Annotated in this window: 41 protein-coding genes; 16 read left to right on the top strand and 25 right to left on the bottom strand. The window is 67.6% G+C overall.

The window, feature by feature from the left end:
• Positions 1-62: 62 nt before the first annotated feature.
• Together R1L06_RS16235 and R1L06_RS16230 are read right to left on the bottom strand one after the other, a co-directional pair.
• Complete coding sequence (locus R1L06_RS16235; RefSeq protein ID WP_317218210.1) at positions 63-416, bottom strand: hypothetical protein; 354 nt, start codon at positions 414-416, stop codon at positions 63-65.
• Between the two features lie 10 nt (positions 417-426).
• Positions 427-1,761, bottom strand: coding sequence for an MFS transporter (locus R1L06_RS16230; protein ID WP_088023485.1), 1,335 nt, complete (start codon positions 1,759-1,761; stop codon positions 427-429).
• Positions 1,762-2,073: 312 nt separating this feature from the next.
• Here R1L06_RS16230 and yedA point away from each other — a divergent pair, with 312 nt between their 5' ends.
• Together yedA and rarD are read left to right on the top strand one after the other, a co-directional pair.
• Positions 2,074-2,979 carry a drug/metabolite exporter YedA gene (gene yedA, locus R1L06_RS16225; RefSeq protein WP_317218209.1) on the top strand — a complete coding sequence of 302 codons (906 nt, stop codon included), beginning with the start codon at positions 2,074-2,076 and terminating at the stop codon, positions 2,977-2,979.
• Complete coding sequence (gene rarD / locus R1L06_RS16220) at positions 2,976-3,872, top strand: EamA family transporter RarD (RefSeq protein ID WP_014645638.1); 897 nt, start codon at positions 2,976-2,978, stop codon at positions 3,870-3,872. The genes yedA and rarD overlap by 4 nt, the downstream gene beginning before the upstream one ends.
• Before the next feature lie 118 nt (positions 3,873-3,990).
• Here rarD and R1L06_RS16215 read toward each other — a convergent pair whose 3' ends face one another.
• From R1L06_RS16215 to R1L06_RS16195, 5 genes are all read right to left on the bottom strand, one after another.
• Positions 3,991-6,816 carry a TonB-dependent receptor plug domain-containing protein gene (locus R1L06_RS16215; protein WP_317218208.1) on the bottom strand — a complete coding sequence of 942 codons (2,826 nt, stop codon included), beginning with the start codon at positions 6,814-6,816 and terminating at the stop codon, positions 3,991-3,993.
• A gap of 428 nt (positions 6,817-7,244) precedes the next feature.
• Positions 7,245-8,567: an ABC transporter permease gene (locus R1L06_RS16210; protein ID WP_032128171.1), complete on the bottom strand. Its 1,323-nt coding sequence runs from the start codon at positions 8,565-8,567 to the stop codon at positions 7,245-7,247.
• Between the two features lie 13 nt (positions 8,568-8,580).
• Positions 8,581-9,738 (bottom strand): ABC transporter permease, encoded by a 1,158-nt coding sequence (locus R1L06_RS16205; protein WP_317218207.1) that lies wholly within the window; start codon positions 9,736-9,738, stop codon positions 8,581-8,583.
• Between the two features lie 14 nt (positions 9,739-9,752).
• Positions 9,753-10,442 carry an ABC transporter ATP-binding protein gene (locus R1L06_RS16200; protein ID WP_049399872.1) on the bottom strand — a complete coding sequence of 230 codons (690 nt, stop codon included), beginning with the start codon at positions 10,440-10,442 and terminating at the stop codon, positions 9,753-9,755.
• Between the two features lie 102 nt (positions 10,443-10,544).
• Positions 10,545-11,798: an efflux RND transporter periplasmic adaptor subunit gene (locus tag R1L06_RS16195; RefSeq protein ID WP_317218206.1), complete on the bottom strand. Its 1,254-nt coding sequence runs from the start codon at positions 11,796-11,798 to the stop codon at positions 10,545-10,547.
• A gap of 202 nt (positions 11,799-12,000) precedes the next feature.
• Between R1L06_RS16195 and R1L06_RS16190 the strand changes: the two genes are divergently transcribed.
• Genes R1L06_RS16190 through R1L06_RS16175 form a run of 4 tightly spaced genes read left to right on the top strand, consistent with a single transcriptional unit; the run spans position 12,001 to position 15,490 of the window.
• Positions 12,001-12,897 carry an ABC transporter ATP-binding protein gene (locus R1L06_RS16190; protein WP_317218205.1) on the top strand — a complete coding sequence of 299 codons (897 nt, stop codon included), beginning with the start codon at positions 12,001-12,003 and terminating at the stop codon, positions 12,895-12,897.
• The gene (locus tag R1L06_RS16185) at positions 12,894-13,670 is read left to right on the top strand and encodes an ABC transporter permease (protein ID WP_317218204.1); all 777 of its coding nucleotides are present in this window, start codon (positions 12,894-12,896) and stop codon (positions 13,668-13,670) included. The genes R1L06_RS16190 and R1L06_RS16185 overlap by 4 nt, the downstream gene beginning before the upstream one ends.
• A gap of 6 nt (positions 13,671-13,676) precedes the next feature.
• Positions 13,677-14,891 carry a sensor histidine kinase gene (locus R1L06_RS16180; protein ID WP_317218203.1) on the top strand — a complete coding sequence of 405 codons (1,215 nt, stop codon included), beginning with the start codon at positions 13,677-13,679 and terminating at the stop codon, positions 14,889-14,891.
• Positions 14,888-15,490, top strand: a complete 603-nt coding sequence (locus R1L06_RS16175; RefSeq protein ID WP_075675585.1) for a response regulator transcription factor — start codon at positions 14,888-14,890, stop codon at positions 15,488-15,490. Before R1L06_RS16180 ends, R1L06_RS16175 begins: the two co-directional genes overlap by 4 nt.
• A 555-nt stretch (positions 15,491-16,045) precedes the next feature.
• Here R1L06_RS16175 and R1L06_RS16170 read toward each other — a convergent pair.
• From R1L06_RS16170 to R1L06_RS16130, 9 genes are all read right to left on the bottom strand, one after another.
• Positions 16,046-16,582, bottom strand: coding sequence for a cytochrome b (locus R1L06_RS16170; protein WP_012509795.1), 537 nt, complete (start codon positions 16,580-16,582; stop codon positions 16,046-16,048).
• On the bottom strand, positions 16,579-17,682 hold the full coding sequence (locus R1L06_RS16165) for a catalase family peroxidase (RefSeq protein ID WP_317218202.1): 1,104 nt from the start codon (positions 17,680-17,682) through the stop codon (positions 16,579-16,581). Before R1L06_RS16165 ends, R1L06_RS16170 begins: the two co-directional genes overlap by 4 nt.
• 135 nt (positions 17,683-17,817) lie before the next feature.
• Positions 17,818-19,185, bottom strand: coding sequence for a leucyl aminopeptidase family protein (locus R1L06_RS16160; protein ID WP_134951737.1), 1,368 nt, complete (start codon positions 19,183-19,185; stop codon positions 17,818-17,820).
• 3 nt (positions 19,186-19,188) lie between these two features.
• The gene (locus R1L06_RS16155; RefSeq protein ID WP_317218201.1) at positions 19,189-19,908 is read right to left on the bottom strand and encodes an HAD family hydrolase; all 720 of its coding nucleotides are present in this window, start codon (positions 19,906-19,908) and stop codon (positions 19,189-19,191) included.
• A 31-nt stretch (positions 19,909-19,939) separates the two neighbouring features.
• On the bottom strand, positions 19,940-21,049 hold the full coding sequence (locus tag R1L06_RS16150) for an AI-2E family transporter (protein WP_032128161.1): 1,110 nt from the start codon (positions 21,047-21,049) through the stop codon (positions 19,940-19,942).
• Positions 21,050-21,116: 67 nt separating this feature from the next.
• A complete protein-coding gene (locus tag R1L06_RS16145; protein WP_032128160.1) occupies positions 21,117-21,584 on the bottom strand; it encodes a hypothetical protein in 468 nt (155 codons plus the stop codon).
• Positions 21,581-22,051, bottom strand: coding sequence for a phage holin family protein (locus R1L06_RS16140; RefSeq protein ID WP_049398102.1), 471 nt, complete (start codon positions 22,049-22,051; stop codon positions 21,581-21,583). Before R1L06_RS16140 ends, R1L06_RS16145 begins: the two co-directional genes overlap by 4 nt.
• Before the next feature lie 8 nt (positions 22,052-22,059).
• Positions 22,060-22,425, bottom strand: a complete 366-nt coding sequence (locus R1L06_RS16135) for a hypothetical protein (protein ID WP_032128158.1) — start codon at positions 22,423-22,425, stop codon at positions 22,060-22,062.
• Positions 22,426-22,526: 101 nt separating this feature from the next.
• Positions 22,527-23,960, bottom strand: coding sequence for a Do family serine endopeptidase (locus tag R1L06_RS16130; protein WP_189720417.1), 1,434 nt, complete (start codon positions 23,958-23,960; stop codon positions 22,527-22,529).
• 491 nt (positions 23,961-24,451) lie between these two features.
• Between R1L06_RS16130 and R1L06_RS16125 the strand changes: the two genes are divergently transcribed.
• Both R1L06_RS16125 and R1L06_RS16120 read left to right on the top strand, forming a co-directional pair.
• Positions 24,452-25,345, top strand: coding sequence for a histone (locus tag R1L06_RS16125; RefSeq protein ID WP_317218200.1), 894 nt, complete (start codon positions 24,452-24,454; stop codon positions 25,343-25,345).
• Between the two features lie 107 nt (positions 25,346-25,452).
• On the top strand, positions 25,453-26,133 hold the full coding sequence (locus tag R1L06_RS16120; RefSeq protein WP_317218199.1) for a hypothetical protein: 681 nt from the start codon (positions 25,453-25,455) through the stop codon (positions 26,131-26,133).
• Between the two features lie 15 nt (positions 26,134-26,148).
• Here R1L06_RS16120 and R1L06_RS16115 read toward each other — a convergent pair whose 3' ends face one another.
• Both R1L06_RS16115 and R1L06_RS16110 read right to left on the bottom strand, forming a co-directional pair.
• Complete coding sequence (locus R1L06_RS16115) at positions 26,149-26,508, bottom strand: DUF1428 domain-containing protein (protein ID WP_317218198.1); 360 nt, start codon at positions 26,506-26,508, stop codon at positions 26,149-26,151.
• Between the two features lie 91 nt (positions 26,509-26,599).
• A complete protein-coding gene (locus tag R1L06_RS16110; RefSeq protein ID WP_317218197.1) occupies positions 26,600-29,002 on the bottom strand; it encodes a S9 family peptidase in 2,403 nt (800 codons plus the stop codon).
• 210 nt (positions 29,003-29,212) lie between these two features.
• Between R1L06_RS16110 and R1L06_RS16105 the strand changes: the two genes are divergently transcribed.
• The gene (locus R1L06_RS16105) at positions 29,213-29,785 is read left to right on the top strand and encodes an OmpO family porin (RefSeq protein WP_032130335.1); all 573 of its coding nucleotides are present in this window, start codon (positions 29,213-29,215) and stop codon (positions 29,783-29,785) included.
• Between the two features lie 190 nt (positions 29,786-29,975).
• Positions 29,976-30,647: a response regulator transcription factor gene (locus R1L06_RS16100; RefSeq protein ID WP_100470066.1), complete on the top strand. Its 672-nt coding sequence runs from the start codon at positions 29,976-29,978 to the stop codon at positions 30,645-30,647.
• 7 nt (positions 30,648-30,654) lie between these two features.
• Here R1L06_RS16100 and R1L06_RS16095 read toward each other — a convergent pair whose 3' ends face one another.
• Positions 30,655-31,044, bottom strand: coding sequence for a DUF6165 family protein (locus R1L06_RS16095; RefSeq protein WP_032130333.1), 390 nt, complete (start codon positions 31,042-31,044; stop codon positions 30,655-30,657).
• 178 nt (positions 31,045-31,222) lie between these two features.
• Between R1L06_RS16095 and R1L06_RS16090 the strand changes: the two genes are divergently transcribed.
• Positions 31,223-31,921: a TorF family putative porin gene (locus tag R1L06_RS16090; RefSeq protein ID WP_164080609.1), complete on the top strand. Its 699-nt coding sequence runs from the start codon at positions 31,223-31,225 to the stop codon at positions 31,919-31,921.
• Here the strand turns inward: R1L06_RS16090 and R1L06_RS16085 are convergent.
• Positions 31,918-33,066: an MFS transporter gene (locus R1L06_RS16085; protein ID WP_373695430.1), complete on the bottom strand. Its 1,149-nt coding sequence runs from the start codon at positions 33,064-33,066 to the stop codon at positions 31,918-31,920. The genes R1L06_RS16090 and R1L06_RS16085 overlap by 4 nt on opposite strands.
• 143 nt (positions 33,067-33,209) lie before the next feature.
• Here R1L06_RS16085 and R1L06_RS16080 point away from each other — a divergent pair, with 143 nt between their 5' ends.
• Positions 33,210-34,097 carry a LysR family transcriptional regulator gene (locus R1L06_RS16080; protein ID WP_149909351.1) on the top strand — a complete coding sequence of 296 codons (888 nt, stop codon included), beginning with the start codon at positions 33,210-33,212 and terminating at the stop codon, positions 34,095-34,097.
• Here R1L06_RS16080 and R1L06_RS16075 read toward each other — a convergent pair.
• Positions 34,066-34,533, bottom strand: coding sequence for a YehS family protein (locus R1L06_RS16075; protein ID WP_005411992.1), 468 nt, complete (start codon positions 34,531-34,533; stop codon positions 34,066-34,068). The two genes, R1L06_RS16080 and R1L06_RS16075, sit on opposite strands and share 32 nt — an antisense overlap.
• Positions 34,534-34,650: 117 nt before the next feature.
• Between R1L06_RS16075 and R1L06_RS16070 the strand changes: the two genes are divergently transcribed.
• Positions 34,651-35,403: an SDR family NAD(P)-dependent oxidoreductase gene (locus tag R1L06_RS16070; RefSeq protein ID WP_019337645.1), complete on the top strand. Its 753-nt coding sequence runs from the start codon at positions 34,651-34,653 to the stop codon at positions 35,401-35,403.
• 118 nt (positions 35,404-35,521) lie between these two features.
• On the opposite strand, the gene R1L06_RS16065 is transcribed toward R1L06_RS16070, so the two are convergent.
• The 4 genes from R1L06_RS16065 to R1L06_RS16050 all read right to left on the bottom strand — a co-directional run bounded on the left by R1L06_RS16065 (position 35,522) and on the right by R1L06_RS16050 (position 39,626).
• Entirely contained in the window at positions 35,522-36,400 is an 879-nt protein-coding gene (locus R1L06_RS16065; RefSeq protein WP_317218195.1) for an SPOR domain-containing protein, read from the bottom strand.
• Positions 36,401-36,421: 21 nt separating this feature from the next.
• Entirely contained in the window at positions 36,422-38,110 is a 1,689-nt protein-coding gene (gene argS / locus R1L06_RS16060; protein ID WP_012478915.1) for an arginine--tRNA ligase, read from the bottom strand.
• A 114-nt stretch (positions 38,111-38,224) separates the two neighbouring features.
• A complete protein-coding gene (gene radC / locus R1L06_RS16055; RefSeq protein ID WP_032130338.1) occupies positions 38,225-38,929 on the bottom strand; it encodes a RadC family protein in 705 nt (234 codons plus the stop codon).
• Between the two features lie 70 nt (positions 38,930-38,999).
• A complete protein-coding gene (locus R1L06_RS16050) occupies positions 39,000-39,626 on the bottom strand; it encodes a response regulator (protein ID WP_049399051.1) in 627 nt (208 codons plus the stop codon).
• 228 nt (positions 39,627-39,854) lie between these two features.
• On the opposite strand from R1L06_RS16050, the gene coaBC reads away from it, so the two are divergent.
• From coaBC to R1L06_RS16035, 3 genes are read left to right on the top strand one after another with little or no spacing between them, the layout of a single operon-like run.
• Positions 39,855-41,117: a bifunctional phosphopantothenoylcysteine decarboxylase/phosphopantothenate--cysteine ligase CoaBC gene (coaBC, locus tag R1L06_RS16045; RefSeq protein WP_125894864.1), complete on the top strand. Its 1,263-nt coding sequence runs from the start codon at positions 39,855-39,857 to the stop codon at positions 41,115-41,117.
• Positions 41,114-41,587: a dUTP diphosphatase gene (gene dut, locus R1L06_RS16040; protein ID WP_317218194.1), complete on the top strand. Its 474-nt coding sequence runs from the start codon at positions 41,114-41,116 to the stop codon at positions 41,585-41,587. The genes coaBC and dut overlap by 4 nt, the downstream gene beginning before the upstream one ends.
• A gap of 12 nt (positions 41,588-41,599) precedes the next feature.
• Positions 41,600-43,945 (top strand): phosphomannomutase/phosphoglucomutase, encoded by a 2,346-nt coding sequence (locus R1L06_RS16035; RefSeq protein ID WP_317218193.1) that lies wholly within the window; start codon positions 41,600-41,602, stop codon positions 43,943-43,945.
• Positions 43,946-44,098 lie beyond the last annotated feature (153 nt).

Here is a 44,098-nt window from a genome sequence, read left to right as displayed (position 1 = left end):
CCCCCGGGCACTACCGAAAGAGGTGGCGTTGCCGGCCAGCGGCCGGCACGCCCGGGTATTCGTCAGCGCCGGCGCAGCAGCTTCCACGCGCCCCAGCCGCCGGCGGCGAGCGCTGCCAGATAGCACGCCACCATCGTGCGCAGTCCAACCGGCGACCCGGAATTGATGCCGCGGTGCAGGCGCAGCTGCAGCGAGCTGTGGCCGCTGCCCAGGTCCACCGCCAGCTGCAGCGCCAGCGCGGCGCAGAACACCAGCAGGGCGATCCCGAAACCGATGCGCGGCCACGCGGCCTGCGCGTTGGGGCGGCGCAGCAGCCAGGCCAGTGCCGTGGCTGCGGCCAGCGTCGCCGCGAGCCACATCAGCGGCGAGGCCGGAGACACAGCGGCCACCGGCATTGCACCGGTGGCCGCGATCATGACGACGCGCTTACTTGCGGGTGCCGTCGAGCCAGTTCGGGCCCTTGTTGGTGAGGAAGAACACATAGACCACCAACGATACCGCGATCGTCGCGGTCACGTAGATGGCGAACCAGTCGACGTGGCCGGTCTTCAGCGCGCCCTGGTACAGCAGTGGGGCGGTGCCGCCGAACAGCGAGTTGGCCAGCGCGTAGCCCAGGCCCACGCCCAGTGCGCGCACATGGGTGGGGAACAGCTCGGCCTTCACCACCGCGTTGATGGAGGTGTAGCCGGTGAGGATGACGAACGCCATGGCCAGGGTCAGGAAGGCCAGGGTGGCGTCATGCTGGTGCGGCAGCTGGGTGATCAGGTACCAGCTGTACAGCACGCCGCCGACGCCGAAGAACACCAGCAGGGTCTTGCGGCCGATGATGTCCGACAGCCAGCCACCGACCGGCTGCAGCACCATCAGGAACGCCAGCACGCCCAGGTTGATCAGGGTGCCGGTCATCGGGTCGTTGCCGGCGAAGGCGCTCTGGATCATCTTCGGGCCGTTCACCGAATAGGTGTAGAAGGCCACGGTGCCGCCGGCGGTGATCAGGAAGCACAGCAGCAGCGGCCGCCACTGGTGCACGAACAGTTCGTACATCGAGCCGGACTTCTGCGCCTTGCCCTCGCGTGCGGCCTCGATGGACGACTCCGACAGCGACTCGTCCATGCCTCGGCGCAGCCAGAACACCACCACTGCGGCGATGCCGCCGATGCCGAAGGCAATGCGCCAGCCCCACTCGGAGATTTCCGGCTTGCCCCAGAAGGTCAGCATCAGCAGCAGGGTCAGCTGGGCCAGCACATGGCCGCCGACCAGGGTGACGTAGTGGAAGGAGGACAGGAAGCCGCGGCGGCCGGGAATGGCGGCCTCGGACATGTAGGTCGCGCTGGCACCATATTCGCCACCGGTGGCGAAGCCCTGCAGCAGGCGCGCGAACAGCAGGATCACCGCGGCCCAGATGCCGATGCTGGCGGCGGTGGGGGTGATGGCGATCAGGAACGAACACAGCGCCATCAGCGTGACCGACACGGTCAACGCAAGGCGGCGGCCATGGCGGTCGGCGAAGCGGCCGAAGAACCAGGCACCGATCGGGCGCATCAGGAAGGTCGCTGCGAAGATCGCCCACACGTACATCGTGGAGTTCTTGTCGTCGGGCGAGAAGAACTGCGATTCGAAGTACACGGCGAACACCGAGTACACGTAGACGTCGTACCACTCCACCAGGTTGCCGGCGGAGCCTTTGAGGGTGTTGGAGATGGAACGCCGCAGCGCGGCGCCGTCGGTGCTGGGGACAGCGGAATGGGACGTGGTGCTCATCCGGGTGGGAATCCTCGATGCGGCGCTTCCGTGCGGGAAAGATCGGTGCCAGCCGCGCGCGGGGCGCTTGCGGCCAGCCTCCTAGGTAATGCATCCCACGTCAACGCCGGGTGCCGAACGAGCGGGCGGGGAATGGGACCGGACAGGGTGACAGCGGGCGCCAGACGGGCCTATAGCTAAATCGTCGTACGCCGTTTCGCGTCCGGCACCCGGGAAGATCGCCCATCCGAGTTGCAGTGTGTTGAAAACCGGGGTTATTTCAGCCGGCCGAACGTCCTAGAATCCGCGTTCCCCCGGCCCCTCTGGTGCGTCATGTCGGCTCCCCCTGTTCCGTCTGCGGCTGCCCCCCGGGGTGGCCTTGTCGCGTTGGCGCTGCTGCTGGTCTACGTGGTCTGGGGGTCGACCTACCTGGGTATCGCCAAGGCCCTGCACGGCGGCGCGCTGCCGCTGACGATGGTCTCCGGCAGCCGCTTCATCATTGCCGGTGGCCTGATGTTCCTGGCCCTGCGCCTGTTCTGGAAGATGCCGAACCCGACTCTGCGGCAGTGGCGCAACCTGGTCATCATGGGCGTGACCATGCTGGTGCTGGGCAACGGCATGGTGGTGCTGGCCGAGCGTGAGGTGTCCTCGGGCCTGGCCGCCACCGCAGTGGCCTCGGTGCCGCTGTGGATGGCGCTGTTCTCGGCGCTGCGTGGCCAGCACGCCAGCCGTGGCGAGTGGCTGGGCATCGCCATCGGTTTCCTGGGCGTGGTCTGGCTCAACGCCGGCAGCAGCCTGACGGCCTCGCCGACCGGGCTGGTGCTGCTGCTGATCGCGCCGATCGGCTGGGCCTTCGGTTCGGTGTGGGCGCGTGGGCTGGACCTGCCGGGCCCGTTCATGACCGCTGCCGGGCAGATGCTCTGCGGCGGCGTGCTGCTGGTGCTGATCGGCCTGGCGGTGGGCGAGCGCCCGACCACGCTGCCCGATACCGGTGGCCTGCTGGCGATGGCCTACCTGTGCGTGTTCGGCTCCATCGTCGCGTTCACCGCCTACGTGTGGCTGCTGCAGAACGTGCGCCCCGCGCTGGCGGGCAGCTACGCGTACGTCAATCCGGTGATCGCGGTGCTGCTGGGCGCACTGCTCAACGGTGAACGGTTCGGCTGGCGCGACCTGTTGGCGATGGTGGTGATTCTTCTGGGTGTGGTGGTGCTGACGATGGCAAGGACGAGAAAGAAATGAGCATGGATGAGAAAGAACAACGCCGGGGCCTGCTGGTCACCGCCTCCACCTTCGTGATCTGGGGCCTGGTGCCGGTGTACTGGCACCTGCTCAACGAGGTGCCCTCGTTCCAGATCATCGCCCACCGCATCATCTGGAGCACCGTGCTGGTGCTGGGCTGGCTGCTGATCAGCTCGCGCCTGGGCTGGTGGCAGAAGATCGCCGCGCAGCCGCGCGCGCTGCCGATCCTGCTGGTGTCGAGCCTGACCATCGCCTTCAACTGGGGCCTGTACATCTGGGCGGTCAACGCCGGCCATGTCATCGAGACCAGCCTGGGCTACTTCATCAACCCGCTGGTGAACGTGCTGCTGGGCGTGCTGGTGCTGAAGGAACGCCTGCGCCGCCTGCAGTGGGTGGCGGTGGCAATGGCGGCGGTGGGCGTGGCCTGGCTGACCATCGATGCCGGTACACCACCGTGGATCGCGCTGGGCCTGGCCTGTTCGTTCGGCCTGTATGGCCTGCTGCGCAAGCTGGTTTCGGTCGACCCGGTGGCCGGCCTGGGCGTGGAAAGCATGTACCTGTTCCTGCCGGCGCTGGCCTTCGCGATCTGGGCCGAGAACGGCCATGGCGGCGCGTTCTTCCATGGCTGGGGCTGGCGCAACGACCTGCTGCTGATCTTCGGCGGCGCAGTCACCGCCGTGCCGCTGATCGGCTTCGCCTACGGCGTGAAGCGCATTCCGCTGTCGCTGGTCGGCATCCTGCAGTACATCGCGCCGAGCCTGCAGCTGTTGCTGGGCGTGTTCTTCTTCCACGAAGCGTTCGACACGGCCAAGGCGATCGGCTTCGCTGCGATCTGGGCCGGCCTGATCCTGTTTGTCGGCGACAACATCCGCACGATGCGCGCCAAGCGGTAGCGCCGCGTCCGCTCGGCTGACAGGTGTGCACAAAAAAGAGCGGCGCCCCGAGGGGCGCCGCTCTGCTTCCATCCACAGCCAGGAGAGAGATGGCTGTGGCGGGAACGCGGTTGCAGGCTTAGAAGCGCTGCTGGTACTTCATGTACATGAAGCGGCCGATGTCGAAGCCACCGTAGTAGGTGAAGCTGCTGTTCGGCTGGCTGTACATGATCGGACCCTGGTGGTCGAAGACGTTGTTCACGCCCAGCGACACGGTGCCGTCCCACGGCAGGCTGTAGCGCACCTGCAGGTCGTGGAAGGTGTTGGAGCCCACCTTGTTGGTCGGCGATGCACTGGTGTACGACGAACTGAAGCCCGGCAGGTTGCACTCGTCCATGTACGAGCACTTCTCCTTCATGCTGGAGTAGTAGCGCGCGGTCCAGCCGATGCCGAGGTCGCCGTACTGCCAATCCAGGTTGAAGGTCGAGCGGACGCGGAAGTCGCCGCCCCAGCTGGTGCGCTGCTCCACCGGCGTGGTCGCGGCGTTGTCGTTGCGCTGCTTCAGGTAGTCGGTGTAGGTGGTGTTCCAGTTGACGGCGAACTGGCCGAACGTGGTTTCCGGCAGGCGGTAACGCACGTTGATGTCATAGCCGGCGGTTTCGCGGAAACCGGCATTGACCAGCGAGCGGTCCAGGCTGTTGACCTGGCCGTTGCTGCCACGGGTGAAGCGACCACAGGCGGCGTCCGAACCCTGCACATAGCACTGCTCGAGAATGCTGTTGGTGGTCTCGGAGACGATGGCGTTGTTGATGCGGATCTTCCACCAGTCGAGGCTGACATCCAGGCCGGCCACGAAGTCCGGGCTGTACACCAGACCCACGGTCCAGGTCTTGGCGGTTTCCGGCTTCAGCGCCGCGTTGGAACCCGAGTTGAAGTCGACGGTCGACTGCTGGCCCGGCTTGGTGGCAACGGTGCCATCGCTGTTGAGCTGGCGGAAGTTGGCCGGCACCTTCAGCGCCTGGCAACGGGCAGCAACGGTCGGGCTGGTGGCCGCGGTACCGAACGAGGTATCGCACGGATCGGTGAACGAATCGCGGGTACTGACGGTGCCACCGTACAGGTCATCCACGGTCGGTGCACGGAAGCCGGTGCCGTAGGTGGCGCGTACCAGCAGGCTGTCGATCGGCTTCCACTTCAGGCCGAACTTGCTGTTGGTGGTCGAGCCGAAGTTGTTGTAATCCGAGTAGCGACCGGCCACGTCCAGCGACAGTTCGCGCGCGAACGGCAGATCGGCCAGCAGTGGCACCTGCAGCTCCAGGTAGACCTCGTTGAGCGAGTAGTCGCCACGGGTCGGCTGGCCGGTGGTGCCGGTAATCTCACCCTTCTGCACCCGCATGTCCGGGGTGTAGCTGGCTTCTTCGCTGCGGTGCTCGAAGCCCATCGCGCCCATGATGTCGCCGGCCGGCAGGGTGAACAGCGAACCGGAGATGTTGGCGCTGGCCACCTTGGTGGTGCTCTTCATCTTGTCGACGAAGCGGGCGAACAGGTAGTCCTGTACGTCCTGGTTGCTCAGCGAGCCAGGGCCGGTATAACCCATCGGCGCAGCCGGGTTCCACGGCACGCAGCCGGCGATCACCGCACCCGGTGAGCCGCAGCGGGCCACGTTGCCATCCATGAAGGACGGGCCGACGGCCTGGTTGACGTGCGGCTGGTACATGCTGCCGGTACCGATGCGCTCGCCTTCATTGCGGTTGTACATGTAGCTGACGTTCCAGTCCCAGTACCGCGAACCGGTTTCGAAGCTGCCTTCCAGGCCGATGCTGGCGCGCTTGGTCTCCAGATTGTTCTCGGTGCCGCGCGGCAGCTCCTCGGAGCGGTGCGCGAACAGCACATCCTGGCCCCACAGGTTGAACGTGCTGTCCTTGGACAGGGCGGCACGGCTGCCGTTGCGCGCCTGGGCGGCGCTGACCGAGTACGGGTAGCCGGCTAGCTGCTTGGTCGATTCGCGCTTGCTGTACAGCGCGTCGGCGACGATGCGCAGGTCGTCGGTGATCGAGAAGCCGCCGTTGGCGAACACCGAGGTGCGCTCCAGGCCGGTCAGCAGGCTCATGTTGGTCTTGCTGTTGGCACCATCGGCCGGATCCGGCGCGTGGAAGTTGCCCTTCTGGCTCGGATCGCCGCCCGGGCCCACGGTCAGGTTCTTGCCACCGACGGTGACGTAGCCCCACGGGGTGTTGCCGTTCAGGTTGTCGGTCGGGTGGCGCGGGCCGTTGGGATAGCGGCTGAACTCGCGATCCTTGCCCAGCACTTCGTCTTCCTTGGTGCGCTCAGCACCCACGGTGAACCAGCCGCGGTCGAAGGTCTTGCCGAAGGTGGCGCTGTAGGAGCGCTTCTGGCCGTCACCCTGGCCGTACTGGCCGACATAGACGCTGGCTTGGCCACCGTCGAAGTTCTTGCGGGTGATGATGTTGACCACGCCGGCGATGGCGTCCGAGCCGTACAGCGCGGACGCGCCATCGGTCAGCACTTCCACGCGCTCGACGATGGCCGACGGAATCGAGGCCAGGTCGGAGTAGCCGCCGGCGCTGACGCCCATGCGGCGGCCGTCGATCAGCACCAGGCTGCGTTCCGGGCCGAGGTTGCGCAGGCTGACGTACATGCCGCCGAAGTCGCGCGAGGAGGTCAGCGAAGACGCGCGGCTCATGCTCGGCGAACCAGCAGCGGGAATGTCCTGCAGGATGTCGGCGACGTTGACGTAGCCCTTCTTCTCGATCTCGGCGCGGTTGAGCGCGATCACCGGCTGTGCGGTCTCGACACTGGCCTGGCGGATGCGCGAGCCGGTGATTTCGATGCGGTCGAGGGTGGTGGTGGCGTCGCCGGTGCTCTGTGCGAAGGCGGGGGTGGTGCAGCTGGCGGCCAGCGCGATGACGATCGCGTTGCGCAGCGGAGTGGTTTTCAGGGACATCCGTGAAATCTCGTGTTTCAGGAAAAACATGCGCCCGTTCTATGGGCGCGTGGGGTGCTGCAAACCAACGTGGGGGGCGCGATTCTAGATTGTTTCCATTCGTAACTGTTTGTCTCTGCGCCACGGATGTGCGCGAAAATGAATCGCAACCAACAATCCACAGATGCGCTGTGCGCAGCGTCACGCGCGCTGCGTTTGCTATGGGCAGAGGCATCGATAGCGGCGGATTTCCCGCAATCTGTAGCAGTGCGTGTGCGCAGGCATCCATCCACGCATGGCGTGGATCTACTGGACGTACTTGTTCATCACCCGGCCTGGATGCATCGCCCTCGGTAGATCCACGCCATGCGCGGATGACGCGCAAGAAAAAAGGGACGGAGCCTTCGCTCCGTCCCCTGCGCAATGCGCGTTGTATCGCTGCGTGATGCTCAGGTTTCGCGCAACGCCGTGGTGATGGGCAACCGCGCCGCGCGCAGCGCCGGGAACAGGCCGCCGACCAGGCCGATGCCCAGCGCCCATTTCAGGCCGGTCCACAGCAGTTCCGGCGACACATGGAACTTGAACACCACTGCGCTGAAGTTGCTGCCGATGGTGGACACGCTGTAGCCATTGAACAGCAGCCATGCCACCGCGCAACCTAGCAGGCCGCCGAGCAGTGCCAGCAGCATCGTCTCCAGCATCACCGCCGTCACCACCGGCAGGCCGCGGAAGCCGATCGCGCGCATGGTGGCGATCTCGCGCGCACGCGTGGCGACCGCCGCGTACATGGTGTTGAGCGCGCCGAACACCGCACCGACCGCCATGATGGTGCCGATCACCTTGCCGAGGATGTCGATCAGCTTGGTCAGCCCGCCGCCCTGCTTGCTGTAGTAGACGCGGGTGGTTTCCACGTCCAGTTTCAGGCGCGGGTCGGCGGCGACGGCGGCCTTGAACTGCTCGAAGCCGGCCTTGCCATCGGTGCGCACGCTGATCGACTGCCACGCACTGCGCTGGTAGGTGGTGGCCAGCGTATCGGCGTCGGTCCACAGTTCCGAATCATGCGCGTCGCCGGTGGCGAACACACCCACCACGGTCCAGGTCTGGTTGCCCAGCGTCAGCGTCTTGCCCACATCCAGATCGCGGAACTGGCCCTTGGCGCCCTGGCCGACCACGATCTCGCGCAGGCCGGTGGCGAACGTGCGGCCTTCGACGATCTTGACCTTGTCATGCACCGCCCACGCCTGCGGGCCGACGCCGCGGAACTGCGCGTTGACGTCGGTGCCGTCGGACTTCGATACCAGGTTGACCACCTGCGACAGCTCCGGCGACAGCAGCGGCCGGCCTTCGGCATCGCGAGTGATGCCGGGCAGAGTGGACAGCGTCGGCACCTGTTCGCGGGTGATGACCGAGTTGGTTTCGGCCTGCGAGCCGCCGCGCAGCACGATGGCAGTGGTGTCATCGCCGGTGTTGTTGAGCGTGGCCTGGAAGCCTTCGCCCATCGCCAGCATCGCCACCAGCACGCCGACCACGCCGGCGATGCCGACCACGATCACCGAGGACGCGCCCCAGCGCTGCGGCAGACTGGCTACGCCGATGCGGGTGGCGGCCAGCGCCAGTCGCCCACCGCGGGTCAGCAGCAGCCACAATGCCACCAGCACGGCCACGGCCAGCACGCCGATCCACGGCAGGCTGATCCACAGCACCAGGCCGATCACCAGCAGCAGTACCGTCACGCCGTTGCCCAGCCACTTCTTGAGTTTGCTCTTGAACATGTCGGTGTCCTCCTCAGCGGCCGGCCAGTGCATCGACGATCTTCAGGCGCTTGGCACGCAGCGCCGGCAGCAGGCCGACGATGATGCCGATCACCACGATCAGGCCCAGCCCCATCAGCCAGGTCGGGGTCGGCACGTGCGGCGGCAGCATGCCCATGCTCTTTGGCCCGATCGCCGGCAGGATCAGTGCAGCCAGGCCCATGCCGATCAGGCCACCGAGGCCGATCAGGAGCACCGACTCCACCATTACCAGTATCAGCACGGTGCTGTCCTTGAAGCCCAGCGTCTTCAGCGTAGCCAGTTCGGGTACGCGCTCACGCACCGCCTGCGCCATGGTGTTGCCGGTCAACAGCAGCAGGGTGAAGAACACCGCACCCATGATCGAGGTGACGATCATGCCGATATCCGCGAACTGCTTGACGAAGGCCTGCTGGAACGCCGATTCGGTCTGGGTCTTGGTCTCGTGGTCGGAGTTGGCCGAGATCGCGTCGATCGCCTGCGCCACCCGCGAGGACTGGTCCGGATTGTCCAGCGTCACCGTGTACCAGCTCACCTGGTTCTTGATGTAGTCGTTGGATTCATCGAAGTACTTCCAGTTCATCATCAACTGGCGTTCTTCGTTGGCGGCCAGCGCACGGTCCTTGGAGCGGTAGATGCCCTTCAGCTCCAGCGGCCAGTCGTTGCTGCCGCCGCGCGGGAAGATGGTTGCCTGCAGCGGGATGGTGTCGCCAATCTTCCAGCCGAACTGCTTGGCCAGCGTTTCACCGACGATGGCGCCGGTGCGGGTCTGCTTCCAGTCTTCCAGCTGTGCCGGGTCGATCTGCAGCTCGCGGTAGACATCGAAGTAGTTGGGCGACACCGAGAAGTTCGGGAAGAAGTTCTTCGGGTCCTGGTAGATGCCGCCGAACCACATGCCGTAGGCCACGTCGCGCACGCCGGCCACCTGCCGCACCTGCGCTTCCAGGCGGATCGGCAGTGACTGGGTGATCGACAGCCGCGACGCCACCACCAGCCGGTTGGCGCCTTCCACGCTGCCGCCGGAGGTGAATGCCACGCGTACCGAGTCGAGCATGCCGAACAGCAGGAACGCAGCCACCACCGACAGCAGGGTCAACAACGTGCGGGTGCGGCTGCGGAACAGCTGCGCCCACACCAGGGAGAAATATTTCATCGCCGTGGCCTCCGTCAGTGGGCCAGCGGCGCGTCGGCCAGCTCGCCCTTGTCCAGGTGCACCGTGTGCGTGGCGTACTCGGCGGCCTTCGGGTCATGGGTGACCATGATGATGGTCTTGCCGTGCTCGCGGTTGAGCTGCTGCAGCAGGCCGAGGATTTCCTCGGCAGACTGGCGGTCGAGGTCGCCGGTCGGTTCGTCGCAGATCAGGAAAGTAGGGTCGGAGACGATCGCCCGCGCGATCGCCACGCGCTGCTGCTGGCCGCCGGACAGTTCATTCGGGCGGTGGCTGCGGCGGTCGGCCAGGCCGACCAGGGTCAGCGCGATCTCGGCGTTGCGCTTGCGCTGCGCCGCATTGAGATGGGTCAGCAGCAGTGGCAGTTCCACGTTCTTCTGCGCGGTCAGCATCGGCATCAGGTTGTAGAACTGGAACACGAAGCCGACGTGGTGGCTGCGCCAGGTCGACAGCTGGCCGCCACTCATCTGGTCGATGCGCTCGCCTTCGATGCTGATCTCGCCGCCGCTGGGGTTGTCCAGGCCACCGATCAGGTTGAGCAGGGTGGTCTTGCCCGAGCCGGACGGGCCCATCAGCGCGACGAAGTCGCCGCTGGCGATGTCCAGGTCGATGCCGTGCAGCACCTGCACCTTTTCGGGGCCGCGCTGGTAGGTCTTGGTGATGTTGCGCAATGAAACCAGGGTCGACATGGGTGGTTCTCCACGGAAGGCGGGAAACGGGGAAGCACCACGGCGGTGGCCGCAGGCATGCGTTGAGCGGTGTTGCCGGCGGCGCCCGCAGGCGCCAGGCCGTTACTGCGCTTGTTTCTGTTGCACCTTGGCGCCGTCGCGCAGGGTGTCCGGCGGGTTGACCACCACCGATTCACCCGCGCTCACGCCCTTGAGGATCTGGCGGTCCTTGCCCATCGCCTGGCCAGCCTCGACCGTGCGCTGCTGCACGCGGTTCTCATCACCCAGCACAAAGGCCACCGAGGCGCCCCCGCGCTGCACCACGGCGCCGCCCGGCACGCGCACGCCCTGCGGCTTGGCGGCCGCCTGCGGCTGCGCCTGTTCCAGGAAGCTGACCCGCACGCCCATCTCCGGCACGATGCGCGGGTCTTTCACCTTCAGCGCCACGCGCACCTTCACCGTGGCCTTGCCGCGGTCGGCGGTGGGGATGATGGCGATGACCTCGCCGGGAATCTTCCATTCCGGGTAGGCATTGAGCGTGGCCTCCACCGGCATCTTCGGCTGCACGCGGCCGATGAAGGCTTCGCCGACCTCGACTTCGATCTCCAGCGATTCCATGTCGACGATGGTGCCGATGCCGGTACGGGTGAAGCCACCACCGGCCGACAGCGGCGAGACGATTTCGCCGGGCTGCGCAGCCTTGGCGGTGACCACGCCGGAGAACGGCGCGCGCACGATGTTGTTGTCCACGCCCAGGTCGGCGATGGCCAGCTGGTCGTTGGCCACCTTGACGTTGCGCTGTGCGGTGTCCAGCTGTGCCCGCAGGCTGTCGCGCTGGGCCACCGCCTGGTCGTACTGCGAGCGCGACACCAGCTGCTGGCCGACCAGTGCCTGCAGGCGGCTGGCTTCGGCGGCGGCCTGCTTCTGCTGTGCCTCCAGACCGGCCACCTGGCTGCGTGCGGCCTGCAGCTGCGAGGCATACAGGCTGCGCTGCGCGTCGGCATCGATCGGGTCCAGCGTGGCCATGATCTGGCCCTGCTCCACGCGCATGCCTTCCTCGATCATCACCTCGCGCACCTTGCCAGTGATCTTGGCCGAGACCGTGGCCATGCGCCGGGCGACCACGTAGCCGCTGGCATCGAGCACCGAACTGCTGGCGCTGCCCTGCTGGATGGCCACGGCAGGTGCGGTTTCCACCTCCACCGCCGGCGCACGGCCGAACAGGAAGGTGACGGCGGCGGCGACCAGCAGCACGACCACGATGATCGCGATCCACAGCCAGCGGCGGCCACCGCCATTGCTACCGCCACCGGAGGCGGGCGGCGGCGATTTGCGGTCGATACGGAGTTCCTTCAACAGCTCGGCAGAAGCGTTCATTCGTTCCATCACAGACGTTCGGGCGGGTGTGGCCGGAAGAGCGGACGGCGGCGGTTCCGGCGGTGGAGCGTGCGGCACAGCATGAAGGCAGGCACAGCGATGACGGCAGTGACAGCTGTCACCCGATGACACTGACGGCGGCAACTGCGAAATGTGACCACGGCGGCACAGGATGGCAACGTCCCCGCTACCGGTACCGCCCATGGATCCGATCGCCCCGTCGCTGGCCCGCCTGCAGCAGGTGCAGGTGCGTTACCGCGACCATACCGCCCTGCATGGCATCGACCTGCAGGTCCGCGCTGGCCAGGTGCTGGCGCTGCTGGGCCGCAACGGTGCCGGCAAGAGTACCGCGATCAGCGTGTTGTTGGGCCTGCGCCGCGCCGATGGCGGGCAGGTCGAACTGCTCGGCGGCGACCCGCAGCAGCGCGCCAGCCGTATCGGCCTGGGCGTGATGCTGCAGAGCACCAGCCTGCCGCCGATGCTGCAGGTGGACGAACTGGTGGCGCAGGCCAGCGCCTGCTATCCCGACCCGATGCCGTTGCAGGAGGTGCTGCAGCGTGCTGGCCTGCAGGCGCTCGCGCGCCGCCGCTACGGCCAGCTGTCAGGTGGCCAGCAGCGCGCCGTGCAGTTCGCCATCGCGCTGTGTGGCCGCCCGCGCGTGCTGTTCCTGGACGAGCCCACCACCGGCCTGGACATCCAGGCGCGGCAGGCGATGTGGCAGGCGATCCGGCAGCTGGTGGCCGAAGGCTGCGGCGTGCTGCTGACCACCCACTACCTGGAGGAGGCCGAAGCGCTGGCGCAGCAGGTGGTGGTGCTGGAGCAGGGCCGGGTACTGGCCGACGTGCCGCTGAGCGAGCTGCGCCTGGCCGACCGGCCGCGCCGCATCCGCTGCCGCAGCGGGTTGCCCATTGCGGACGTGCAGCAGTGGCCGGGTGTGCAGGAGGTGCAGCGCGACGGCGAGCACCTGCAGCTGCTGGCGAGCCCGGCCGAGCCTGTGGTGGCGCGCCTGCTGGCCGCCGATGCGCAGCTGCGCGAACTGGAAGTACAGGGCGCGGCGCTGGCCGACGCCTTCCTCGACATGACCCGGGAGGTCGCATGAACACCCTGGTCCGTACCACCGGATTGCCGCTGCCTGCATGGCGCCAGGCACTGCGCCCCTACCGCGCCGAGCTGCAGGCCGAACTGCGCCGGGCCTGGCGCACGCCGGCGTTCGCGGTGCCCTCGTTGCTATTCCCGGTGCTGTTCTATCTGCTGTTCGGCGTGCTGCTGGGGCGTGGTCACGCGCCGCTGTACCTGCTGGCCACCTACTGCGTGTTCGGTGCGATGGCCCCGGCCCTGTTCGGCTTCGGCGTGCAGTTGGCGCTGGACCGCGAAGGCGGCCTGCTGACCCTCAAGCGCGCGCTGCCGATGCCGGCGGCGGCACCGCTGCTGGCGCGGCTGGCGATGGCGGTGATGTTCGCGCTGCTGGTGGCGTTGCTGCTGATCGGCGTCGCGCGCGTGCTCGGTGGCGTGCAGCTGCAGGCGTTTCAGATGGTGCAGCTGCTGGCGGTGGCGGGCCTGGCGGCGCTGCCGCTGGGGGCGATTGGCCTGCTGATCGGCAGCCATGTCAGTGCCAGCGCGGCACCGGCGATGGTCAACCTGGTCTACCTGCCGCTGGCCCTGCTGTCGGGCCTGTGGCTGCCGCTGTCGGCGCTGCCCACGCTGTTCTCGACGATGGCCCCACTGTGGCCGACCTGGCATCTGGCGCAGCTGGCGCTGCCCGTGGTCGGGTTGCCGTCGGTGGGCAGCGTGGCCGGCCACCTGCTGGTGCTGCTGGCGGTCACGGTGGTCGCGCTGCTGCTGGCGCGCCGTCGCCTGCGCCGGATCGGCTGAACTGGCATGATCGGCAGCGATCGTCCCCGCCTGGATTCTCCCGTGTCGTCGAGCTGGCTTGCGTCCCTGCTGCGCCCCGCACCGGATTCGGCGGTGGCCGAGCTGCTGCGGCGTGGCAAATCGCCCTGGAGCGGTGCGATCCACCTGCTGTGGTCGGTATGGATTTTCCTCACCCCGGTGCTGGGGAACGGCTTCACCCTGCGCTGGCTGTTGCTGACCCTGGTCAGCTATCCGATGTTCCTGCTGTTCTACGCCAAGGTGATGCTGGCGCCACGGCACCATGCATGGCGCTACGCGCTGGGCATGATCGTGATGGCCCTGGTACTGCTGCCCTGGTACCCCTCGGGACTGAGCTACTTCGTGTTCGGCTGCGTGATGATCCGCATGAGCGGGCGCAGCAGCTGGTGGGCGTACCTGCTGCAGCTGACCGCGCTGAATCTGCTGTTCTGCGGCACCGCGCTGTACTTCGGCTATCCGTGGCAGGCCATGGTGTGGATGCCGGCGGTGTCGTTCATCGTCGGGCTGGTGGTGAACGTGGAGGCCCTGAGCCAGCAGCGCGACGTTGCCCTGCAGCTGTCGCAGGACGAGGTGCGGCGACTGGCCACCACCGCCGAGCGCGAGCGTATCGGCCGCGACCTGCATGATCTGCTGGGGCACACGCTGTCGCTGATCACGCTGAAGCTGGAGCTGGCACGCAAGCTTTACGATCGCGATGACGCGCGTGCACGGCAGGAGATCGGCGAGGCCGAGGACATTGCACGCGAAGCGCTGGCACAGGTGCGCAGTGCAGTGACCGGCATCCGCGCCAGTGATCTGGCGGGGGAACTGGCGTCGGCGCGTCTGCTGCTGGAATGCCAGCAGGTGCACCTGCAGTACACGGCGCCGCCAGCGATGCCGGTGGAGGTGGAACGCGGGCTGGCGCTGGTGTTGCGCGAGGCCGCCACCAACATCGTGCGCCATGCGCAGGCGACCCGGGTGCAGGTGGATTTCATGCTTGAGGACCGACAGTTGGCGATGCAGATACGCGATGACGGCCGTGGCGGCGTGCAGGCCGAGGGCAATGGGTTGAGTGGCATGCGTGAGCGGGCCGCAGCACTGGGTGGCCAGTTGACGCTGCAGTCGCCGCGCGGGGCGGGCACCGTGCTGACGGTACGCGTGCCGTTGATGGCCGCGACCACGCCGCTGTCGCCCACGTCGTTGGCGCAGGACGGTGCCGCATGATCCGCATCTTGCTGGCCGAAGACCAGGCCATGGTGCGCGGCGCACTGTCGGCGCTGCTGGGCCTGGAGCCGGATATCGAGGTGCTGGGCAGCGCCGCCGATGGCGAAACCGCGTGGCGGATGCTGCAGCAGCTGCAACCGGACATCCTGGTCACCGACATCGAGATGCCCGGCCTGTCCGGTCTGGAACTGGCGCAGCGCATCGCCCGCCAGGAACTGCCGATCAAGGTGGTGATCGTGACCACCTTCGCCCGTGCCGGCTTCCTGCGCCGCGCGCTGGAGGCGGGCGTGCTGGGCTACCTGCTGAAGGACGCACCGGCCGAGAACCTGGCCGAAGCCCTGCGCAAGGTGAAGCAGGGCATCCGCGCGATCGACCCGCAGCTGGCACTGGATGCGTGGTCGCAGGCCGACCCGCTGACCGACCGCGAACGCCGCGTGCTGCGGCTGGCGGGCGAGGGCCGTACCGCCAGTGAGATCGCCGAGCAGCTGGGGTTATCGCACGGTACGGTGCGCAACTACCTGTCCGAGTGCATCGGCAAGCTGGGCGTGGCCAATCGGATCGAGGCGTACCGGCTGGCGCGGCAGAAGGGGTGGTTGTAGGGGCGGCCTGCCTTTCCCGGTGATGTCATTTCCGCGACCGCGGGTGGGTGTCACTTTCTTTGCTCGTGCAAAGAAAGTAACCAAAGAAACACGCCGCCAGAGCGCGAGCCGTCGCTGCGCGCCGGTTCCCTGCGCTTCTCGGTGAATCAGGGGACGGCGCCGAACTCGCTGCGCTCAGACACCGGCGCCTCTTCGCCCCTGATTCCCCTGCGATGCTCGGCTCGCTCAAGGCGGACCCAACGTCAAAGGCAAAAGCTGCACCCAGTAGATCCACGCCGCGCGTGGATGCTCTTGTTGTTGATCTTGACCTTCAAGTCCGCCTTGAGCGAGCCGAGCACCGCAGGTCCGGCGAGGGCGAAGAGGTGCGGGTGTCTGAGCGCAGCGAGTTCCCGCACCGTCCCTCGAGGGACCGAGGAGCGCAGGGCACCGGCGTGCGAAGCGCGCCGGCTCGCGGCCGGCGGAGCGTTTCTTTGGTTACTTTCTTTGCGCGCAAAGAAAGTGACACCCCCCCCGCGGTCGCGGAAACGATCCGCCGGGAACTCCCGGCGAACCCGCTCAATCCTTCCCGCGCGCCATCGCCTGGAACACGCCATCGCGCCGCACCCACAGGTGGAACAGCGCCGCACCCACATGCATCAGCACCGTGGCGAACAACACATACGCCAGCAGGCTGTGCGCATTGCGCAACGCGGCATACAGCGCCGGGGTGTGCGGCACGATCGGCGGCAGGTGCAGGCCGCCCCACAGCACGATCGGGTAACCGCCGGCCGACAGCATCGCCCAGCCGATCAGCGGCATCGCCAGCATCAGCGCGTACAGCATCCAGTGCGAGGCCTTGGCCGCCATCACCTGCCATACCGGCAGATCCGCCGGCAGCGGTGGCGGACGATGGCGCAGCCGGTTGTACAGGCGCAGCAGCACCAGTACGCCGATGGCGATGCCCAACGGGCGATGCAGATCGATCAGCATCGGCCGCAGGTGCAGCGAGGCGACCATGGTCACGCCGATGAACAGCATGGCGATGATCATCAGCGCCATGGACCAGTGCAGCACCCGCGCGAGCAGATTGAAGTGGCCGTTGCCGGTGCTCATCGTGCGGCCTCCTTCGGTTGCTCGACGTTGCCGGTGGCGCGCTCGCGTTCGCGGCGGTTGAAGGACTGCGAGTACACGGCGGAGCGGGCCGCCAGGATCGGATCGTCACTGCCACGCACGCCACTGGGCAGGATCAGCGGATCGAAGTTGATCTGGCCGCACGCGCCCTGTTCCTGCGACTGCATGCGGTCCAGGCTGAGTACGCCGGCCACCACCTGATCACGCGACTCGGGCCACGGCACCGACGGATCATCGATGGCATCGCCGGGCTCGGCGGTGGTCACGACCAGGTTCCAGCGCACCGGGCCGCTGGCCAGGCGCTGCTGCAGTTCCTGGCTGAGGAAATCGACGCTGGCGTTCTTGCGCGTTTCCGCATCCATCTCGACCACCGGCGCCTGCGGCTGCCAGCGCCAGCGCACCGCGCGTTTCTGGCCCTGCGCGTTGGTGAACCAGAAGCTGTTGACGCTGTTGAAGGTGGTGTCAGCCCAGCTGCTGGTCCACGGCGCGGTCTTGGCCCACTGCTGGAACGCTTGTGCACTGGGGTATTTCGCCAGCACCGCGGCCATTTTCTGCGGGTCGGGCTTGCCGGTGGCCGGGTCCGGGATGGAGGCGCGCGTCTGCGCGTAGAACGCCTCGGCGTTGGGCACGGCGAAGAACGGGAAGCTGTTCATCGCCATGCGCCATTCCTGGCCATCATCGCTGACCATCTGCACCGCGAGGCTGCGTACGCGCGCGGTGTTGTCGGCGCCGTACGGGTCGCCGCCGCCGATCGACAGGCGACCCATCACCGGCACGCGGCGCTGCGAGAACACGCGGGCGCTGGACAGGGTGGGGGCCTGCGCACTGGGTTCGAACCAACCGCTTACACACACGCCCTTGCTGTGCGCACGGCGGAAGCCCGGATGGGCCGGGCCGGTGGCCTCGATGGTGTCGGTGAAGCGCTGCGCGGTCAGGCGGCCGCCAATCCAGCCGGCCAACCAGGCGAAGGCCAGCGCCACCGCACCCAGAATGAGTGCGATCAGTGCGATCCAGAGCAGGGGGGAATGCTTGCGCGGCGCGCCCGGTGTCTGGCCGGCGCGGGTGTAGCGGAAGAGCGACATGGTCGGAGTCCTGCCTTCACGGAGCGTGTGGGTGGTCGACCCACACATCCTCGCAGAACCCTTCCAGGCCCGGTATTCAATTTTTCGTCAAGTTTGCCGGGGACGGCGTGCCGACCAAGGTCGGCACCCACCCGATCAGCTGTAGCGCTGCTTCAGCATCGCCCACGCCGAACGCAGCGCCAGTGCTTCACCGCCAGCCGGCCGGCCCGGGCGTTCGCCGTCGTTCCAGGCATACACGTCCAGATGCGCCCAGCGCTGGCCGTCTTCCAGGAAGCGTTCCAGGTACAGCGCGGCGGTGACCGAGCCGGCCATGCGCGAACCGGCGTTGGCCAGGTCGGCGATGCCGCTGCTCAGGTAACGCAGGTAGGGGCGCCACAGCGGCATGCGCCAGACCGGGTCGCGGGTCGCGTCGCCGGCCTGCAGCCACTGCTGCGCCACGCTGTCGTCGTTGCTGAAGAGCGCCGGAAGGTCCGGGCCCAGCGCGATGCGCGCAGCGCCGGTAAGGGTGGCGAAGTCCAGTACCAGGTCCGGCTTCTGTTCGCTGGCGAAGGTCAGCGCATCGCACAGGATCACGCGGCCTTCGGCGTCGGTGTTGTCGATCTCCACGCTCAGGCCCTTGCGGGTGGCGATCACTTCGCCCGGGCGGAAGGCATCGGGGCCGATCGCGTTTTCCACCGCCGGCACCAGCAGGGTCAGGCGCACCGGCAGGCCGCGCGCCATCACCAGGCCTGCCAGGGCCAGTGCATGCGCGGCACCGCCCATGTCCTTCTTCATGTTGCGCATGCCGTCGGCCGGTTTGATGTCCAGGCCGCCGGTATCGAAGCACACGCCCTTGCCGACCAGCACCAGTGCCGGATCGGTGTCCTTGCCCCAGCGCAGCACGACCAGGCGCGGAGCGCGGTGCGAGGCGCGGCCGACGGCATGGATGGCCGGGAAGTTCTGCTTCAGCAGTTCATCGCCGGTGATCGCCTCGACCTGCGCACCGTGCGCATCGGCCAGCGCGCGCGCGGCGTCTTCCAGCTGCTGCGGACCCATGTCTTCGGTCGGGGTGTTGACCCAGTCGCGCACGCGCAGGCTGGCGGCGATCAGGTCGGCCACTTCGCCGGTCGGCTCAGCCACCAGGCGTGCCGGTGCACGGTGGCGCTTGCGGTAGCGATCGAAGCGGTAGCTGCCCAGGCCCCAGCCCAGCTGCAGCAGCGCCTGTTCGGCGGCCGGCAGTTCGCTGGCCAGCTGCCACACGCTGCCTTCCGGCAGCGCGTGCGGGGCATGCGAGTAGCTGTAGGCATCGGCGCGATCACCCACGCCGATCACCGCACCGGCCAGGCCATCGGCGCCCGGCAGCAACGCCGTGGTGAAGGCACCGGCGGTGAAGCCCTGCGACGCCAGCCATGCCTGGGTGGCGGCCGGCTGGCCGTCCTTCCAGGACGCGAACTGCTCGCGGTCCAGCACGTACAGCGGCAGTGCTGCGGCGGTGTCGGCAGTGAAACCAGTGATCTCGCTCATGCGTCAGGTACTCCGGGGTGCGGCAGCGTCGAGGTTGGCATCCAACCAGTCGGCCAGGCCGGTGAGGGTGTCGAACTGCAGGTCCGGCTGCAGCTGCGGATGGGTCCAGGTGGCTGCTTCGCGGTTGATCCAGCAGCCGCGCAGGCCGGCGGCGATCGCCCCGGCCACGTCCATTTCGGCGTGGTCGCCGACGTGCAGTACCTGTGCCGGCGCAACACCCAGGCGGGTGCAGGCGGCGTGGAAGATGCTCGCCTCCGGCTTGGCCGCGCCGTGTTCGCGCGCGCCCAGCTGGAAGGCGAAATGATGGGCCAGGCCGATCCGCTCCAGATCGGCATTGCCGTTGCTCAGCGCCGCCACCGGCACCCGCGCGGCAATCCGCGCCAGTGCGTCGATCGCATCGGGGTAGCACTCGACCTGGTTGCGCGCGGCGAAGAACACGTCATACGCCGGCTCCAGCAGATCCAGGCTGGCACCACTGGTGTGCAGCGCTTCGTGCAGGGTCAGCCGGCGCAGTGCGCTCAGGTCGTGATGGAGGTGCGGATGGGCGTGGTACAGGCGCTCGCGCAGTTCGCGCATCGCCGCCACCGGATACATCTCGGCCGTGGCGGGGCTGTGTTCACACATCCACTCGTGCAGGACCAGGTCGATGCGGGCGCCGATCGGAGCGAACGGCCACAGCGTGTCGTCAAGGTCGAGGGTGATGGCTTGGACGGGGAAATTCACCCCGCCATTCTACCCCTGCCCGCGCGGGCTTTCATTCCAGCAGGCGCGCCCATCCCTGCATGCCGTCCAGCCGTGCCAGCACCAGCTTGATGCAGACCAGCAGCGGCACCGCCAGCAGCAGCCCGATCATGCCCCAGGCCCAGCCGAACACCATCAGCGCAAGGATCAGCACCAGTGGCGACAGTTTCATGCGACGGCCCAGCACGATCGGGGTCACCATCTGCCCTTCCAGGGTGTGCAGGCCCAGGTAGGCGGCGGCCGGCAGCAGGGCCTGCAGCGGGTCGCGGAATTCCACGAAGCCCATCAGCAGCATCAGCGCCACGCCGATCAACGGACCCACATACGGAGCGAAATTCAGCAGTGCGGCCACCGTGCCCCACAGCAACGCTTCCTGCAGGCCGATGCCGAGCAGCATCAGTACGCCGGCGAACACCAGCCCGACCAGGGTGTTGATCACGCTGATGGTCAGCACATAGCGCGACACCTCGCGCTCGATCGAACGCAGGATGTCACTGGTGAAGCGCTGCTGCTGACGGTTCGGGAACAGGGCGATCGCCGCGCGTTGCAGGCTCTGCCCGTAGATCATGAAGAACAGGGTCAGCAGCACCACCGCCAGCACCGAGGCGGCCAGCCGCGGCGCACGGGTCAACATGCGGTACGGGTCATCGAGCTGGGCGCGGATCACCTGCACCTTGCGGTTGCTGTCGCCACCGGCCACGCGGGCAAAGTTCTCTGCGGCCTGGTTGGCCTGCTGCACCGGCTTGGTCAGGTCCTGCACCTGGCGGGCGATCTTGCGCAGCTGCTGCGGTGCTTCCTGTGCCCATTCCATTGCCGGGCCGATCAACTGCACCGCCAGCGAACCGGTCACGCCCAGGCCCGCGCCGAGGATCAGCAGAGCGCCCAGCGCACGTGGAATCCACAGCTTCTGCAGCAGGCGCAGGATCGGATTGCCGACCAGTGCGAAGAACATCGCCAGCAGCACCGGCAGGATGATGTCCTGTGCCGCCCACAGTGTGTAGCCCACCGCCAGGGTCGCCAGCACCACCAGCGACATCGGTCCGCGCGGACGCGACGGTGGCGGCAACGGGGCGTCGGGCTGTTCGGGGCCGGCCGGTGACGGGGACAGGAGGGACTCGCTCATCGACGCACCAACCGGGAAGGGGAGCGCATTATCCGCCGGCCGCGATCGGCGCGGCGGATTCCATGGATCAACGTTCGGACAGCTCGGTAGCCGCTTCGGCCGGACGCGGTCCGCGCGGGTCTGGTTCCGGCTCTGGCTCCGGCACGGAGCGTGGAGCCGGTGCCGGCCGTGGCTCGGCAGCGGAGGCCGCCGCCTGTGCCTGTTCGCTGGCTTCGTCGGCTTCCTCAGCCGCGTCGTCGGCAGTGGCTGCGGCCTGCGCCGCCATCGCCGTGGCGAACGCCGCCTGTGCACTGGCGAACAGGTTCGAGACCGAACCCACCATCTGCAGCCAGCGGGCACCGTTGACCTTGCCCGGCACTTCCAGCTTGCCGGCGATGAAGCCACCGGCCAGGCCGACCACCACGATGCGCAGCGGCGACCAGCCCTTTCGCCAGACGTCGCTGAGCGTGGACCAGTGGTCCTGGGTTTCGCCCAGGCGCACGGTCACCACCTGTTCGCAGCGTTTCACCCGCCGTTGCAGCGCGCCGAACTTCATGGCTTGCCCTCGGGCAGCTGCACCTCGGCATCGGGATCGTCTTCGCTGGGTTCGTCGAACAGGCCCAGGCGTGACAGCTGGCGCCGGGTAGCGTGCATGCCGGTGTGGTGGAAGAAGTAGGACACCCGCCAGATCGCATAACCGGTGACGGCCAGGCTCAGCAGCGAGGTGATCAGCAGCGCCTGCAGCCAGCTCAGGCCCCAGCTCTGCAGCAGGGCGATGAGGGTGGCGGCCATCAGCAGCCAGGCCGAGGCTCCAAACACGATCGCCACGCCGGCCCAGGCCAGCGCGCGACCGAATGCACTACGCGCCAGCGCGAAGTCGGCCGAGGCCAACCGGCGCAGCGAGCGCAGCGTGTGCTTGGCAGAATCGGCAGCGGCACGACCGGCCGCGCCGACCTGGCGGATGCTCTCATCCAGCGGCGGGGTAGCCGCCGGATCAGGCGCTTGCGCGTTGTCTTCGCTCACGCCGCGGCTTACTTGTCGCTGCTGCCGCGGGCCAGCTTGGCGATGATCCAGCCGGCAGCGAAGGCGACACCGAACGAGGCCAGCGGACGTTCACGGATCAGCTCAGCGGCGCTGTCGATCAGGTCCTTGCCCTTGTCCATCAGTGCGTCGACCTGTTCCTTGGCGGCTGCACCACCAAACTCGGCGGCGGCCAGGCCGGACAGCGCGCTGTCGGACAGTTCAGCCTTGACGTTGGCCTTGCCGATGCGCAGTTCGTCGCCGGCTGCGCCGGTTGCACCCTTGATCGCACCGCCGGCGGCCGACGCGGCCTGCTTCAGGTGGGAACCGGCTTCACCCAGGTGTTCCTTCAGGTTCTCGGTATTGGTGGGGCTCATCGAATCACTCCTGTTGCGATGGGGGAACGGGAGTCGGCGGTGCCGACCTGGACTGACAGCAATAGCATTGCCGGGGTATAGGGGGTGTTACGGCAGGGCGATCAGCGCATCACGAGCTGGCCCTGCTGCTGGCCATTGTTGCGCAGCACGCGTATCACCAGGGTCGGCGGGCGCTGCTGGAAGTTGGCGCGCCAGCTGGCCAGGTCGGCGAATTCGCCCACGGTGGCATCGGTGATGATGTCGCCCTGCTGCAGGCCGTTGGTGGCCGCGCGGCTGCCGCGCTTGACCTCGCTGACCAGCACGCCGCCGACACCGGACTGGCGCAGCGACTCGGGCAGGTCGACGAAGGTGGCCCCGGTCAGGCGCGGGTCCAGGCTCTCGCCGGTGACCGCGCGCGCCTGTTCCTTCAAGGTTGCCTTGATCTGCAGCGGCTTGCCCTCGCGGCGCACGTCCAGCGTCAGCGCGCTGCCGACCGCCGCCAGGCCTTCCACGTTGTGCAGGGCTTCGGCGCTGTCCACGCGCTGGCCGTTGGCCGAGACCACCACGTCGCCCGGCTTCAGGCCGGCGGTCGCAGCGGCCGAACCGGCCAGCACGCGGGTGATCAGCGCACCCCGCGTTTCGCCCAGGCCCAACCCCTGCGCGATCTGCGCGGTCAGGTTCTGGCTCTCCACGCCCAGCGTGCCGCGCACCACTACGCCGTGCTTGACCAGCTGGTCGACCACGCTGCGCGCCAGGTTGGACGGAATCGCCAGGCCCAGGCCGATGTTGCCGGCCATGCTGCCCTGCGGGTTGAAGCTGGCGGTATTGATGCCGACCAGCTGGCCCTGCAGGTCGACCAGTGCGCCACCGGAGTTGCCCGGGTTGATCGACGCATCGGTCTGGATGAAGTTCTGGTAGCCCAGCCCGCGGATGCCGCTGCGGCCCACCGCCGAGACGATGCCGGAGGTGACCGTCTGGCTGAAGCCGAACGGGTTGCCGATGGCCACCACGAAGTCACCGACCCGAAGCTGGTCGCTGTTGCCGAGCTTGATGTCGGTCAGGTTCTGCGCCGGGATGCGGATCAGCGCGATGTCGGTATCGCGGTCCGAACCGAGGAACTCGGCCTTGACCGTGCGCCCGTCGGCCAGTGTCACCTGCACGTCATCGGCGTTGTCGATGACGTGGTGGTTGGTCAGCACCAGGCCCTCCTTGGCGTCGATGATCACGCCCGAGCCCAGCGATTCGTTGATGCGTTCCTGCGGGATGTCCGGGAACAGGCGGCGGAAGAACGGGTCGTTGAAGAAGGGGTTGCGCACGCGCACCACCTGCTTGGTGTTGACGCTGACCACGGCCGGCATCGCCTTCTCCAGCATCGGTGCCAGCGACGGCACCGCCTGTCCGGCCACCGAGGCCGGCAATGCCGCCGTGGTCGGGAGTACCGCAGGCAGCGGCGCGGCGTCGGCACGGTTGTCCAGGTGGGCATTGATGCCGGTGGCAACGAAGCCACCGAAGGCGGCGGCGATTGCGAGCGTGAGCAGGGTGGGAAGCGGTCGCATGGGAGTCGGTTCGCTGGCGTGGGTGGGGGCCGTTCGGCTCTACGGTAAAACAAGCTGAATGAGTGTGTCGCGATCTGGATAAATGCGCCATGAAAACCGGGCGCCCGGAACGCGGGTCGGCGTCGCCATCTGTGGGGCGGTGGCGACAACGTCGGGCGTGCTTCGCAACGTGCCGACGTCTGCCGAAGCGCGTGTGGATACAGGCCGATACTTGCGCAGTTCGGCGCATCCTGGTGCCGCGATGCGCCATATCGCATGCCTTTCGCAGCACTCGGGCAGGTGCGCGCAGGCAGCACCTGCCGCTATCCGCACCGTGCGGCGCAGCACTGAAAAAAAGGGGTTTCCTGTCAACCCACTGTGCTCGAGAGGGTGCTGGGCTACACCATTACCGTCGCAGCAGATGCGATTGCGGGTGCACGGCCCGTTCCACGATCGTCAATGTCGGTATAGCATCGCCCCGTTTTGATACTTAAGGCCCGCAGGAGGGCAACATGAGCAACGGTAATGGTGTGTCGGTCGTGACCGACGCCGTCGAGAACGTCAAAGAAACCGCCACCAACGTTGGCGAGACCATCGCCCACGCTGCCGAAGACGCAGTGAAGTCGGTCAAGAAGACCGTCAAGCGCGCCACCAAGGCTGCCGGCACCCGCGTTGCCAAGGCCAAGAAGGCCGTGGCCAAGGTCGAGAAGACCGTTGCCAAGAAGGCCGAGAAGGCTGCCAAGTCGGTCGGCAAGACTGTTGCCAACGCCAAGAAGAAGCTGGAAGCCGCCAAGAAGAACGCCAAGGCCGAAGCCGCTGCCCTGAAGAAGGAAGTGGCCAAGAAGAAGGCGGCTGCAGGCAAGGCTGTGACCAAGAAGGCCGCCGCTGCCAAGAAGACCACCAAGGCTGCCACCAAGGCTGCTGGCAAGAAGGTCGCTACCGTGAAGAAGGCTGCCACCAAGAAGGCCGCCGTCGCGAAGAAGACCGTTGCCAAGAAGACCGCGGCCGCCAAGAAGGTTGTCGGCAAGAAGGTCGCCACCGCCAAGAAGGCCGTGGCCAAGAAGACCGTCGCCGCCAAGAAGGTCGCTGGCAAGAAGGCCGTGGCTGCGAAGAAGGTTGTCGGCAAGAAGGTTGCCGCTACCAAGAAGGTCGCCACCAGGAAGACCGCGGCCGCCAAGAAGGTTGTCGGCAAGAAGGCTGCTGTCGCCAAGAAGGCCGTCGGCAAGAAGAGCGCTGCTGCCAAGAAGGTTGTCGGCAAGAAGACCGCCGTTGCCAAGAAGGCGGTGGGCAAGAAGGTTGCCGCCACCCGCAAGACGGTCGCCAAGAAGGCTGCGCCGCTGAAGAAGGTCGCCGCCAAGAAGGCTCCGGCCAAGAAGGCCGTGCGCAAGGTCGCCAAGCGCAAGTAATCGCGCCGTGACCGAAGGCCCTGCCACCCAACGGGTGGTGGGGCCTTTCGCGTTTCTGGGGCACGGTCTGGGGCAAGATGCAGGTTCTTCCTGCAGGAGCCCCGGGCATGCGTGGTATCGACTTCAGTTCCTGGCAGGGCGTGCTGTCCACGTTGGCCGGCCTGGTCCTGATCACCCTGCTGGGCGTGGGCATCCGCCTGCTGGTGATGCAGACCCTGCAACAGCGCCGCGAGCGCGAGAACCGGCAGATCAACGAACGGCTGCGCACGCTGATGGCGGCCTACAAGACCCTGGGCGGGTCGTTCACTGGCGAACTGGGTGTGGATCCCAGCCATCGCCGCGACCTGCGCCAGCGCGAAAATGCCGAAGGCATCGCCGAACCCCGCTCGGATCGCGCGCGCCGCATCCGCGATGCGGTTGAAGCGGCACTGTCGGACATCCTGTTGCTGGGCACCGACGAGCAGGTGCGGCTGGCCGCGCGTGCGGCCAACGAACTGGCACAGGGGCGGCCGGTGCACCTCCACGAACTGGTGGTCTCGCTGCGCGACTTCGTGCGCGAAGCGCTGGATCTGGCGCCGATTCCGACCGACCTGCAGATACCGCCGCAGGGGCCGACCCGCCCGGGCGGTGCCAGTGGCAAGGGCCGCGCCGAGGGTGACGCCAAGGGTGGCCGCACTGGAGGCGGCGGTGGTGGCGGGGGCGGGGGCGGGGGCGGGATGGGCCTCGGCGCCGGCGCCGCACTGGGCGCCGGCCATGCCTCTGCCAGCGATGAAGTGGACGCGCGCTGAGCACGCGCTCCGGATTCAGCGCGTAAGTTCGTAGATCGGTACGAACCCACCGTAGATCATCCGCGCGCCGTCGAACGGCATCGGATTCGTCGCGGGATCAAACCGCGGGTCTTCCATCATCTTCTTCATGCCGGCGTCGCGGGTCGGCTTGTCCGGCCATTCGATCCAGGAAAACACGACCGTCTCATCTGGTGTGGCTTTCACCGCACCGAAGAAGTCGGTGGTTTTGCCGTGCGGTACGTCGTCACCCCAGCACTCGACCACACGCAGCGCGCCGTACTCGATGAAAATGGGATCCCCTGTGCGTGCATGGGCGAGGAACTTCTCCTTGTTGGCGGTGGGCACCGCCAGGACGAAACCATCGATGTAGCTCATTGCCTGCCTCCGGATGGACCGTGCCGCATGCACGGCCTTCAAGTACCCGACGAACCAGGGCGCCGTGGATCGACATCCTGTGTGCGCCTGTTCAGCCCGGCCCGCCGGGCAGCGGCGCCAGCACCGTCTCCGGTGGCTGCTGGCCGGCCAGGTGGCGCACGAAGTAGTCCCACATGCGGTGCGTGTAGGTGGCGTCGTTGCGGAACAGTTCGTGGTCCTGCCGGGCCAGGTACAGCAGGTCGTAGCTGCGCTGGGCCTTGTTCAGGGCGGCGGCCAGTTGCAGGGTCAGCGCCGGCGGCGCGTTCTCGTCCAGTTCGCCATAGACCAGCATCAGATGCCCACGCAGGTTGCCGGCCAACGCTGCATTGTCGAGTCCGGCAAAGGGCGCCGGCACGCCATCGGCCAGGGGTGTTGGCGGCAGCACGCCACCGAACAGCCGGTCCATGCCGTGCAATGCACCGCCGTACATGCCCTGGAAATTGTGGCTGCCGGCCGAGGCCACGCCCACCTTGTAGAACGCCGGATAGCGCAGCAGGGCGCGCGCTGCACTGTAACCACCGAACGAATGCCCGTAGATGCCGACCCGCTGCAGGTCGATGCCCCGGTAGCGTTCGCCCAGCTGGCGCAGCGCAGCCACATGGTCATCCAGCTGCACATCTGCCCCGTGCAGGAAGCTGCTGTCATGGAACGCCTTGTCGCGGCCACCGGTGCCGCGCGCGTCGATGCTGACCACCACGAAGCCCAGTTCGGTCAGGCTGGCGCGTGACACCGGATTCAGGGCGGACACCGCCTCGGCGTAGGTCACCGGCGCATTGCTGACGAAGGAGCCACCGTACATCGCGTCGATCACCGGAAAGCGGCCGTCATCGCGATAGTCGCGGGGCAGGTAGACGGTGGCGAAGATCGGCGTTCGCCCATCGGCGGCCAGCAGCCGCTCGCGCCGTGGGGGGCGCCAGCCGGCAGCAACGATCGCGCTGTTATCGGCTGTTTCCAGCACCATCACTTCACGGCCGTCATCGCTGGCCCGCAGCACGGTGCGTGGTGGCTGGTCGAGACGGGAAACGGTATCCACCAGATAGCCACCGCCAGGCGACAGCGCCTGGGGGGCGCGCCCGCCGAACAACGCGCCGGTGCCGGCATCGGCCAGATGGTCGTTGCCATCGGCGGCCAGGCGCTGGACCGGTCCCCCCTGCAGCGATACACGGTACAGGCCGCGTACGTAGGGGTCGCCACCGTCGACGCCGCCGGCGCTGAAGTACGCCCAGCCACCCGCAGCGTCCACGCCCAGCAGGTCGCGCACCGCCCATTGGCCGCGGGTGAGCTGGCGCAGCACCTTGCCGTCGGACAGGCGGACCCGGTACAGATGGCCCCAGCCATCGCGCTGCGAGAACCACACCGCCGTGTCCTGGCCGGGCAGGATGGCCACCGCTGGCCGGTTGTAGGAATACACGTTGAGCTGCAGGCGGGTGTCGCTGGCTTCTTCCAGAACCGTGCGCAACGCACCGTTGTTGGCATCGATCTCCAGCAGACGCAGCCTGCGCGGTGCGCCGAAGTGCGCGATCACGGCATACAACCGGTCGCCGTCCCAGCCGAGTACGCCGGCTTCGCTGAGGGTGTTCCAGCCTTCCGGCAAGGCGATGTCATGCTGCTGGCCATTGCGGGTGTCGACCACATACACGCTGTCGCGCACCTGCCGGGTGTCACCCAGCACCCCCAGCTTCACCGTATGCACGCGCGGCCGCGCGCTGTTGGCCGGGCTGCTTTCCAGATAGGGGTAGTCCTGCAGCGCGCGTTCGTCGTAGCGGATGCCGGCCACGTAGCGACCGTCCGGTGACCAGCCGACCGCGAACGGCCGCGTCGACATCCGGCCCTGGCGGCGTGGAATGCCGCGCAGGGTGAAGTCCGGCAGCACGCCAAAGCCATGATTGGGTTCACCGCCGCTGGTCAGCGCTCGTGCTGCCATTCCGGGCGACTGCAGCCACAGGTTGTGATCGCGTACCTGCAGCCAGGCATCACCGCCGGGCGATGGCAGTGCATCGGTCGCTGGCGCTGCATCCTGCGAACGCACGCACTGCAGGCGTGGCCATTGACAGCTGATCGCCGCCTCGCCGTTGAACTGCAGGCGCAGGCCTTCATCCAGTACCTGCACACTGCTCAAGCGCAGGCGTGGTCCTCTGGCACCGAGAGGTGCAACCGCAGCGTCCAGCGCATCGGGTTCGAACAGGATCTGGCGTGTGGCCTGGACTGGATCGACCAGTACCGCCTGGCGCCGGCCCTGCGTGGTTTCGCGTTCGTACCAGAAGCGCCCATCGGCCAGCCAGTGGGGCAGCACCGAAGCATTGCGCAGCGCACCGCGAAGGTGACTGTCATGCACGCGTTCGGCGCGCTGGTAGTCAGCGGCCTGCAGTGCGTGCGCAGCGTGGGTCGGAAACAGGGCAGCGCATGCCAGGAGCGCGGCGCGAACAGGCACCAGCGGCGGATCGGAAACGTACAAGGCAACCTCCTGTTGCAATCGACGACGAATCACAAATGCACGCGCGCCGCGCGCGTATGCCAGAGACAGCCTGAATCAAGGCAAAAAATTCAGCAATGCGAAGACCGCTGTTTTCAGGGAGCGTTGTGGCGAATAACGGAGAATTTACATTCCCGATGCGATGGCGCCCTGGCGCTGCTGCACACCATAAGAAAGTAAAGGTGTACCCCCATGAAGAATTCGCTGATTGCTCTGGCCCTGGCCGCTGCCCTGCCGTTCACCGCCTCGGCTGCTGAGAACCTGTCGTACAACTACGCCGAAGCCGACTACGCCAAGACCGACATCGACGCGTTCAAGGCCGACGGCTGGGGCGTGAAGGGTTCGTACGGCTTCCTGCCGAACTTCCACGCTTTCGGTGAGTACAGCCGCCAGGAAATCGACCACACCAACATCAAGCTGGACCAGTGGAAGATCGGCGCCGGCTACAACGTTGAAATCGCCCCGACCACCGACTTCGTTGCCCGCGTTGCCTACCAGAAGCGCGACCAGAAGCACGGCCTGGACTTCAATGGCTACAGCGCTGAAGCCGGTATCCGCACCGCCTTCGGTGCCCACGCCGAAGTCTACGGCATGGTCGGCTACGAAGATTTCTCGAAGAAGCACGGCATCAATCCGGAAGGCCAGTGGTACGGCCGCCTGGGTGGTCAGGTCAAGCTGAACCAGAACTGGGGCCTGAACGGCGAGCTGAAGATGAACCGCGACGGCGACAAGGAATACACCGTCGGCCCGCGCTTCAGCTGGTAATTGCTTCCTCGGCGCGCCTGCGCGCCGAAGATGCCTCGACAGGCCCGGCCCATGCCGGGCCTGTTGCGTTTCCGGCTGGGCAAACGCTACCTGACCGTGTCGCGGCGGAAGGGCGGCATTGCAACGAATTGGATTCCGCAGGCGTCGGCTGCGCCCTAGGGTGAGTGGCCTGTTCTGCAGGAATGCAACGATGCCCACGTTTCCGTCGCCCCGCGATTCTCCCTGCCGCCTCTTGTTGCTGGATCCACACCCGCTGTTGCGGCATGGCGTGCAGGAAGTCCTGGCCCGGCAGGCGGGCCTGCAGGTCGATGGAAGCTACGGCCGCAGCGGTGATCTGCTGCAGCGCCTGCAGCAGCAGGCGGCCGCGATCGATCTGCTGCTGGTCGACGCCTTGCCGATCGGTGACAGCGGCGAAGGCCTGGAACTGCTGCGGCACCTATCACGCCACTGGCCGGCAGTGCCGATCCTGGTGCTGACCGCACACTGCAACGCGGGTGTCGTGTCCTTGGCCTTGCAGGCCGGTGCGCGCGGATTCCTGTCCAAGGCCTGCGCGCCGCAGATGCTGCTGCGGGCAGTGAGCGTGGTTGCCCGTGGCGGGCGCTTCGTGCCGCCGGATCTGCGTGCACAGTTGAACCAGTCCCGTCGGCAGCGCCAGCAGTCCATGCGTTCACCACGGTTGAGTACCCGCGAGCGCACCGTCCTGCAGTGGGTGCTGCGTGGTTGCAGCACCGGCGAGATGGCACGCCGCAGTGGGCGTGCAGCCAGCACCATCAGCACGCAGAAGCGAGCGGCGTACCGCAAGCTGGGCATCCGCAACGATGGCGAGCTGTTCCGCTTCCGCCATCTGATCGACGCTGATTGAGGTGGCGTTACTCGCCCTGGTACTGCTTTTCTTCCACCAGGGCCGAACCGGCCACGCGGTTGATCTCGTTCTTCACCTGCACGCGCTCGCCATTGGTGCCATAGACACCACGCGCCAACTGGATGAAGGCATCGTCGAACACCTGGGCCGCTTCCTTGTCGCGCAGCTGGTCCTGGATGTCCCACATGCGCTCGTTGATCGCCTTCAGCTGCTGCTTCAGCACGGCCAGCGCCGGCTGAGCCTGCAGCTGCAGCTGCAGCAACGGCAGCAGGCCGTCCAGCTCGGTGCGCACGTTGCTCAGCTTGGCGGCATCGTCGATGCGCTCGGCCTTGATCTCGAGAATGGTGATCTTGTCGATCAGCTCGCCGATCGATACCGGAGTCAGGATGGCGTCCACGCGGTTGGTTCCTGGAAACAGGGCGCCATGATACCGCGCTGCTGGCATGTGGCCCCGGTCCGCGGGATTTACGCCGAATTTGCGCCACGGGCCCGGCAGCACCCTCGATCCGTTACGGCCACCGCCTCGACACTGCGGTCCCGGCGGCGTGACCGCCTTCGACGAGGAACACAGTGCAGTGAACAGCAAGGGGATGATGGCGGCAGTGGTGGCCGCTCTGGCAGGGCTGCTCGGCATCGGCACCGCCCAGGCGCAGGTGCAGGTGAGTGGCAGTGCCGCATTGACCAGCGATTACGTGTGGCGCGGCAGCTCGCAGAGCGACGGCGACCCGGCGGTGCAGGCCGGCGCGAAGGTCTCGATCCCATCGGGCTGGTACGCCAGCGTGTGGGGGTCCAACGTATCGTTCAAGCCGGACAACGGCGCGCGCAGCGAGTTCGACCTGGTGGCCGGTTGGAGTGGTGCACTGGCACCGGACTGGGCACTGGATGCCAACCTGACCCGCTACGTGTACCCGGGCACCGGCCGCGCGCTGGACTGGACCGAGCTCAATACCACCGTGACCTGGAAGCAGCGCGCCTGGCTGCAGCTGGCGCATTCCAACGACGCGCTGGCGGGCGGCCATCGCGGCACCTACGCCCAGCTGGGTGTGCGGGTGCCGCTGCACGAGCGGTTCCGCCTCGAAGCGGCGGTGGGCCAGTATTGGCTGGCCACCGCACAGGGGCCTGATTACCTGCATGGCCAGCTCAGTGCCATCGCCTCGCTGACCCCGGCATGGGAACTGCGCGCCACCGTGCATGACACCGACAACGCAGCGAAGCGGCTGTTTCCGGACAATGCCGGCGGACGCTGGGAGCTGGCGCTGCAGGGCAGCTTCTAGTCAGTCACCGAAGCCTGGCGCGCGCGCAGTGCGCCGGGCAGCCACAGCAGCAGGGCCAGCATGGCCACCGCAGCACCGGCCACGCAGACGCCGGTCCAGCCGAAGCGCTGGTAGACCTGCGCCGACAGCAGCGAACCCAGCGAACCGCCGATGAAGTAGCCGGTCATGTAGCCGGCATTGAGGCGGTTGCGCGCTGCCGGTTGCAGTGCATAGATCAGGTTCTGATTACTCACGTGCAGCAGCTGCGCGGCCAGGTCCAGCACCACCACGCCGACCAGCAGCGCCAGCAGCGAGTGTGCCGACAGCCCCAACGGCAGCCACGACAGCAGCAACAGCATCAGTGCGATGGCAGTGGCATGCCCGGTCAGGCCACGATCGGACATGCGCCCGGCCAGGCCGGCCGCCAGCGTACCGGCGGCGCCGACCAGCCCGAACAGGCCGATGGTGGCATCGCTGTAGGCGTAGGGCGGTTGTGCCAGCAGGAACGCCAACGGCGTCCAGAAGATCGCGAACATGGCGAAGCTGCAGGCGCCCAGCAGGGTGCGCTGGCGCAGCACCGGCTCCTGCACGAACAGCACGCCGATCGAGCGCAGCAATGCGAAATAGCCGAGGCCGGCGCTGTGGTGGAATCGCGGCAGGCCGCGCTGCAGCGCCAGCGCGGTCAGCACCAGGGTGCCGGCGGCGATCGCATACACCAGGCGCCAGTCGCCCAGGCTGGAAAGCAGGCCGGCCACGGTGCGCGCCAGCAGGATGCCCAGCAGCAGGCCACTCATCAATGTGCCGACCACGCGGCCACGATGTTCCGGCGCGGCCAGCGTGGCCGCAAACGGCACCAGTACCTGCGCCACCACCGAGAACAGGCCGGTGATCGCGGTGCCGACCAGCAACCAGGCCAGCGATGGTGCACAGGCACTGATCACCAGCCCGCCTGCCGACAACAGGCTCATCACTACGATCAGGCGGCGGCGTTCGAACAGGTCTCCCAGCGGCACCAGCAGGATCAGTCCGGCGGCATAGCTCAGCTGTGCGGCAGTGACCACCATGCCGACCTGGCCGAACGGCACGCCGAAGGCATCGGCGATGGTGTGCAGCAGTGGCTGCGCATAGTAGTTGCTGGCCACGGCCACGCCGGTAGCCACCGACATCAGCAGCACCTGCCAGCGGTGCAGAGGGGGGAGGGACGGACTCACGCGGTATTCCACAAAGCGGGATGCACAGTGTCCGCCTGCTGCGGCCATGATGGAAATGAATCATCATCATTCATGCCATCTGGAAACGAGATAGTTGGATGAATCTCAAACAGCTCGAGTTTGCCGTCGCCCTGGCCGAAGAGGGCAATTTCACCCGCGCCGCAGAACGCTGCCATGTGGTGCAGTCCGCGTTGAGCCACCAGATTGCCTACCTGGAGCAGGAACTGGGTACGCCCCTGTTCGAGCGCCTGCCGCGGCAGGTGCGGGCCACCGCCGCCGGCGAGGCGCTGCTGGTGCATGCACGCCAGGTGCTGGCCAGCCTGCGCCACCTGCGCGCCGACGTGGCCGCCGTCACTGGCGAGGTGCGTGGCCTGCTGGCGATCGGGCAGATCTCCTCGCTGACCGACATCGATGTGGTGGCGATGCTGGCGGCCTTCCAGCAGGCGCACCCGCAGGTGGAGTTCCAGCTGCGGGTCGACAAGAGCGAGGACCTGATCGCGCAGGTGCAGTCGCGAGAGCTGGACGTGGCGCTGGTCGGATTGGCGCCGTCGGCAGGGCTGGACGGGGTCTGCCACCAGATGCTGCAGGAAGAAGACCTGGTGGCGGTGCTGGCGCCGTCGCACCGCTTGGCCCGCCGCAAGCGGCTGCCATTGACCGAACTGCAGGACGAGGCGCTGGTCGACTTTCCGCGCGGCACCGGTGCGCGGCGGCAGACCGACGATGCCTTCGCTGCCGCTGGCCTGCCGCACACGGTGCGCTTCGAGGTCAATCTGATGGAACTGATCGAGCGCTTCGTCCGCCATGGGCTGGCGGTTGGCATCGTGCCAGCGTTGATCGCCGACGGGTTCCAGGGGGTGGTACAGATTCCGCTGCAGCCGACCCCGACCCGCCGCGTGCACCTGGTCTGGCAGCGACTGCCGACACCGGCGGCGCGGGCGTTCGTCGAGGCCGTGCTCAGCCGCGCAGGCGCAGGCTCAGGCCCTTGAGGAAATTGCGCAGCATCTGGTCCAGGCAGCGCCGGTAGTTGGTGTGCCCGGGCTGGCGGAACAAGGCGCCCACTTCCGACTTGGAAACGTTGAAGCCGGCGCTGGCGAAGATCTCCATCAGATCGACGTCGCGCAGCTGGAAGGCGACGCGCAGCTTCTTCAGCACCAGGTTGTTGTCGATGCGGGTTTCCACCGCACGCTGCGGCTGGCTTTCGTCGCGACCGCGCAGGTGCACGATCAGGCCGTCGAGGAAGTGCGCCAGCGCGCTGTCGCTCATCGCCTCGAAACCGGCTTCGTCTTCGCGGCGCAGCCAGGCCTTCACCTGTTCGGGATCCACGGCGAAGGCCGGGTCGGCCATCTGGCACAGGGTCACCACGTGGTGGTCGCCCAGGTCCAGGGAGTAGCGCACGCTGCGCAGGACATCGTTGTTGATCATGGGCCCAATTGTACCGGTCACCCCGACAGGTGGGGCCGGATCTGGCCGATCAGGCAACGCAACCCCCGGCCGACGGTGCCAGAATGGGGGTCTGGTTTTTCCCCCTGGAGTTGCCTGATGACCCGCACTGTCCTGATTACCGGCGCCACGTCCGGCTTCGGCGCCGCCGCCGTCCACCGCTTCGCCCAGGCGGGCTGGAAGGTGATCGCCACCGGCCGCCGCGGCGAACGCCTGCAGCCGCTGGTCGAGCGCTACGGCAAGGACGTGGTGCATGCCGCCGCCTTCGACATCCGCGATCCGGTGGCGATGGAAGCGGCGCTGCTGGCACTGCCGCCGGCCTTCGGCGAGATCGATCTGCTGGTCAACAACGCCGGCCTGGCGCAGGGCACCGCGCCGGCACAGAGCGCCAAGCTGTCGGACTGGACCACGATGATCGACACCAACATCACCGCGCTGGTGACCCTGACCCACCGCCTGCTGCCGCAGCTGGTGGAGCGCAAGGGCGCGATCATCAACATTTCGTCGGTGGCCGGCGTCTACCCGTACCCGGGCGGCAATGCCTACGGTGGCACCAAGGCTTTCGTCAGCCAGTTCTCGCTCGGCCTGCGTTCGGACCTGCACGGCACCGGCGTGCGCGTGACCACGATCGAGCCGGGCATGGCCGAAACCGAGTTCACCGTGGTGCGTACCCATGGCGACCAGGCGGCGTCGGACAAGCTCTATACCGGCGCCAACCCGATGACCGCCGAAGACATCGCCGAACAGATCTTCTGGGTGGCCAGCCTGCCGCCGCACCTGAACATCAATCGCCTGGAACTGATGCCGGTCAGCCAGTCCTTCGCCGGTTTCCAGGTCGCCCGCGAAGGCTGACCGCCGTCTGTAGAGTCGAGCTTGCTCGACTGCTTTGAACGGCAGTCGAGCAAGCTCGACTCTACACAGACAAAAAAAAGCCGGGCTGTGCCCGGCTTTTTCATTCACTTCGGCAGACTCACTGTGCCTTGATCGCCATCGCCTGCAGGCCGGTGCCATCCAGCTTCTGCTTGGCTTCAGACAGTTCACCTGCACTGCCATACGGCCCCATGCGCACGCGGTACACGGTCTTGCCGTTGATCTGCGCCGATTCCACGCGTGCCGCCAGGCCCATCATCGCCAGCTTGGCCTTGGTCGCTTCGGCATCGCCGGAGGCACCGAACGCACCTGCCTGCAGGATGTAGCGGGCATTGTCGGCGGCAGCCGGTGCCGCAGCGGTAGTGGCCGCGGTCGGCGCGGTTTCCGCACGCGCTGCCGGAGTGGCGGCGGCGGTGCTGGTCGACGCCGTCGGCGTGCTGGCCGGAGGCGTTGCCGCAGCCGGTCGTTCGCTCAGCGGTGCCGGCAGCGGACGGCTGGTGGCGGTCACCGGCGCGGTGCTGGCCACGCTGGCGGTAGCCGCTGGCGGCGGAACCGGCTTGCCTTCCAGTGCCGCCTGCGCGCGCTGCGCTTCAGCCTTGGCCCGGCGCTGGTCTTCTGCACGCGCGCTGGCAGCCAGCTCGGCGTCGGACATTTCAACTTCCTTGCCCGGCAGCAGGGTGTAGAAGTCGTACTGGGTGGCGGCCGGCTTTTCCGGTTCGGCCGGCTTCGGCGTGGCCGGCTGCGCGGCCGGCTGGGTGCCGACATCGCTGTCGGCATCAGCGACCGGGGCAGGCTGCGCGTTCGGGTTCGGCTGCGGACCGGCGCGCAGGAAGCCATCGCCTTCGCCCTTGAACAGGTTCGGCGCCGCCAGGAACACCACGGCCGCAATCGCCACGCCAGCGACCAGCCACACCCATCCGGGTGTGCCCTGGCTGCTGCTGTTGCGTCGTGCCTGGTTTTTGCCGCGTCGTGCTGCCATGTGTACTGCGTCTCCTGATGCTTACATTTTTTCCGGGGCGCTGACGCCCAGGAGTTCGAGGCCGTTGGCCAGCACCTGGCGCGCGGCGCAGGCCAGGGTCAGCTTGGCGTTGCGATCCGCAGCGTCTTCCACCAGCACCGGCGTCCCGTGATACCACGTGTGGAACGCGTGCGCCAATTCACGCAGGTACTGCGCCACCAGATGCGGTTCCAGCGCCACGCCGGCCGCCTCCACCACTTCCGGGTACCGCGAGATCTCGTTCATCAGCAGCAGCGAGGCGTCGTCGGCCAGGCGGCCGAGGTTGGCCAGGCCATTGCCCTGTTCGTACACCAGGCCCTTCTCCTGTGCCTGGCGCAGCAGGCTGCAGACCCGGGCGTGCGCGTACTGCACGTAGAACACCGGGTTGTCGTTGCTCTGCTGGCGGGCCAGGTCGATGTCGAAGGTCAGCTGCGAATCGGGCTTGCGCGCGATCAGGAACCAGCGGGTGGCATCGCGGCCGGCCTCCTCGATCAGGTCGCGCAGGGTGAAGTAGCTGCCGGCACGCTTGGACAGCTTCACTTCCTCGCCGCCACGCATGACGGTGACCATCTGGTGCAGCACGTACTCCGGCCAGCCCTGCGGGATGCCCACTTCCATCGCCTGCAGGCCGGCGCGCACGCGTGCCAGCGAACCATGGTGATCGGCGCCGAGCTCGGTGATCGCGCGCTCGTAGCCGCGCTGCCACTTGGACAGGTGGTAGGCCACGTCCGGCACGAAGTAGGTGAAGGTGCCGTCGGACTTGCGCATCACGCGGTCCTTGTCGTCACCGAAGTCGGTGCTGCGCAGCCACAGCGCGCCACCTTCTTCATAGGTATGACCCGACGCCTGCAGCTTGGCCACCGCTTCGGCCACCTTGCCATCGGCGTACAGCGAGCTTTCCAGGAAGTAGATGTCGAAGTCGACGCCGAACGCGGCCAGGTCCAGATTCTGCTCGTTGCGCAGGTAGGCCACGGCGAAGCGGCGGATCGCCTGCATGTCGTCCGGGTCCTTGGCACCGACCACGGTGCTGCCTTCCAGATCGACGCTGGCGCCGGCCATGTAGGCGCGGGCGACGTCGGCGATGTATTCACCGCGGTAGCCACCTTCCGGCCAGCCATCCTGGTCCGGCGCGATGCCCTTGATCCGCGCCTGGGTGGACAGCGCCAGGTTCTCGATCTGCACGCCGGCGTCGTTGTAGTAGAACTCACGCTTGGCGTTCCAGCCGTTGGCGTCGAGCACACGCGCCACGCAGTCGCCGATCGCCGCCGCGCGGCCATGGCCGACATGCAGCGGGCCGGTCGGGTTGGCCGACACGTACTCCACACCCACCGTGCGGCCATTGCCGGACAGGTTGCGGCCGTAGTCGTGGGCTTCCTTGATGACCGACGCGGCTTCACGCTGGTACGCGGCCGGCGCCAGGTGGAAATTGATGAAGCCGGGGCCGGCGATCTCGACCTTGCTGACGTCCTCGCTGCGCGGCAGTGCCTCGACCAGCGCCTGTGCCAGTGCGCGCGGATTGCTGCGCGCGGCCTTGGCCAGCAGCATCGCGGCATTGGTGGCGAAGTCGCCGTGGTCACGGGTCTTCGGGCGCTCGACCACGAAGTCCGGCGGCAGGGAGTCGGCGGGCAGGGTGCCATTGGCGCGCAAGGCTTCGATGCCTTGGCTGATCAGGGCGCGGAGGAGATTTTTCACGAGGCCTGCTGTGAGAATGAGCGGCGGAATCGCCCATTTTAGCGCAGATACCAGCGGCCACGCTGACCGGAACCTGCCGATGACGCCGCCCGGCTGCCCACGCAGGGCGGGCGCTCAGCCGAACAGGCGGGGCTGGGGCGGCGACAGCAGGCCTCGTTCAGCAAACGAAACGGGGCGGCCCTCACCGACCACGAAGTGGTCCAGCAGGCGCACGTCCACCATCGCCAGTGCCTGCTGCAGTTCGTCGGTGATGCGGGTATCGGCGCTGGAGGGTTCCGGGTCGCCGGAAGGGTGGTTGTGGCTGAGGATCACCGCCGCCGCGTTGTGCAGCAGGGCGCGCCGCACCACTTCGCGGGGGTAGACCGGTGCGGCGTTGATGGTGCCGTGGAACAGCTCCTCGCAGGCGATCAGGCGGTGCCGGTTGTCCAGGAACAGGGCCATGAAGATCTCCCGGGCCTGCCCGCGCAGGCGGTGCTGCAGATAGCGGCCGACCGCGGCCGGGTTGTTGCCGACCGCTTCGCCGTGTTCCAGCTCGGCAGCCAGGTAGCGGTGGGCCAGTTCCAGCCCGGCAGCCAGCGTACAGCTGCGCGCCGGGCCGAGCCCGGGCAGGCGGGCCAGGTCACGCGCGGGGCGGTCCAGCAGCACCCGCAACGGGCCGTGCGCCTGCAGCAGGTCGCGCGCGGTCTGCACGGCATCGCGGCCACCGAACCCGGAGCCGAGAAACAGGGCCAGCAGTTCGGCGTCGGAAAGTGCCGTGGGCCCGCGCGCGATCAGCTTCTCGCGGGGGCGTTCCTGTTCGGGCCAGTCATGGATGGGCATGCCTGCATCATCGCCAGCCTGCGTGACGGCTCCCATCGGTGCATACCGCAGCACCGGGTCGGACGATGCCTCACCCGCGTCGGGTCTGCAGATAGTCGAACAGTTCCTGGTTGTTCTGCAGGCCCAGCTTGCGCTTGGCTTCGGCCTTCTGCCGGCTGATGGTCTTCGGGCTGCGCCCGCAGCGTTCGGCGACGGCATTCACGCTGAGCCCGGTCGCCAGCAGATCCAGCACTTCCTGTTCCCGCGCCGACAGCGGCGACGGTTCGCGTGGAAACAGCAGGTCGCGCGCCTGCAGGTGGTGGCGCAGCTGCTGGGAGACGAAGACCTGCCCGGCCAGTGCGGCGTTCAGTGCCTGCGGCAGTTCGGCGAAATCGGCGCATTTGTCGACCAGCCCACTGATGCCCTCGCGCAGCAGTCCGTCCAGCAGCCCGGGATGGCGGGCGCCGGTCAGCACCACCACCGGCAGCCTGGGGTGACGCACGCGCAGCGCGTCGATCAGCTCTGGACCGTCCGGGCCGTCACCCGGCATCGACAGGTCGGTCAGCACCGCATCGCAGTCGTGGTGGTCCACCAGCTCCAGCAGCTGGGCGCCGTCACGTGCACTGCCGACGATGTCCATCAGGTGGGTCTGCAGCACGATACGGATGCCATGCAGGACCACGGGATGGTCGTCGGCAATGATGATGCGTGGATGCACGAGGCTCCTCGAAGGTCGAACAGGCCACGGCAGACGGCAGCCAATGCCTGATTCTGCAAAAGCGCAGACCCGTAGAGGTATAGGAAAGGTCCGAAACCGATGCCCGGCTGACCCAGGGTCAGGCGCAGCGCGCTCCATCTACTGATAGCTGTCCGCTATGTGCACCCTGCACCGGGACATTACCGACCATCGGGTAAGCTAGCGCCCTCGTTTGCACAGGAATTCCAGGTGGCTGACTCCCCCAACGCTTCCCCCGCGCAGGCCCGCGCGCTGGAAGGTCAGAAACTGCTGTTGTGCGTCGGAGGCGGGATCGCGGCCTACAAGGCCCTGGAACTGGTGCGGCGCCTGCGCGACGCCGGTGCCCAGGTGCAGGTGGCGATGACCGCCGGTGCCCAGCAGTTCGTCACTCCGCTCAGTTTCCAGGCCCTGTCCGGGCAGCCCACCCGCACCACGCTGTGGGACAGCGCCGCCGAACAGGCCATGGGCCACATCGAGCTGGCGCGCTGGGCCGACCGCATCGTGGTTGCCCCGGGAACCGCCGATCTGCTGGCCCGGCTGGCCCAGGGCCATGCCGATGACCTGGTCAGCACGCTGTGCCTGGCCAGTACCGCGCCGTTGACGATCTGCCCGGCGATGAACCATCGCATGTGGCTGCACCCGGCCACCCAGGCCAACATCGCCCTGCTGCGCCAGCGCGGCGCGCAGGTGATCGGCCCGGTCGACGGCCCGCTGGCCGAAGGCGAGTCCGGTCCGGGGCGTCTGGCCGAACCGGGCGACATCGTGGCCGCGCTGGCCGCCAATGGCAGCAGCGCCGCGGCCGTTGCCGCGCCGGAAACCCGCGCGCTGCAGGGCCTGCGCCTGCTGATCAGCGCCGGCCCGACCTATGAAGACATCGATCCGGTGCGCTATGTCGGCAACCGCAGCAGCGGCAAGATGGGCTTTGCCCTGGCCGCGGCCGCCGCCGCGATGGGCGCACAGGTGGTGCTGGTCAGCGGCCCGGTACAGCTGCCGACGCCGCTCGGCGTGCAGCGCGTCGACGTGCGCTCGGCTGCGCAGATGCGCGATGCCGTGCTGAAGTCGCTGCCGGCCGACATCTATATCGGTGCCGCTGCAGTGTCCGACTACACGCCGCGCCAGGTCGCGCCGCAGAAGCTGAAGAAGACCGCCGACAGCCAGTCGCTGGTGATCGAGCTGGTGCGCACGCCGGACATCCTTGCCGAGGTGGCTGCGCAGACGCAGTCGCTGAAGCTGGTGGTCGGCTTTGCCGCCGAAACCCACGACGTGGAGAAATACGCGCGTGGCAAGCTGGTCGACAAGCGCCTGGACCTGGTGATCGCCAACCAGGTCGGCATCAGCGGCGGCGGTTTCGAGAGCGACAACAATGCCGCCACGGCCTTCTGGCAGGACGGTGAACAGGTATTCCCGGCCACCTCCAAGCGTGAGCTGGCCGAACAACTGCTGGCGCTGATCGCGCGGAGACTCCAGGCATGACCCAGGCTTTCACTTCCCAACCGCTGCAGGTCAAGCTGCTCGATCCGCGCTTCGGCGACAGCTGGCCGCTGCCGGCCTACGCCACCGAAGCCAGCGCCGGCATGGACCTGCGCGCGGCGCTGGATACCGCGCTGACCCTGCAGCCGGGTGACACCGCGCTGGTGCCCAGCGGCCTGGCCATCCACATTGCCGACCCGAACCTGTGCGCGGTGATCCTGCCGCGCTCGGGGCTGGGCCATCGCCACGGCATCGTGCTCGGCAATGGCACCGGCCTGATCGACGCCGATTACCAGGGCCCGCTGCTGATCAGCGTCTGGAACCGTGGCCGCGAGGCCTTCACCATCGAGCCGGGCGATCGCATCGCGCAGCTGGTGATCGTGCCGATTGCCCGCGTCAACCTGCAGGTGGTGGATACTTTCACCGACAGCGTGCGGGGAACGGGTGGATTCGGCCATACCGGGGTGCGTTGACGGGGGACATCGATGAGCGGCATCGGGGAAGGACAGCGGGGACGGTCGTTGGGTCGCAGTGCACCACTACTGGGGGTGCTGCTGATCCTGCTGGCCGGCTGGTTCGGATGGAGCGCGGTGCAGCAATGGCGTCAGGAGGCCAACGGCCAGGCGCTGGAAGAAGCACGTGACCAGGCCGTGCAGGGCCTGCAGGACGCGGCCGCCGGCCAGCTGAAGCAGCTGCAGCAGCAGCTGAAGAACGAACGCGTGCAGCAGGCGTTGCAGGCCGGTGATGCCGCGGCAGCGGCGCTGGCCGTGCGCGAGAGCTGGACCGGCGTGGAGCAGGCTGACGTGCTGACTGCCGATCTGGCCAACGCCTACGCCGACCCGGCCGCCTTTGGCTATGCCCGATTGGCGCTGCTGGAAGCGGCATTGGCCGAAGGCAAGCCCAGCCTGCGCGTGGTCCGCGATGGCGGTGGCAATCGCCTGGGCCTGGCAGCGCCGGTTCAACTGGGCAGTCTCGGCCCGGCGGTGCTCTACGTGCGCCAGCCATTGCTGCGGCTGACCTCGCCGCTGGACCAGGTGAGTGCGCCATCGGCCGGTTTCCTTGGCCTGCGCCAGGGCGCGCATGACCTCGTCGCCCAGGGCGATGCCGGCCTGGCCGAAAGCGCCGAAGCATTGGCGCGGCCGATTTCGGGGACGCCGTTGCGGCTGGTGGCCGCGGTACCCAATGTCGAACCTGGTCCGCTGGGCCTGGGTTCGCTGGCCAGCGCCATCGTTGCGCTGCTGCTGGCGTTCATCGCCGTGCTGCTGGTGGTCGGTCGCGGCCGCCTGCCGAAGTCGCTGCCGCTGCCGCGTCGGGCGACCGTGGCGGAAGCCGATCATGGCCCGACCCTGAGCGAGAGCCTGCAGATGGCGCCGCCGCCGGTGGCCGAGGCCAGCACAACTGAAAGTGCACCGCCGCCCCCGCCACCGGTTCCGGTCGAGGAACTGGCGGCCGGTATCTTCCGCGCCTACGACATCCGCGGCGTGGTTGGCAGTGAACTGATGCCGAAAACGGCGGCGCTGATCGGCCAGGCCATCGGCACCGTGGCCCTGGAGCAGGGCCTGCGCGAGGTGGTGATCGGCCGCGACGGCCGCCTGTCCGGCCCGGAACTGGCCGCAGGGTTGGCCGAGGGCCTGAGGCGCGCCGGTTGTGCGGTGATCGACATCGGCCTGGCACCGACCCCGGTCGTGTACTACGCCGCCTTCCATCTGCGTACCGGCACCTGCGTGGCGGTCACCGGCAGCCATAACCCGCCCGAGTACAACGGTTTCAAGGTGGTCATCGGCGGCGAGACGTTGTCCGGTGATGCCATCACCGATCTGTACCAGCGCATCGTCGAAGGCCGCCTGGTACAGGCCGCCGAGCCGGGCGATTACCAGCAGCGCGATGTCAGTGCCGACTACATCCAGCGCATCGCCGACGACGTGCAGCTGGACCGCCCGTTGAAGGTCGTGGCCGATGCCGGCAACGGCGTGGCCGGCGCGCTCGCGCCGCAGCTGCTGGAAGCGATCGGTGCGGAAGTCATCCCGCTGTACTGCGATGTCGACGGTACCTTCCCCAACCATCATCCCGACCCCAGCGAGCCGGCCAACCTGGAAGACCTGGTGCAGACGGTGAAGCGCTTCGGTGCCGATCTCGGCGTCGCCTTCGATGGCGACGGTGACCGCCTGGGCGTGGTCACCGGCGAAGGAAAGATCATCTATGCCGACCGCCTGCTGATGCTGTTCGCCGCCGACGTGCTGATGCGCAATCCGGGCGCGATGGTGATCTACGACGTGAAGTGCACCGGCAAGCTGTCCGACCACGTGCTGCGCAATGGTGGCAGCCCGCTGATGTGGAAGACCGGGCATTCGCTGATGAAGGCGAAGATGCGCGAGACCGATGCCGAGCTGGCTGGCGAGATGAGCGGCCACTTCTTCTTCAAGGAGCGCTGGTTCGGTTTCGATGACGGCCTGTATGCGGCCGCGCGCCTGCTGGAGATCCTGGCCCAGCGCGAGGAGACTCCGGACGAGGTACTGGCAGAGCTGCCGGAGATGGTGGCCACGCCGGAGCTGAAGGTGCCGGTGGCCGAAGGCACGCCGCATGCGCTGGTGGCGATGCTGGTGGCGGCGGCGCAGTCGCCGGACAACCCATATGTGGGCGGTCGCCTGTCGACCATCGACGGCCTGCGCGTGGACTTCTCCGATGGCTGGGGCCTGGTGCGCGCCTCCAACACCACACCAGTGCTGGTGCTGCGCTTCGAGGGCAATGACGAGGCGGCGCTGGAACGCATCCAGGCGCTGTTCCGCAGCCAGCTGCAACCGGTGCTGGGCGACACCCCGCTGGGGTTCTGAGGTGGGGCCGGGCTGCGCCCGGCACCCGCCGAAGCAACGGCAGCAGCAACATCAACATCAACATCAACATCAACATCAAAAGCGAGCTATCCGCGAGATGGCGGGGCGGTGTCGGAGTGCGGGGACGCCGCAAGTACGTCCCTGTAGGCTTGG

This window comes from Stenotrophomonas mexicanensis (assembly GCF_032911605.1).
GTDB classification, from domain to species: Bacteria; Pseudomonadota; Gammaproteobacteria; order Xanthomonadales; family Xanthomonadaceae; genus Stenotrophomonas; species Stenotrophomonas maltophilia_A.
The sequence above is the reverse complement of the archived record's forward strand: the minus strand, read 5'-3'. Positions and strand labels throughout refer to the sequence as shown.

Excerpts from the sequence above, each read along its gene's own strand:
- R1L06_RS16235 (WP_317218210.1), bottom strand. The coding sequence starts at position 416 with ATGATCGCGGCCACCGGTGCAATGCCGGTGGCCGCTGTGTCTCCGGCC.
- R1L06_RS16230 (WP_088023485.1), bottom strand. The coding sequence starts at position 1,761 with ATGAGCACCACGTCCCATTCCGCTGTCCCCAGCACCGACGGCGCCGCG.
- yedA (WP_317218209.1), top strand. The coding sequence starts at position 2,074 with ATGTCGGCTCCCCCTGTTCCGTCTGCGGCTGCCCCCCGGGGTGGCCTT.
- rarD (WP_014645638.1), top strand. The coding sequence starts at position 2,976 with ATGAGCATGGATGAGAAAGAACAACGCCGGGGCCTGCTGGTCACCGCC.
- R1L06_RS16215 (WP_317218208.1), bottom strand. The coding sequence starts at position 6,816 with ATGTCCCTGAAAACCACTCCGCTGCGCAACGCGATCGTCATCGCGCTG.
- R1L06_RS16210 (WP_032128171.1), bottom strand. The coding sequence starts at position 8,567 with ATGTTCAAGAGCAAACTCAAGAAGTGGCTGGGCAACGGCGTGACGGTA.
- R1L06_RS16205 (WP_317218207.1), bottom strand. The coding sequence starts at position 9,738 with ATGAAATATTTCTCCCTGGTGTGGGCGCAGCTGTTCCGCAGCCGCACC.
- R1L06_RS16200 (WP_049399872.1), bottom strand. The coding sequence starts at position 10,442 with ATGTCGACCCTGGTTTCATTGCGCAACATCACCAAGACCTACCAGCGC.
- R1L06_RS16195 (WP_317218206.1), bottom strand. The coding sequence starts at position 11,798 with ATGAACGCTTCTGCCGAGCTGTTGAAGGAACTCCGTATCGACCGCAAA.
- R1L06_RS16190 (WP_317218205.1), top strand. The coding sequence starts at position 12,001 with ATGGATCCGATCGCCCCGTCGCTGGCCCGCCTGCAGCAGGTGCAGGTG.
- R1L06_RS16185 (WP_317218204.1), top strand. The coding sequence starts at position 12,894 with ATGAACACCCTGGTCCGTACCACCGGATTGCCGCTGCCTGCATGGCGC.
- R1L06_RS16180 (WP_317218203.1), top strand. The coding sequence starts at position 13,677 with ATGATCGGCAGCGATCGTCCCCGCCTGGATTCTCCCGTGTCGTCGAGC.
- R1L06_RS16175 (WP_075675585.1), top strand. The coding sequence starts at position 14,888 with ATGATCCGCATCTTGCTGGCCGAAGACCAGGCCATGGTGCGCGGCGCA.
- R1L06_RS16170 (WP_012509795.1), bottom strand. The coding sequence starts at position 16,582 with ATGAGCACCGGCAACGGCCACTTCAATCTGCTCGCGCGGGTGCTGCAC.
- R1L06_RS16165 (WP_317218202.1), bottom strand. The coding sequence starts at position 17,682 with ATGTCGCTCTTCCGCTACACCCGCGCCGGCCAGACACCGGGCGCGCCG.
- R1L06_RS16160 (WP_134951737.1), bottom strand. The coding sequence starts at position 19,185 with ATGAGCGAGATCACTGGTTTCACTGCCGACACCGCCGCAGCACTGCCG.
- R1L06_RS16150 (WP_032128161.1), bottom strand. The coding sequence starts at position 21,049 with ATGAGCGAGTCCCTCCTGTCCCCGTCACCGGCCGGCCCCGAACAGCCC.
- R1L06_RS16145 (WP_032128160.1), bottom strand. The coding sequence starts at position 21,584 with ATGAAGTTCGGCGCGCTGCAACGGCGGGTGAAACGCTGCGAACAGGTG.
- R1L06_RS16135 (WP_032128158.1), bottom strand. The coding sequence starts at position 22,425 with ATGAGCCCCACCAATACCGAGAACCTGAAGGAACACCTGGGTGAAGCC.
- R1L06_RS16130 (WP_189720417.1), bottom strand. The coding sequence starts at position 23,960 with ATGCGACCGCTTCCCACCCTGCTCACGCTCGCAATCGCCGCCGCCTTC.
- R1L06_RS16125 (WP_317218200.1), top strand. The coding sequence starts at position 24,452 with ATGAGCAACGGTAATGGTGTGTCGGTCGTGACCGACGCCGTCGAGAAC.
- R1L06_RS16120 (WP_317218199.1), top strand. The coding sequence starts at position 25,453 with ATGCGTGGTATCGACTTCAGTTCCTGGCAGGGCGTGCTGTCCACGTTG.
- R1L06_RS16115 (WP_317218198.1), bottom strand. The coding sequence starts at position 26,508 with ATGAGCTACATCGATGGTTTCGTCCTGGCGGTGCCCACCGCCAACAAG.
- R1L06_RS16105 (WP_032130335.1), top strand. The coding sequence starts at position 29,213 with ATGAAGAATTCGCTGATTGCTCTGGCCCTGGCCGCTGCCCTGCCGTTC.
- R1L06_RS16100 (WP_100470066.1), top strand. The coding sequence starts at position 29,976 with ATGCCCACGTTTCCGTCGCCCCGCGATTCTCCCTGCCGCCTCTTGTTG.
- R1L06_RS16085 (WP_373695430.1), bottom strand. The coding sequence starts at position 33,066 with ATGTCGGTGGCTACCGGCGTGGCCGTGGCCAGCAACTACTATGCGCAG.
- R1L06_RS16080 (WP_149909351.1), top strand. The coding sequence starts at position 33,210 with ATGAATCTCAAACAGCTCGAGTTTGCCGTCGCCCTGGCCGAAGAGGGC.
- R1L06_RS16075 (WP_005411992.1), bottom strand. The coding sequence starts at position 34,533 with ATGATCAACAACGATGTCCTGCGCAGCGTGCGCTACTCCCTGGACCTG.
- R1L06_RS16070 (WP_019337645.1), top strand. The coding sequence starts at position 34,651 with ATGACCCGCACTGTCCTGATTACCGGCGCCACGTCCGGCTTCGGCGCC.
- R1L06_RS16065 (WP_317218195.1), bottom strand. The coding sequence starts at position 36,400 with ATGGCAGCACGACGCGGCAAAAACCAGGCACGACGCAACAGCAGCAGC.
- radC (WP_032130338.1), bottom strand. The coding sequence starts at position 38,929 with ATGCCCATCCATGACTGGCCCGAACAGGAACGCCCCCGCGAGAAGCTG.
- dut (WP_317218194.1), top strand. The coding sequence starts at position 41,114 with ATGACCCAGGCTTTCACTTCCCAACCGCTGCAGGTCAAGCTGCTCGAT.
- R1L06_RS16035 (WP_317218193.1), top strand. The coding sequence starts at position 41,600 with ATGAGCGGCATCGGGGAAGGACAGCGGGGACGGTCGTTGGGTCGCAGT.